The 57,671-nt window shown below is 37.6% G+C and carries 45 protein-coding genes, 1 tRNA gene and 1 pseudogene; 16 read left to right on the top strand and 31 right to left on the bottom strand.

Going from position 1 to position 57,671, the window contains the following annotated elements:
• Positions 1-245: 245 nt before the first annotated feature.
• Both PL_RS00550 and PL_RS00545 read right to left on the bottom strand, forming a co-directional pair.
• A complete protein-coding gene (locus PL_RS00550; protein ID WP_082035760.1) occupies positions 246-1,451 on the bottom strand; it encodes a S41 family peptidase in 1,206 nt (401 codons plus the stop codon).
• A 32-nt stretch (positions 1,452-1,483) separates the two neighbouring features.
• Positions 1,484-2,203, bottom strand: a complete 720-nt coding sequence (locus PL_RS00545) for a porin family protein (protein ID WP_160292046.1) — start codon at positions 2,201-2,203, stop codon at positions 1,484-1,486.
• 502 nt (positions 2,204-2,705) lie between these two features.
• On the opposite strand from PL_RS00545, the gene PL_RS00540 reads away from it, so the two are divergent.
• Positions 2,706-3,359, top strand: a complete 654-nt coding sequence (locus tag PL_RS00540; protein WP_052495952.1) for a response regulator — start codon at positions 2,706-2,708, stop codon at positions 3,357-3,359.
• A gap of 32 nt (positions 3,360-3,391) precedes the next feature.
• Here the strand turns inward: PL_RS00540 and PL_RS00535 are convergent, their stop codons facing one another.
• From PL_RS00535 to PL_RS25980, 6 genes are all read right to left on the bottom strand, one after another.
• On the bottom strand, positions 3,392-4,717 hold the full coding sequence (locus PL_RS00535) for a RagB/SusD family nutrient uptake outer membrane protein (protein ID WP_041877317.1): 1,326 nt from the start codon (positions 4,715-4,717) through the stop codon (positions 3,392-3,394).
• Positions 4,718-4,727: 10 nt separating this feature from the next.
• Entirely contained in the window at positions 4,728-8,255 is a 3,528-nt protein-coding gene (locus PL_RS00530) for a SusC/RagA family TonB-linked outer membrane protein (protein WP_041877320.1), read from the bottom strand.
• 4 nt (positions 8,256-8,259) lie between these two features.
• Entirely contained in the window at positions 8,260-9,408 is a 1,149-nt protein-coding gene (locus tag PL_RS00525; protein ID WP_041877323.1) for a FecR family protein, read from the bottom strand.
• A gap of 24 nt (positions 9,409-9,432) precedes the next feature.
• Positions 9,433-10,002 carry a sigma-70 family RNA polymerase sigma factor gene (locus PL_RS00520; protein WP_041877326.1) on the bottom strand — a complete coding sequence of 190 codons (570 nt, stop codon included), beginning with the start codon at positions 10,000-10,002 and terminating at the stop codon, positions 9,433-9,435.
• 566 nt (positions 10,003-10,568) lie between these two features.
• The gene (locus tag PL_RS00515; protein ID WP_200890670.1) at positions 10,569-10,763 is read right to left on the bottom strand and encodes a hypothetical protein; all 195 of its coding nucleotides are present in this window, start codon (positions 10,761-10,763) and stop codon (positions 10,569-10,571) included.
• 22 nt (positions 10,764-10,785) lie between these two features.
• Positions 10,786-10,917 carry an ATP-binding cassette domain-containing protein gene (locus PL_RS25980; protein ID WP_431357147.1) on the bottom strand — a complete coding sequence of 44 codons (132 nt, stop codon included), beginning with the start codon at positions 10,915-10,917 and terminating at the stop codon, positions 10,786-10,788.
• Positions 10,918-11,187: 270 nt separating this feature from the next.
• Between PL_RS25980 and PL_RS00510 the strand changes: the two genes are divergently transcribed.
• Together PL_RS00510 and PL_RS00505 are read left to right on the top strand one after the other, a co-directional pair.
• Complete coding sequence (locus tag PL_RS00510; protein WP_348620726.1) at positions 11,188-12,225, top strand: sensor histidine kinase; 1,038 nt, start codon at positions 11,188-11,190, stop codon at positions 12,223-12,225.
• A complete protein-coding gene (locus tag PL_RS00505) occupies positions 12,226-12,930 on the top strand; it encodes a LytR/AlgR family response regulator transcription factor (RefSeq protein WP_041877332.1) in 705 nt (234 codons plus the stop codon).
• A 423-nt stretch (positions 12,931-13,353) separates the two neighbouring features.
• Here the strand turns inward: PL_RS00505 and PL_RS00500 are convergent, their stop codons facing one another.
• The 3 genes and pseudogenes from PL_RS00500 to PL_RS25975 form a co-directional block, all read right to left on the bottom strand.
• Positions 13,354-13,569 (bottom strand): hypothetical protein, encoded by a 216-nt coding sequence (locus tag PL_RS00500; protein ID WP_041877334.1) that lies wholly within the window; start codon positions 13,567-13,569, stop codon positions 13,354-13,356.
• A gap of 123 nt (positions 13,570-13,692) precedes the next feature.
• Positions 13,693-14,487 (bottom strand): IS3 family transposase, encoded by a 795-nt coding sequence (locus PL_RS00495; RefSeq protein WP_348621875.1) that lies wholly within the window; start codon positions 14,485-14,487, stop codon positions 13,693-13,695.
• Positions 14,488-14,543: 56 nt separating this feature from the next.
• Positions 14,544-14,809 (bottom strand): annotated as a pseudogene (locus tag PL_RS25975) (transposase).
• Positions 14,810-14,904: 95 nt separating this feature from the next.
• Here PL_RS25975 and PL_RS00485 point away from each other — a divergent pair.
• Together PL_RS00485 and PL_RS00480 are read left to right on the top strand one after the other, a co-directional pair.
• Positions 14,905-15,078, top strand: a complete 174-nt coding sequence (locus tag PL_RS00485) for a hypothetical protein (RefSeq protein ID WP_235324616.1) — start codon at positions 14,905-14,907, stop codon at positions 15,076-15,078.
• Between the two features lie 150 nt (positions 15,079-15,228).
• Positions 15,229-17,232, top strand: coding sequence for a DUF7594 domain-containing protein (locus tag PL_RS00480; protein ID WP_041884747.1), 2,004 nt, complete (start codon positions 15,229-15,231; stop codon positions 17,230-17,232).
• Between the two features lie 141 nt (positions 17,233-17,373).
• Here PL_RS00480 and PL_RS00475 read toward each other — a convergent pair whose 3' ends face one another.
• Positions 17,374-17,991 carry a DUF2306 domain-containing protein gene (locus tag PL_RS00475; RefSeq protein ID WP_041884745.1) on the bottom strand — a complete coding sequence of 206 codons (618 nt, stop codon included), beginning with the start codon at positions 17,989-17,991 and terminating at the stop codon, positions 17,374-17,376.
• A gap of 435 nt (positions 17,992-18,426) precedes the next feature.
• Here PL_RS00475 and PL_RS00470 point away from each other — a divergent pair, with 435 nt between their 5' ends.
• On the top strand, positions 18,427-18,804 hold the full coding sequence (locus PL_RS00470) for a hypothetical protein (protein ID WP_348620722.1): 378 nt from the start codon (positions 18,427-18,429) through the stop codon (positions 18,802-18,804).
• A gap of 51 nt (positions 18,805-18,855) precedes the next feature.
• Complete coding sequence (mug, locus tag PL_RS00465) at positions 18,856-19,350, top strand: G/U mismatch-specific DNA glycosylase (protein ID WP_041884743.1); 495 nt, start codon at positions 18,856-18,858, stop codon at positions 19,348-19,350.
• 14 nt (positions 19,351-19,364) lie between these two features.
• On the opposite strand, the gene PL_RS00460 is transcribed toward mug, so the two are convergent.
• The 18 genes from PL_RS00460 to PL_RS00375 form a co-directional block, all read right to left on the bottom strand.
• Positions 19,365-19,967, bottom strand: coding sequence for a hypothetical protein (locus PL_RS00460; protein ID WP_041884742.1), 603 nt, complete (start codon positions 19,965-19,967; stop codon positions 19,365-19,367).
• Positions 19,968-20,351: 384 nt separating this feature from the next.
• Positions 20,352-21,473 (bottom strand): DUF3472 domain-containing protein, encoded by a 1,122-nt coding sequence (locus tag PL_RS00455; protein WP_041884741.1) that lies wholly within the window; start codon positions 21,471-21,473, stop codon positions 20,352-20,354.
• A 4-nt stretch (positions 21,474-21,477) separates the two neighbouring features.
• A complete protein-coding gene (locus PL_RS00450; RefSeq protein ID WP_082036009.1) occupies positions 21,478-22,533 on the bottom strand; it encodes a DUF5007 domain-containing protein in 1,056 nt (351 codons plus the stop codon).
• A 29-nt stretch (positions 22,534-22,562) separates the two neighbouring features.
• Complete coding sequence (locus tag PL_RS00445) at positions 22,563-23,261, bottom strand: fasciclin domain-containing protein (protein WP_041884764.1); 699 nt, start codon at positions 23,259-23,261, stop codon at positions 22,563-22,565.
• A 30-nt stretch (positions 23,262-23,291) separates the two neighbouring features.
• The gene (locus PL_RS00440; protein WP_041884740.1) at positions 23,292-24,773 is read right to left on the bottom strand and encodes a RagB/SusD family nutrient uptake outer membrane protein; all 1,482 of its coding nucleotides are present in this window, start codon (positions 24,771-24,773) and stop codon (positions 23,292-23,294) included.
• A gap of 18 nt (positions 24,774-24,791) precedes the next feature.
• Positions 24,792-28,019, bottom strand: a complete 3,228-nt coding sequence (locus tag PL_RS00435; RefSeq protein WP_052496495.1) for a SusC/RagA family TonB-linked outer membrane protein — start codon at positions 28,017-28,019, stop codon at positions 24,792-24,794.
• 315 nt (positions 28,020-28,334) lie between these two features.
• Positions 28,335-30,737 (bottom strand): outer membrane beta-barrel family protein, encoded by a 2,403-nt coding sequence (locus PL_RS00430; protein ID WP_052496494.1) that lies wholly within the window; start codon positions 30,735-30,737, stop codon positions 28,335-28,337.
• 83 nt (positions 30,738-30,820) lie between these two features.
• Positions 30,821-31,897, bottom strand: a complete 1,077-nt coding sequence (locus tag PL_RS00425; protein WP_348620719.1) for a helix-turn-helix domain-containing protein — start codon at positions 31,895-31,897, stop codon at positions 30,821-30,823.
• Positions 31,898-32,044: 147 nt separating this feature from the next.
• A complete protein-coding gene (locus tag PL_RS00420; protein WP_041884733.1) occupies positions 32,045-34,228 on the bottom strand; it encodes a peptidase domain-containing ABC transporter in 2,184 nt (727 codons plus the stop codon).
• Complete coding sequence (locus tag PL_RS00415) at positions 34,222-35,100, bottom strand: hypothetical protein (RefSeq protein ID WP_041884731.1); 879 nt, start codon at positions 35,098-35,100, stop codon at positions 34,222-34,224. The genes PL_RS00420 and PL_RS00415 overlap by 7 nt, the downstream gene beginning before the upstream one ends.
• A gap of 37 nt (positions 35,101-35,137) precedes the next feature.
• Complete coding sequence (locus tag PL_RS00410; protein WP_041884730.1) at positions 35,138-36,016, bottom strand: hypothetical protein; 879 nt, start codon at positions 36,014-36,016, stop codon at positions 35,138-35,140.
• Positions 36,017-36,027: 11 nt separating this feature from the next.
• Complete coding sequence (locus PL_RS00405; protein ID WP_041884727.1) at positions 36,028-36,864, bottom strand: hypothetical protein; 837 nt, start codon at positions 36,862-36,864, stop codon at positions 36,028-36,030.
• Positions 36,855-38,120, bottom strand: a complete 1,266-nt coding sequence (locus PL_RS00400) for a radical SAM protein (protein ID WP_041884725.1) — start codon at positions 38,118-38,120, stop codon at positions 36,855-36,857. The genes PL_RS00405 and PL_RS00400 overlap by 10 nt, the downstream gene beginning before the upstream one ends.
• A gap of 100 nt (positions 38,121-38,220) precedes the next feature.
• Positions 38,221-38,430 carry a hypothetical protein gene (locus tag PL_RS00395; RefSeq protein ID WP_041884723.1) on the bottom strand — a complete coding sequence of 70 codons (210 nt, stop codon included), beginning with the start codon at positions 38,428-38,430 and terminating at the stop codon, positions 38,221-38,223.
• Positions 38,431-38,552: 122 nt separating this feature from the next.
• Entirely contained in the window at positions 38,553-40,961 is a 2,409-nt protein-coding gene (locus PL_RS00390) for an outer membrane beta-barrel family protein (RefSeq protein ID WP_041884721.1), read from the bottom strand.
• Between the two features lie 178 nt (positions 40,962-41,139).
• Positions 41,140-41,877: a LytR/AlgR family response regulator transcription factor gene (locus tag PL_RS00385; RefSeq protein ID WP_041884719.1), complete on the bottom strand. Its 738-nt coding sequence runs from the start codon at positions 41,875-41,877 to the stop codon at positions 41,140-41,142.
• Positions 41,878-42,053: 176 nt separating this feature from the next.
• The gene (locus PL_RS00380; RefSeq protein WP_082036008.1) at positions 42,054-44,537 is read right to left on the bottom strand and encodes an ABC transporter permease; all 2,484 of its coding nucleotides are present in this window, start codon (positions 44,535-44,537) and stop codon (positions 42,054-42,056) included.
• Between the two features lie 32 nt (positions 44,538-44,569).
• Positions 44,570-45,256 (bottom strand): TMEM175 family protein, encoded by a 687-nt coding sequence (locus PL_RS00375; RefSeq protein WP_052496492.1) that lies wholly within the window; start codon positions 45,254-45,256, stop codon positions 44,570-44,572.
• A gap of 61 nt (positions 45,257-45,317) precedes the next feature.
• Here PL_RS00375 and PL_RS00370 point away from each other — a divergent pair, with 61 nt between their 5' ends.
• From PL_RS00370 to PL_RS00355, 5 genes are all read left to right on the top strand, one after another.
• On the top strand, positions 45,318-47,231 hold the full coding sequence (locus tag PL_RS00370; RefSeq protein ID WP_041884717.1) for an ATP-dependent DNA helicase: 1,914 nt from the start codon (positions 45,318-45,320) through the stop codon (positions 47,229-47,231).
• A gap of 99 nt (positions 47,232-47,330) precedes the next feature.
• Positions 47,331-47,403 (top strand) — tRNA-Lys (locus tag PL_RS00365).
• 243 nt (positions 47,404-47,646) lie between these two features.
• The gene (locus PL_RS25970; RefSeq protein ID WP_410429570.1) at positions 47,647-47,844 is read left to right on the top strand and encodes a hypothetical protein; all 198 of its coding nucleotides are present in this window, start codon (positions 47,647-47,649) and stop codon (positions 47,842-47,844) included.
• Between the two features lie 399 nt (positions 47,845-48,243).
• Positions 48,244-49,056: a helix-turn-helix domain-containing protein gene (locus PL_RS00360; RefSeq protein WP_041884716.1), complete on the top strand. Its 813-nt coding sequence runs from the start codon at positions 48,244-48,246 to the stop codon at positions 49,054-49,056.
• 74 nt (positions 49,057-49,130) lie between these two features.
• On the top strand, positions 49,131-49,814 hold the full coding sequence (locus tag PL_RS00355; protein WP_041884714.1) for a DUF6624 domain-containing protein: 684 nt from the start codon (positions 49,131-49,133) through the stop codon (positions 49,812-49,814).
• 538 nt (positions 49,815-50,352) lie between these two features.
• On the opposite strand, the gene ligD is transcribed toward PL_RS00355, so the two are convergent.
• Positions 50,353-52,986: a DNA ligase D gene (ligD, locus tag PL_RS00350; RefSeq protein WP_041881213.1), complete on the bottom strand. Its 2,634-nt coding sequence runs from the start codon at positions 52,984-52,986 to the stop codon at positions 50,353-50,355.
• A 158-nt stretch (positions 52,987-53,144) separates the two neighbouring features.
• Here ligD and PL_RS00345 point away from each other — a divergent pair, with 158 nt between their 5' ends.
• The 4 genes from PL_RS00345 to PL_RS00330 all read left to right on the top strand — a co-directional run bounded on the left by PL_RS00345 (position 53,145) and on the right by PL_RS00330 (position 57,606).
• On the top strand, positions 53,145-53,915 hold the full coding sequence (locus tag PL_RS00345) for a Ku protein (protein ID WP_041881214.1): 771 nt from the start codon (positions 53,145-53,147) through the stop codon (positions 53,913-53,915).
• A gap of 70 nt (positions 53,916-53,985) precedes the next feature.
• The gene (locus PL_RS00340) at positions 53,986-56,229 is read left to right on the top strand and encodes a hypothetical protein (protein ID WP_235324513.1); all 2,244 of its coding nucleotides are present in this window, start codon (positions 53,986-53,988) and stop codon (positions 56,227-56,229) included.
• 100 nt (positions 56,230-56,329) lie between these two features.
• Positions 56,330-56,893, top strand: a complete 564-nt coding sequence (locus PL_RS00335) for a ferritin-like domain-containing protein (protein ID WP_041881216.1) — start codon at positions 56,330-56,332, stop codon at positions 56,891-56,893.
• A gap of 212 nt (positions 56,894-57,105) precedes the next feature.
• Positions 57,106-57,606 carry a CinA family protein gene (locus PL_RS00330; protein ID WP_041881218.1) on the top strand — a complete coding sequence of 167 codons (501 nt, stop codon included), beginning with the start codon at positions 57,106-57,108 and terminating at the stop codon, positions 57,604-57,606.
• The last annotated feature ends 65 nt before the right edge of the window (positions 57,607-57,671 follow it).

Here is a 57,671-nt window from a genome sequence, read left to right as displayed (position 1 = left end):
TGATCTGCTTCAGGTATTTTGGTGTTTCCCTATGGATAAATTGTAATTACTATCATTTAATTCTTCGTAGCCAGGTTTTCGGGTAGTAAATCTATGGGCTCAGAAAAAGGAATGGTCTTTGGAAAAACCGGACAGATAAGTCTTAATGATGGAACTCAAAATCATTATCTGAAGATGGCTGATATGGCATTATAATTATTTAAGACCTGCACTTAATTAAAATGCAGGTCTTAAATTAAAAAGCATTATGGGATCAAATTGATCGCCCTTTCTAATTGAGGGTCATTACCTAACGCTATTGCAGCCGCATCGTACTTAACCTCAATATCCGGAGACAAACCAATATTTTCATAGATTTTCCCATCTTTATCTCGCATCATTAATGAAGAAGTATATACGCTCCTGAAAAAGCCCGTAGAAAATTGGCCACTGTTAAAAAATTCATTCCTTGATAATGGACCAGTTCCGCCCCATGTTTGTTCTCCGACAAATTTCCCATTGCCTGAAGGAAGTGCTTTAATCGCCATAGTAGTCATTTCTGACATGCTTATAGAATTCACATCGGCCAGTATGATAACGGGTGCAGTAAAAGCATTGGCACCAGTAGCGTTAACCTTTGCATCAATCCAGGGGCCATAATCTAAGCGCCCGGTGCCGCTTTTTCCGCGTGTTGCCCCTATTACATAAGACTTATCGGTCAATGGTCCAATTAAGAAATCAAGATCAGCCAATTGTCCCCCACCGTTACTACGTACATCTATAATGATACCTCTCAGACCAGCAGGATTTCTCACCTGATCCAGGTAATACTGTAATGTTCTTCTTATGGCTAAACTGAAATTTCCGGTATAGCCATAAACCTCCTTTAAATAAAATGTGTTAAAATGCAGATAAAGAATATTGTTAGCTTTAATTTTTCCTGCAACAGCATAAACATAATTCCTATCATAAGTGGTAACGTCACCAAACATTGCCCCTGTATCAAGGTACTTTTTCATGAGTGTATATTTAAAGAAATTTTTACCAAAACCCCCATGATAACCTGGCTGTTTTTCATGTCTGGACCTGGCAGGCTGAATCCAAGCTGAATCTTGTAAATAATCATTATTAAATTTTAAAGTATAATGGGAGTCAACCAGATTTGATGTCATTTCTTTAAAATAGGTATAAGCTTTTCTTATATCAGTTGAGTCATTCGCATTTAGTTTTGCGAAAATCGGCTTATACTTCTTATAAACATCATCCCAGTTAGTATGGTCAATATCCCAGAAAATATAACTATTATTCATCCCTGTCCAATAGGACTGAAAAATATCTGCAAAATTAGTCTGAGTATAACGTTCAGGCTGGTTAATTTGAGGAACTTCCTTTCGGCAAGAAAATGTAGAAATGATCAGAATTATTCCCAATATTAGTTTTACTGTATTTCTATGTAAATGTGTTAGATTCATTATTGTTAGATTTTAAATATCAAAATGTTAATTTATTTACCAAAACGGTACATACAACCTACCTGACCTGTAAAAGTCTGGTTGTAACGCGGTACCTGTTCAATCATGTAGTTTTTTTGTAAATCAGTTAGCCCATGATAATACCTGGTCTCAGCAAAAATCTGGTACCGGGAATTTAACTCATACTCAATACCAATCCCAATAAGTGCTCCAAGTTCTATGCGGCGATCCCGTCGACTGTCAAAATCATATTTTTGATCAAATTTAACTCCTGGTTTTAATTGCAATAAGTTTGTATACTGATCAAGGTCATCATTTGATTTCCCGAAAATATCTGGCTGAGTTCCTTTAATATGTGATGATGCCCAGTATCCTGCGTAAGCGCCCAAATTTAAAAAGCCCTTAAGCTTTTTATCCCCAATAGAGAGATGTGCCATTACTGGCAATTGCACATAGCTATTCCGATAATTTGTATAGACACCATCGTAAAAATCAGTACGGGCAAGTTTATAGTTTTTCTGAATATATTGTGGATCAGCTTGTATCGCAATATAACTATTGAAATCGTATCTGACAGGCACACCAATATTAAATCCGTTTGAAGACTTATATTGAGTAAAAGCATCAAACCCCGTATTGGTATAAAGGGTGTTTTTGTTGATTCCTGTTTCGAGCCCCACAGAAAACTGAGCCCTTGAAGTAAATGCAGTGCCAATGAGCACCAGGCATAATAGTAAATGTTTTTGTTTCATAATTTTAATTGTCCATGATAAGATAATTTGTATTCTGAATGCAGATAAATTCATCGGTTAAATTAATATTATAATAAAATAGGCTTCGGAAACCACTCCGAAGCCTAATAAGCCTATAACTAAACTAACTTATGAGTATTTAACTCATTCGTGAAAGAACTACTACTTAAGACCAAATACATCTACCAATATATATGGTTAAATAGTCTTACAAAACTATGTGCATCTTCTGACTTAACAATTTTACAACCCATCACATATTAATGTTACAAACTAATAAAAACCACAAATTTTATTAGGAATCCATCCTAAAACACACTTCCCTCCTGGATAAGAAATTTATATGATAGGCTGAACCTCAAACCGGGCTTGAAAATTAATATTGCTTTTCTTAAAATAGTTTGAAGGATATGCTCCTCTCAGGGTACTTATAAGTAAGTGAAAGACAAAATGAAGATAAAAACTTCAAATTAATAGCTAAACCGTTTAACTAAACCAGAGAATGAGAATAGGAAAAACCATAAAAATCGGAATAATAGATGATAACCCGTTAATTATTAAATCCCTTGATTTTGCCCTTTCAAGTTTTGATAAGCCTGATTTTTCTGTTCTTTTTACATTAAATTCATTGACAGAATTAGGTCGGTTAAAAAATGCCATATATGAACCTGACGTAATTATATGTGATATCAACATGCCAAAAACAACTGGAATAAAGGGATTACAATTATTAAAAAAGCGCTTTCCGAACTGCATGATTATTATACATTCGGATGCGGATGACAAGTTTACTATCATCGAAGCAATACATGCCGGAGCCCATGGCTACATGAGAAAAGGACTAAATAATCAAGAGCTCTTTTATGCCATTTTGAACGTCGTTGAGGGTTGCTTATATATAAGCCCCATTTTAACAAAAAAAATATTTGAGATCATTGAATTTCAGACTTATCACTATGGAGCGCTTACACCAAGGGAATCACAAATCGTAGATGGCATTACTAAAGGATTGAGTTACAAAATGATTGGATTTAAACTGAATATCTCTATCAATACAGTTAGAGAGCATATCAAAAGAATCTATAAGAAATTAAACATTAATAGTAAAGGTGAACTATTATCTATGGATAAAAGTATAAATTACGCAATTGCCTAATGATCAAAAGAGAGTGAATTGTACGCTCTCTTTTAATTTTGTGACATATCCGGATTAAAACTTAAAACATTTGCTGGTATTTTAAGCGTATATTTTGAACTGTGAACTGCTAAAACACCAGCTTCCATGTTATGATCATCGAGACGTGTGATAGCCTTCATTCTACCCTCCAGATCAAAACGCCGCATATCAAACCATCTGAGCCCTTTAAAAGCAAGCTCACGCCTCCGTTCCTGAAGTATACTTTGCAGGACTTCTTCCTGCCCTGCTAGCTGAACAGGCTGATAGGCCGCCCTGGATATACGGAATTTTCGAAGTTCATTTAATTGTTGCAATGCAAGAGATATATGGTTTGCTCTCGCCGCAGCTTCAGCAATAATTAACTTCATTTCGGCAACAGATGTACCATAGTTATTTCTTTCTGGAACCAGGTTGGGAACCCCTTGCCTGGCATTATTGAGCGTATCCAGATAATAATATAAGTTAAGCCGAAAATCATTCTGGTCATAAGACTCAAGTAGTCCCGGGTCTGCCCCAACGCCAGATACATTATCAAAGCGTACATATATTTCCTGTTTACTAATTAAAGATAAAGGAATTCCGGTTACATTATAATCTAAAAGTTCTGTTGTACCTCCATTTATTGCCAGTTCCGCATATTTTGCGGCTTCCTCATAGTTACCCATATATAAATAAGTCCGCGCCAGAATGCTATTAGCTGCACTTATACTCCCTCTAAACTTATTTATACTGTTATCTGCTGGTAAATCTGGTATCGCAGCCTTAATATCATGAATAATTTGCTCATAAATAAAATCAACGCTTGCCCTGGGTGGGGTCTTAACCGTAATATCATTGGAAACAATAAATGGAACTGCTGGATTTGTTGCTGCACTTGCCTTATCGTATGGCTTCCCATAGATATTGACAAGGGAAAGTAACTCAAAAGCTCTCCCAAGCAACGCTTCTGCTTTTAAACTTCTTTTTTTTGTAGTTGTACCTGTTTCTGCTTGATCTACTTTGTTAATTATAATATTAAAAATATAAATATGAGCATAATGATCACTCCATATTACTGGCGGATTATCCGCTCTCTCATCAAGCTGATCTGCCCAGATATAGGCTAGTGCAGAACTTGGTGTCCCCGAAGACCGAAATAAAGGATTATAGGCATCATCAGTCATTACATCCAGCAAACCATTTCCACTATTTATTAATTGTTCGCTATTTAACAAAAGATCATAATCTGCTGCTGACTTTGGAATAAGCTGGCCCTCATTTGTAGTGGTCAGAAATTTTTTACAAGAAGAAAATTGTATTGCCAGTACTAAAAAAAAAAGCATTTTATTGATTTTCATACAGGTAAGATTAAAAATTAGCCGATAAACCTAGTGAAAATGTAGGAACCAAATTCCTTCTTGAGAAATCTCCGGTAGCCGCACTATAATTATACTTGTTAAATCCATGTGTCAATAAATTAGTTCCCTGAACCTTAATCTCTAATTTTTTCAGGCGGGAGTTTTTTAACACCCTGCTGTTAAGCCTGCAAGCTAAAGTAACATCCCTTAATAAAATATAACTGCCATTTACTGCATAAGTATCAGAAAACTGATAAACCATTTGATCAAAGTAGCTAAATAACCGCTCAGTATAAACACCTAAAACATCTGTATTTTTCTCGTCCCCAGCCTTTTTGAAATAATTATCAGTGCCTTCCAAAGGACGTGTACCGCCCGGACCTATTCTTGGGACCCGTATTTTAAATCCGGTATAAAAATCTATCATAGTATACAGATAAAAAGAACCAATATCAATACGATTACTTAGTCCAATGGTATAGGGAGGAATCCCATTTCCCGAATAAACTAATTCTTTAAGTCCCTGATCATATGGTGATTTTTCAGCCCCATCTTTAACACGTACCTCCGGTAGCCCACCGTTAGACAAACCTCCAAATGGATAACTAAGAATTGAACCAGCCGGATATCCAGGAATATAGCTATTTGCGGAATTACTATTATTGAGATAGTTATAGCTCATTGTCCGATTATCAATATATATGCCCAAAACCTTATTGCTGTTATAGGAAAAAACAACTCCCGTATTCCATTTTAATTTGTTTCCTGTTAGCAAGTCTGCATTTAAATTCAATTCTATTCCCTTATTTTCAATACTTGCATCATTAGTTGCAGCCAAGGGGCCTCCCTTTGTAGGGTCTATGGCAGAATTGCTAAGGAGTTGAGTACTCTGTTTGCTATAATAATCTATACTTCCTGATATCTTATCGAAAAATGAAAAATCTAATCCTAAATTGGAGCTTTTTGTAACCTCCCAATGCAAATTACTATTTTCAAATTTGATCAAATCCAGGGCTTGTGATACAGGTATGGTATATCGGTTGTAGCCAGGTAAAGTAAGAATACCGGGTGTACTTATGGTAGCGATATTACCCCGGGTCCCTTTGGACATACGTAGCTTCAAAGCATTGATCCATGAAAAACCTTTCATAAAATTTTCCTTTTCAATATTCCACGCAGCGCCAACAGACCAAAGAAGATTATACCTGAATTTTGAGGCTGTAAGATTCAGGTTAGTCTGATTCATATTCAAACTCCCTGAAAGTAAATATTTTGATTGATATGAGTAAATAGCATTAAGATAGTTCGATATATACCTCTGATCTTTATGTGGCTGTGAAAAAAAAGTACTGGGATTCAGTGGAAGATTAGCAGGAAATAAAGGGTTTAAAATATGCTGGCCATTATTGAAAAGATCAATCAAATTTTCCCGGCTTTGTAATATTCCCTTATCAGTATCCCCAAGGTAAGATGAAATCTTATTATTAACTGTGAATTTGTTTACCTCAATTCCCGAAATCAAATTAATTAAATGATCATGTCCAAACTCTTTTTCATAATTCAATTGCCCGCGAACGGTCAGATTACTGGTAGTAAACGAGTTTTGAGTTGAAATTCCATCTTTAAGCACATATTCAAGCCCCCCGTCTGGCAGCAAAACCGAATAAAGATTCATTAATTGCTTAATTTCAGACGAATTAGCTGTAGCATAGCGATTTATGCTTTGCGAACTATATTCATATACGCCACCTAATTTAAATGATAACCCACGGATTATTTTATAATCCAAAGTGGTATTAATTCTGTTTGTATTAATTTTGTCTGAACTACCAACTTCATTCATCTCCTTTATCGGATAATTTAGATTATCCTGAAATCCGCATGCCATCTTCTGAGCATTATATATAGGATTTATCCTGGAATTAAAACTTATTGGTGCAGGATTGCCATTACTATCAGTGAAATGTTCAAATGAGTAGACATCCATTAAATTGGGTACTGGGACGCTGCTTTCCTTACCCTGGATAAAATCAGCAGACATAGATATGGATACTTTACTGCCCGGATTGTAAGTTGCCCTGCCAGAAAGCAAGAAGCGCTGATTTTTAGATCTGGCTTGTGAAAGCTGATTTCTGGTCAGGTTTGAAGACAAGAAATATAATAGTTTATCACTTCCTCCAGAGATATTTACATCATATTGCTGTGTTATCCTGTTCTGTTCAAACAGCCGTCCATAATCTTTGGCGTTATCATAAGCATACTGATCTGTCATCTTTTTTTCCATTTCAGACCTTGTAATCTTTTTTGATTGCAAATCGAAGAATGGTTCTATTCCAGGCCGGTATAATGTTCCATTAGTTTTATAAAATTCAGTCCCATTATGCGGATTATAAATATCCTGAACATTAAAATCATAAAAGTCTATACTATACTTCATTCCAGTATTGGATGGAGCAAACCTGTAAGTTGTATAATCTTCTTTAGGAGTGAAACTAAAAGTACTCAGAAATTGAATCTGAGGTTTCCCTCTTCGCCCCTTTTTTCGGTTTACGATAATCACCCCGTTAGCCGACCGCATCCCATAGATGGAAGACGAGGATGCATCTTTTAATACACTTACAGATTCTATTTCATTCGGGTTGATGGTGTAAATATCAAGTTCAGTTGGATAACCATCCACCACAATAAGCGGAGCTGAAGCAGACACTACTGTTGAAATTCCCCGGATCTGAAATAATTCCTTTCCATTAAAACTCAAATTATCATTAATTACCAGGCCCGGCAGCTTGTTTACTAATCCATCAGTAAAATTGTTTGTAATAATCGGTGTTTGATAACTATTACTACTGATAGAACTTGCAGCACCGGTAAATTGTTCAGCTTTGATATCCTGGTAACCGGTATAAACTACTTTTATTTCATTAAGTATGGTTGAATCCACCTTTAATCTGACAACAGGTTGATTAATAAGATCAGCTGCTGGAACTGTTTGTGTTACATATCCAACATAATGCACTTCCAAAACTGCAAGCTCATCAAGCTCATTAAAATAAAAAAAACCTTGTTTATCTGCAACGGCTACCTTGGATGAGTTTTTAACTATTATCGATGCCCCCGCCATGGGCATCCCATTTTCATCAGTCACTTTTCCATTAATTGATATAAAACCAGGTAAAGTCACTTTAGTGATAGAATTAGATGGTGTATTTCTACTTTTAATAATTATGGTTTTCTCATCAAATGTAAAATCAAGCGACTGGTTTTTAAGACAATAGCTCAGAACCACATCAAGTGTAGTATTTTTAAAATTGACGTCTAATTTTTCGCTGTCATTTAAATCTTTATTAGAATAGATTATATCATATCCCGTCTGTTTTTCAATCTCGTTGAATAGCTGTTCAATTGATATATTTTTCTTTGTTAATGTAAATTTCTGTCCAAAAACTGGTGAACACAGGGGCAAAAAAGCAATCGAAATTAAGAAAACGACAATCTTTTTATTTTTTTTTTTGCCGAATAGATAATTGGTCAATATCATATGATCATAGTACAATTACTTTTCTCCCCTCAATTTTAAATTTAGCTTCACCTGTTTTCTGAAGTTTTCTAAGCAATGTATTTATATCATCAGATCTGGACATCTTACCGCTAAATACTTTTTTAGCAGCTTGAGGATCTTGAAAAACCACTTCTATATCATACCAACGGGAAATTTTGCGCATAACATTACCCAATTCTTCATCATTAAAAGTAAATTTTCCATTTTTCCAGCCAATTTCATTTACTGCATTTACTGTTTCTACTTTTATATATCCTGCCTGAAGTTTAGCTTGCTGGCCGGGCAACAGGATTTTTGAGTTTTGAGACGAAAAAACTTTAACACGGCCCTCGACTAAGGTAGTTTTTACAATAGCTTCATCTTTATAACTGTTGATATTAAACTTAGTTCCCAGGACTTCTACTTCCTGATTATCCGTTTTTACTTGAAAAGGATGCTCTTTATCCTTTGCAACTTCAAAATAACCTTCTCCACTGAGTTCTACTGTTCTGGTTTTAGCAGCTGCAAAGCTTACCGGATATTTCAATTTTGAAGCAGCATTAAGCCATGCTTTACTACCATCAGGTAATAGAACCTGGTATTCTCCACCCCTGGGGGTTTCAATAATATTATACAATACTGGCCCGGCTGTTTTACGATCATCATTAACGTAATGATAAGCCAGTTGTCCTTCATCCGTTTTGGAAATCTGAACATTGGCCTCAGTAGCCAATACTCCACTAGCTATATCCTTTAAAATAATGCGTTTGCCATTTGCAAGAGTCAAAAAAGCTTTGTCCCCCCCTGGCTTAATAACAGCAGTAAAGCTGGCCGTATCTTTAGATTGATCTCCTGAATGTAATGTCAGGTACAAGGCGGTACTGCAAATTACAAACAATGAAGCTGCAGCAATCCATACTCTCCTGTTAAGACGCTTTACAACAGGTTTTTTCTCTTGTGCAATCTTTTGGTGAATAATATTCCACATCTTATTCTCGTGTGCTTCTTCGGATACTGCGTAGGACTCAGTAATTTCAATAGGTTCTTCAGCTAGTTCACTAAACCAATTATTGAACTTCTCCTTTTCTTCAGGCGTAATTGTTCCCTTAAGCCATTTATTTGCAAGATCCTGAAGCGTATTTTGATCAGTCATTGGTATAATTTATTGTATTTATTACTACAGTAAGAAACTAAAAAGGAATATTCCCAATTTTTCGCGAAGATTCTTCTTTACGCGAAAAAGATGCGCATCTACAGCCTTCTCGGTCATATTAAGCTCAATTCCAATTTCTTTATAGCTTTTTCCTTCATCTTTATTAAGCTTATAAATAAGCCTGGGAATTTCCGGCAACTGTTTGACGAGATATGCTAATCTTCTGGTCAATTCAGCACACTCCAGGTATTCTTGTGTAGAATCATCTAAAATATCTACAAATGTACTCTGTTTCTCTTGAAAAAGTCTTTCTCTTCGCTGTCTATCTAATACCTTAATTACACGATATTTAACTGATGCCATCAGGTAATTATTAAAACTAATGCTGACTTCTAAACTTTCTCTTCTTTGCCACAACGAATAAAAAATATCCTGTACTATACTTTCAGCTTCTTCAATTGAACTAATCTTATAAACGGCTACAGCAAGAACCTTTTTCCAATAACGCTTATAAAGGACAGAAAATGCAGACTCATTACTTTTTGCCAGTAAAGCTAAAAGCTCTGAATCAGAAAGGTCACTATTAATTGTCATACCAGGGTTTGACAAAAATAAAGCCGAAAATGCAAATATCCTTAATAAAAATCAATTAACATCTGTAAGACAGTCATATAAAGATGTCCCCAACTCCTGATATATAAATTATATGACCTTTCCATTTTGCATCATCTCAGAAATCATGGAAGCCCTGTTATTTCGATCTCAAGATCTATGCTGATTAATTTAACCTGATATAATACTTATTTACGAAAAATTCACCTCTCCATAGTTTATAATATATTCCACTAAAACATTTTACTAATATTTTTAGCAATTCAAGATATTAATTATTAGCTTTGCCTCTATGGGTATAAGTCATTATGGTCAACAAAAAGTTGATTGGGTCAGATTAAGGCCATTGATAAAGGATGCGCTACTTGCCAATGTGGGTTGTATCACAAACCTACTGGTAAATGGTGGACACCTGAAGAATTTGAGGCGTATTACAATTCGAATGCTTTATGCAATCATGACATTGATCAACTTCTTGAGAACACAATTATCAGACCTGCATCTTCGGGTATTGCAGCCGGAGAAAAGCAGATTATGAATGAGGCTATTCAATATTCACAAAAGGTAAATGCTTTTCGGTCATTGAACAGGTTAACCTGTTCCAGTAATGCGCTTACTAATTCTTTTCGGTGAATGGTATTTCCTACACCTTTCAACTGGGCGATATGGTCCAACAGCCGCTCAGCCGATACTTTTGGATACACACCGAATTCTTGCGGCAAATAGCCTAATAATTGCCGCACCGCTGTCTTGTTTTTTAATACATCAAGACCATCTAAAAAAAATACTGCCGCTATCGGCTTCCTGTAAAGTGGCTATAGTGCGCATTAATGAGGATTTGCCAGCACCATTTGGTCCAAGCAGCCCAAACAGTCCGTTATTGATACTGAGTGTCATATTGTTCAGGGCCCGTATCCCGTTTGAATACGTTTTGCATAAGTTACTGATCTGGAGCTCCATAGTTCTTGGTTTGAAGTAATAGGATCAAAAATGTAACTCAGCAATCCAATAAAGAAAATAGCAGGTCAGAAAGCCAGAATCTGCTGACCTAAATAGCTTTTAGCAGGACAAAACCGTTTGTCAGGCATTTAATGCATTATGACATGCGGAACTGCATTTTGGTAAGGGATATGCTATATTTACGAGATGAATTGACACATTTAACTCATGAAACTACGACCAACTGCCTATTTCGAGACCTTTTTTGAAAAAGAAAAGCGGGTTCACCTTTTTTTTTGCTCCGCTTTATTGGTCCTGATGGTATTTATACTTTCTGTAAGTCGTAAATGGAGCTATGCCCCAGGTGCGGTAGCAGTTTACATCTGTATTTTAGGTTGTTTATATACCGGCAGGTGGTTCTGCCGCAAATGGTTACTTAATGGTAAGTGGGCTGGCTTATTGTTATTGCTTGTCATTTCACTCATTGGTTATGATATTGTTGGCCTGACCATTTTTGTTTACCTTTTCGGGCAGGATGTCCCTTTAAATCACCTCATCGAATCTTCCATAACGATCATGAGCTGTAGCTTTATAGTGATGTTCTGCGGCTTTTTTATCGCTGTGATCAGAAGCGCCATTAGAGAAAAAATGAATGGTTTGATGCTTGCTGAACAAAAAAAAGAGAGTGAGCTGAATTTGTTGCGCTCGCAGGTAAGTCCTCATTTTCTGTTTAACACGTTGAACAATATGTATAGTTTGTCCATTAACAGACCTGATCAAATGCCTCCTCTTTTGCTCAGGTTATCTGAATTGTTACGCTATTCGGTCTACGATGCGGATCAGGAGCTGGTACCATTAGCGGATGAATTGGAATATATCCGAAATTACATTGAGCTGGAAAACATTAGAAGTTCAGACCGGCTTTTGTTAAGGGTTAATCTGCAAGAGGCTCCAAAACAGCTAAAAGTCGCCCCGATGCTGCTTATTGTATTTGTTGAAAATGCATTTAAACATGCTCGAAACACCTTTGAACAGGAAATAGGGATCAACATGAATTGTAAAACAGAAAATGGAAATATCTATTTTGAAATAGAAAATAGTTACAGCGATCAAAGTGCTGAAAATCTTAGTAAAAACCCCAGTTCGGGCTTTGGTATAGCGAACGTGACCAAAAGGCTGCAGTTACTTTATCCCGGTGAATACGAGTTGAAACAAAGCTGTACCTCAAATAAATTTAAAGTTGAACTTTGGTTAAAAACAAAATAAATGGATCAGATCAGTTGTATTATTGTTGATGATGAACCGCTGGCCAGAGAACTATTGGTTACCTATTGTAATTATTTGCCACAATTACGAATAGAAGCCATTTGCGGTAATGCACTCGAGGCAAAAGCTATCTTAGAGACCAAACAGATTGATCTGATTTTTTTAGATATCCATCTCCCAGTGCTTACCGGTGTCGGTTTTTTGCAAACGCTTAAGGTGATGCCCAAAGTAATTATGACTACAGCTTATAAGCAATATGCGGTCGATGCTTTCGATTTATCTGTTTGCGATTACCTGGTGAAACCTTTTTCATTGGAAAGGTTTATCATAGCTGTAGATAAAGCCATAAACAGGATCATTACGCCCATCTCTTATTCCGGAAAAGAGATGGAAAACCAGGATTCTATTTTTATTAAAACAGAAGGTAAGATCTTTCGTATAGCCTATGACAAGTTATTGTTTGCAGAAGCGAATCGCAATTATAGCAAAATAGTTACCGTCGATAGCATACTATACCAAACCATTCCTTTCTCCGGTCTGGAAAAGCAATTGCCCCCCAATCTCTTTATTAAAGTGCATCGATCATTTATTGTGAATCAATCAAAAATTGATCGTATTGAAGGGAACCGTATCTTTATAAACAAGCATGAAATACCGATAGGTAAAAATTACAAGGAAGCCCTTTTCTATAAACTAAAACTTTAGGAAATACGTTAGAATATCTTATAGACAGATCGATGAAAATTGTCTTAACTTGAATACAAATAATCTATTTTGAATAGGTGTTACTAAAGATAGTTCCAATTGCAAGGGTTTATAAGGAGTATTACAAGGGAGTTGAATAGTCCTTAAAGTCTGCTGTTCAAATCCCGCGGAACTAGACTTAAATCTCCAAAAAATTTCATTTATAAAATTGTTATTTATGTGAAAAATTGCCTATTTTCATCCAAGCAATTGCAGTTAAAACGTACAAAATAAATGGTGAGTAATTCGGTGAGTAGAATTTAAAAACCATACTAAATACTATTTAAACGTTGATTTTTACACTAGGTGTGAATCCCAGCGGGATCACGAAAGCCTCAATGCAAATTGAGGCTTTTTGTATTAAAAGACATTTGTAGAACCTTCCTACATATGCTTTAAAATCTGCATTTCAGTAACTCCAATAGCGCTTGACTTCTTCATACTCAGCAAAGTTGAACCACACCAGTTCAGGTTTCTTAAATGTTGTACTTGGTCATTAATTTCCGTCATCAACTTTTTGATGGCGGCCCGCTCAGGTTTACCTTCAAAGACCTCATGCAGCATTTCATATGTCCGATCAGCACTTTTACCAGTATTCATAATAGCAGATTGGTCAGCCGTTTCTTTCTGCTAAAGAATTACTTTACAAATCACTGTAACTCTCCCTTTTTTCGAACCGGCTTAGGAGGCGAGAATTCAAATTTATATATTATTTTTCATCCCTCAGCATGGAGTCAGCTCCGCAGGGGCTGACTCCATGCTGAGGCTCCATTGTGCTCTATATTCTAACGGCGTTTTACCATCTAATGCTTCATGTGGTCTCTTAGAATTGTAATCCTTTACCCATTCTTCAGCTAATATTTGTACTTGCATTATATCTTCAAATAAATATGCATTAAGAATGCTTTCCCTGAAGCTTCTGTTAAAACGTTCTATATATCCATTCTGCATCGGCCTACCAGGCTGAGTATATTGGATTTTAATATTATTCCCTTTGCACCAGGTATTAAATTCCTTGCTTATAAATTCCGGACCATTGTCAGTCCTGATGCTTTTTGGCTTTCCTTGCTCTTGAATTATTCGTTCTAATAGTTCTGTTACCCGCATGGCAGGCATCGAATGGGCAACTTCAATGGCAATAGCCTCCCGGTTATAATCATCTATTACATTTAGCGTTCTGAATTTCCGCCCATTGGTAAGCACGTCACTCATAAAGTCGATAGACCACATCTCCAGCGGGGCTAACGGACGCGCCAGCGGATTTTTCACACGCTTCGGTAAACGTTTGCGCGCTTTTCTTCTCTGATTTAGCCCCAGAAGTAGATACACCCGTCTCACACGCTTATAATTCCATTTATATCCCTCCGTTCTAATTCGCCCATAATATAAATCTTGACCTTCGGTTGGATAAGATCCAGCCAATTCCTGAAGCTTTGTAATCGTTTCTGAGTCATCCTTTCTAGATTTATAGTAATACATGGATTTCGGTAGAGAAGCTACACGACAAGCCCTGCTGATGCTAATCTGATGCTATTCCACCACATAGGCAACCATGTTTTTACGCTGGCAGGGCTTTAAAACTTTTTTGAAAGAACGTCTTTCAGAATCTTATTATCCAAGGCCAATTCAGCATACATATGCTTAAGTCTGCGGTTTTCTTCCTCTAATTCCTTCAAACGGCGTAGCTCCTGATTATACATTCCAGAATACTTTTTCTTCCAGTTATAAAATGTGGTTGGTGTATCCCCAAATCACGGCAGATATCTGCTACCTTTTTACCCGACTCTTGTTCCTTGATTGCTGCCACGATCTGGCTTTCACTAATTACTGACTTTTTCATCTTCCTGTTTTTAAAGTTACGAATTTTCGCCTTTTATACAGTCCGATTTTTAGGAGGGGTTACAGAATAAAGATCACTGGCGTTCTGGTCTTGAAATGGCGAAAATCTGGACAGCAACCATCAACAAACATGGAGGTGACACAACTGTAATAAATCTGCCGGAAATTGGCCTTAAAGGTAACACACACTTTCCATTTTCTGATCTGAACAATATCCAGGTGGCCGACCAGCTCTCGAAATGGTTAAAGGAAAAAGGTCTGGATAAATAATATTGGCAGCAATCCCCCTTAGCATTCCCATTTAAAATAGTTTAACCAGCGAGCGAAATTCACCCCTATTTAAGTAGAATATTCACCCTACGCTAACCATCAAATTACTGAAATTCAATTTCATAAACCATTAACCAAATGTAAACAAATATGAAAAACCTGAATCACCCAGTAATCCTTCTGGTACTATTAATGATGGTCAGTTGCAAAAAATCAGCGATAAAGCTGGAAGCACAAACCAAGACTACTACAAGCGTCACAGGAACAGTCTATTATGTAGATCCAAACGGAGACGACAACAACGATGGAAAAAGCACGGCACAAGCCTGGAAAACAATTGACAAGGTAAACACTATCATTTTTAATCCGGGAGATCAGATCCTTTTCAAATCCGGTGGTATCTGGAACGGCCAGCTAAAACCAAAAGGTTCCGGAATTCAAAACTCCAATATCATCATGAACAAGTATGATACGGGTAACAAGCCACAGATTAATGGTCCTGGATCAAACGGTAGCTCTGCTATTTCTTTAAATAATCAATCCTACTGGGAGATAAATAACTTTGATATTACCAACACCGGTACCGAAACCAATGCCAGTGTCAGGGGAATCTATGTAAGCCAGGCTGACTCAGTCAGAGGATCCGATATCAAAATACTCAACTGTGATATTCATGATGTAAAAAGTGCTCCCGGAACCAGTGCAGCTTCTAATAAATCATCTGGCGGAATCATTTTAGCAGGTAATACAGACAATGTACTGGTGCAGAAAAATACAGTTAAAAACTCTACTCTGGAAGGCATACGGACTTTAGGTGCACCAGGAAAAAGTACTAATGTGGTATTTGATCAGAATTACCTGGAAAACATTCTTGGTGACGGAATTGTATTATCAAACGTAATCAATTCTGCAGTTACACGAAATACTTTTAAAAATTGTGCTTATTCCACTACGTCTTTAAACTATGCTGTTTGCTGGACCATTAACAGTGTTGGAACAAGAGTCGCATTTAATGAAGTTTTCAATACTAAAGGTGGAGGATCAAACGATGGACAGTCATTTGATGCGGATCTGACAACTGACGGCGATATTTTTGAATACAATTATTCTCATGATAACAAAAGAGCTTTCATGCTGTTCATGAACAGTTCAAAAAATATCATCGTCAGATATAACTTAAGTATCAATGATGCACAAACTCCTGGTTACGGCCTGTTTCTCTATATTTCAACGAGTACTACCAATAAAATTTATAATAACACTTTTTATATAAAGGGTAACCTGGATTATATATTTAAAAGTGGTGCCTTCAACAGCATATTCAATAACAACATTATATATGCCGAAGGTACTGTAAGTAAGTTTGGTGATAAACCACTCAGCACTTCCAGCGTCATTCAAAACAATTGTTTTTATCCGGCATCTATAATTGCAGTTAATGGTCCACAGGGAACAGTTTCAGGGAATATATATGTTAACCCTGATTTCGTTAACGTCTCTGCACCCGCTCTGGTTGAAAGTTTCAAATTGCAAAAATCTTCTGCCCTGATTTCTGCAGGCTTTAATATGACGAACAATGGTGGACTGGATTATTTCCAGACTCCTTTACCAGTCAGTAATCCTGATATTGGTGCAGCTCAATCAATCTATAGTTTTACTGGTTTTGTAAGCAACGCGGATACGTATGTAAAAAACGGATCTTATGCGACTACGAATTATGGTACAGAAACCGGGATATTTGTGAAATCAGACGTTCCTTCCTATGCCAGAAAATCTTATGTGAAATTTGATTTTTCATCTATAAACTCGTCAGCTATTTCAAACGCGAGGTTAGTCCTGAATGCCTCAGGAGTAAATACAGATCCTTCCAGGGTAATTAAAGTCTATACTACTTCCGCCAACTCCTGGCTGGAAACCTCGTTAACCTGGAACAACGCACCAGCCAACGGAACTCTTGTGAATAGCTTTACCGTTTATAAAGCTGAGAAATATGCAATAGATGTCACCAGTATTATCAACCTGCAACTCGCTGCAGGCAATAAAATCATCACATTTGCACTTCTCAACGAGGGGCCGGAAAGCGCAAAAAATGATGTTCAGTTCAGCAGTAGAGAAGCTCTTACAGACAAACCTCAATTGAATATTATCTTATAATCAAAACACCAGTATCAGCTAATGATGTATTAACTGATACTGGTGTTATTTCCCAATTTTCCGGATGAAAACCTCCTGCTCAGTTCCAGTCTCTTCTGTCTGTAAAGCGCAGCGTATAATTTCCAAATCATGAACCTCATCTTATTTTTTAAGCTGAAAATTACGCCGATAGGTGATTAACCAGGCTACGAACAGATTTGGTATCCATGACAACCAGGCTACCGTAATATATGCCGTGTTGAAATTACCAGTGATCAAAATCAGTACGGGTAACCAGATTCTTAAGGTTACCGCAGCAAAACAGGCTGCATAACTATAAATCATCAGAATCTGATGCCTTACAATCTGTTTATTTCTAATGGCCAGGTATCCCATTAAATTGGTACAAAACCAAATTACACCTAAGCACCCAAATCCAAGTGAAGCCCAGAAACCTCCACCTGCAAAGAAAGCGATATAGAACCCTGAAGAAGAACTTAATAAGGCTGAAACAACATATACTTTTCCAATTTGCCTGTGCAGCTTCAGATTCCCATTTCTGAGTTTTGAGCTAAACTGGACCCAGCCAATGAGCAATGAAAGTCCTCCTAAAATAATATGGATATAAAATGCAGCACTCCAGATCATATTGGATAAAAGCCATTCTGGTTTAGAGTTTAATATTCCAACCCTTCCGTTCATTAAGAAATACTTAAGCGGATATAGCCCAATGGCGATAGATAAAAAGGCAAATAAAAACCAAAAAATCTTTTTTTTCATTTCGATGAGTTAAGTTCAATAAAAATATGTGGTACCAGGTTAAAATAGTACCACTTTGTAAAGTGGTACGCCTTGGTCACTGGATTTCTGCCTGGAGTTGTATCTGCTCTTGTTTCAAATAAGCTGTTGGCATCAAACCAGTTATCTTTTGAATTTTCTTATTCAAGACGGTTTTAAAATTGAAATCTACTTCATAAACCAGGGATAACAGTGTGAAATTTTAATTCACAGGCAAAACAACAATCAGCTTAAATTCTTCCATCCGAACTTCGTTAATATAATCACAAAATATTTTTTTTCAACTGTATTTATAATCTCCGATAATACACCCGGATGAATTATCCGGATAGATACCAAGTTCAATCTTCGGACACTAATATTCTAAACTATTATGCTTAATTTGACGCATAGTATAATATTTAATGTTAAGCTAAAATGATGAAGTCTTTTATTTATACTTTCTGTACTATTTGTTTGATCTCCCCTGCCTGTACAAGACACCAAACCAATGCCGGAGAAAAGAGAGTTAAAAATGGTCCGACAATTGAAATTGGGGCCGGAGCTCCAGAAATCATGTCTGTAAAAAACGACACAGCAAGTATCGCACTATTTCCACGCGCTCAGTATTTCTTCATTGATCTGCATTTAAAAAGAAGTGAACAAAACATCAGATTGATAAAACAGGCTAACCGCCTGGGGATTCCTGTGCGGACGAAAGTATTTAAAGATAACGTTCACGAAATAGCCGAAATCTATCCTGCTAATGATGAGGAAATCAAAAATTATCAAAAATCTAAAATCAGAACGGAATAAAAGATAACTTTATACCTATTCAAATACTTACCTATAAATCAAGCCCCATCAATGTTAACTGACATTATCAGCAAAGACCTGAAAGTCATTTTTTGCGGAATCAATCCCGGCTTAAAATCTGCGTCAGACGGACATCACTTCTCAGGACGAAGCAACCGCTTCTGGAAAGTTTTACATCAGGCAGGCTTTACACCCTACGAAATTGAGCCTGACAATGACGCAACGATCCTGGATTTAGGGTATGGAATAACTACAGCTGTGGATAGAGCAACAACCCGGGCAGACGAGCTTTCAAAAGACGAATTTGATAATTCCATCGAAGCATTTAAAGCCAAAATGGCTCATTTTCAGCCTAAATATATTGCTTTCCTGGGCAAACCTGCTTACATGGCTTTTTCTGGAAAAAAGCAGGTTTCATGGGGATATCAGGCAGAAGATTTTTGTGGGGCAATAGTTTGGATATTACCAAACCCGAGTGGTTTAAACCGTGGATTTAGTCTTAATGACCTCATTCACTACTATAGTGAATTGCATCAGGCTATTTAATTCTTTCTTTTGGGTTACAGCCCGCTAAAATTAAAGGCATAAGCAACCCTCACTCCCGCAATCGGCGTAATACCGTTACCACCATTTCTCACATTAATAAGATCAGTATTGAAAACAAACTCCAGCTTGTTACGTTTGTCCAGCATCAACTGATAACCTAATGCTGCCGTTCCCCCGATTCCCATTCCAGACAAATCATCATTGCCACCAGCAAAATATAAAACAGGGCCAAGTTTGGCGAAAAAATTTGGAATAATGTAATATCTCATAGCCAAATCTAAATGTACCAGATCTAAAGATTTTGCTTCAGTCAGAGATATATTTTCCTGTTCAACAGGAGAATAAAAGACTGATTGATCGCCGTTAATCCGGTCGTAATTTATTGATCCCTCAAATCCCCATTTTCTGTTAATAGCCAGATTGGCTTGTACACCTCCTCCAACACCAAACTTGTAAGAATCTGCATAAGGCTTATTTACACCAAAACGAAATCCTATAGCACTGCGCGATTGTGCAATACTTACCTGCACATTCGTAATCAGAAGTAAAATAAGTAGCAGATTAAAAACAAGGATTATGTTCAATGTAAAATAGCTGGATTTATATGTGTTTTTCATCAGTATAAATTTGTTTTATTAGTAATAAAGCTATCATGATATTTTCATAACTGCTTAAGTTTTGTTTCTCTGCAAGTCCATAACAGCAATTAAGCTACTATATTTTTCTTATTAATAATCAAACAATTACACAGAGAATAACAATGCGCATTATTAATAAAAAAGAAACAAATATTAACTCTTAATCATATCACAATAATAATAAAGTTATTCCTTTCTATTGTCTGAAAAATGCCAGATAAAACAGCTGATTAAAACACGAAGCTTGCGCCGCTATTTTTTCTTAATCATACTGAGGGATTTTGGTGCTATACCACCGTGAAAAAGCCCTGCACACATAAGGTCCGCAGGGCTTTGTTTTTCAAGGTATTGAAATTCGTAAGATCAAGGTCTTAACTCCCGTAACACTGTTTTCTTTACAGGCGCAAGCTGACCAAAAATATCAGTCAGCTGTAATGTGATGTAGTAATCCTGCTTTTTAAGGACGATATCCTTCACTGCCAAACCAACACTGGTCATTTCAGGGTCATTAGCCATAAGTTCAGCAAGTGGTTTACCGATACAATTCACATTATCAAATATCTGAACAGAATAACCAAGCTGTGGAGTTGCGGTTGGCAATACGCTCCAGTTGACAAATATCTTTTTTTGCGAATGATCGTAATACGAAGCCAGATCATAGACAGATGCAGGGCTTAAAATCTCAGGTTGAGCCCCCTGCTGTACTGGAAACTTATATTTCTTAGGGCCGATTTCTGTTCCGCAGGAAGTTACTCTTACACCATCTTTACCATAAGCCACTGCTTTCCAGGAACCTTCTCCGGCTTCAGCAACCAGCGTATCCGGTTTTAACCATTGCTGCTGCCCATCCTGCATCCAGTAAGATTTATAAACTGCAGTCCGGGGTCTCTTCTGCTCATCAGCAAAATTCTCCAGAAAACTTCCCATATCACTGTGCAACATTGCATCTTTTTCAGGCACAGTAAGTGTCACATAATGACGGAAGGTTTTTGCCTGATGATCATATATCCAGTAACCAACCTGTGTTGTGGAATCATTTGAAGTCCAGCGTCTGATAATATTAGTATACCACTGATCAGCTTTCCATCCAAAATCTGCATGTGAATGTAACCCTGTACCTTCTCCGCCAAACCCGCCAACAAATGTCAATGGATCTTTATAAGCCGCTATAATCTGCTTTTTATTAGGAAAATCCCAGAGGGAGAAGATATTATTTGGAAAACGTTTATCTCCGGTTCCGGCTTTCTGGATACCACAATATCCTCCACTTTTACCAATACCAAACTGTACCGTACAGGCATAGGTATAAGGAGCAATTCCATCTGATGGAATCATCACATCTGCCATCATCAGTTCAGCATTAACTTTCCCCATTTTGGTCGTTTTAACATATGGGCCCCATTTCGGGCAGCTTTGCTGCCCGATGGCCTGTACCGAAAAAACAAATAGTAATATGGCGGTCCATATCAATCTGGTTTTATACATATTACTATTTTTTGGTAAGTTTTAATTTCAATTCATAGATATACTTGCCCGGAGCATTCAGCTTGGTATTGAAACGGATATTGATATTGACCGGATATTTGTTCCATGTACCATAAACCAGTTGTTTAGGCGGTATCCAGTTTTTGGCATCGGCTGTATCAATAGAAGCAATATACTGGCTGTAAATACGGTAATAACAGTTAAGACCGTTAGATTGAGAATCCCAGTAAACATCAGGAAAACGGGTCTGAGCATAATCATACAATACTGCTGTATCGGTAACTGTAGTTTTATAGGCAAAAGTACTCAGGGTTTTCAAAAAGCTGTTACCACTTGGTCTTTGCTGTAAAGCCTGTCCGGGTAAAACGGCTCCATTTTTATCTATTACCTTTAGAACTATCTGATTAGGTGAACTTGCTACTTTTCTGATTGTCAATGTAGTATTTGTACTCTGTCCTAAATCTGGATTAATCCACTGATCATCAAAAGGAAACCTCGTAGCCGTTTCAGTTCCGGCTTTCAGTGCCAGAAAATATGGAGCATTGACATATTCATACTCAACAGGTTTGGTTACGCGAATGGTGTTGATACCCATATAGGTTTTTGTACCATGCGGATTCTCAACTTTCAGATCTATCAGATAATCACCAACGGGTACATTCTCTGTTGACTGGGTAATAAGATACTGACCACTTTGAGGTAATACCGTAAAGGGCACCTTTTTCTGAATATCCCGTTTAGCATTTATCAAAGCCAGCGTAGTGTCGGTTTTTGGATCATAAGCCGTTTTCCATACAGGAACATCGTACTCTTTGAAAAAAGATTCTTCACGAAGCCCGGTTTGCTTGTTACGGATATTGACCAGCGTAATGGTATAAGGTGGTGTGGAGTTATCCGGAATGATCCCGTTTGATAACAGGAACTGTCCCTGAACAACAGTCAGCGGATCTGCAGAATAGCGCAGGTTATCACTTAAATAGCCCACCTGTGTTTTTTTACAGCCTGTCATCCATATCACTGCTGACAGGATAAAAAGACTTGATATGATATATTTCTTCATCTTATTTTTTCTTTAATAGGAGAACTTATTTATTGTACTTGTTTAAATGTCCAGAGATGTGTGTTACTTAACACATGGACAACACCTGTATTGGTGATAATTCCACTCGTCTGACAAAGTGCCTTAATATCGAGGAGCTTTGGATTCCGGGAAGGATCTACCTTCGTTAATCCATCCAGAATATCCTTTGCACCAAGAATTTTATTCAGATAAACATATTTAGGTTTATTGGTAATAATCCCCGGAACTGTATAATCATTAGATTCTTCCAGGGAAACATCCAGCGTTACCCCTGGTGTACTGGTCTGATAAGATTTACCCTCACTGTTTAATCCATCTCTGACAATCCTTTCAGGAAAGAAATAAATAGCCATTGAATCTCTGAGCATTTTAGGCGAAAAATATTTAAATAATGAATCCAGATTATAATTAAGTCTTTCATCTTTTTTACGCGCTTCGTCCCGCTTGGCATTCAGAAAATTGGTAATGGCATAATCATTTGGGATAAAGAAAGTTCCCTGACTATTAATCAGGTCTTTCATTCCTGCCTTATCAATGATTAATAAAGTAGTATCAAACATCTGATGGGGATTTGATTTCACAAAATCATAGGTTGTCATATCTATTTTTTCCTTACTTAACCCGCCATCAGTAATCGCGCTTTTTTTACAGGCACTGCCGAACAAAACAAGCAGAAGAGCCGTGATATATAAGTGTCTTAATTTCATTTTCATAGTTTTTATATTATCGGATGAAGATTAATAGCGGCCTTTCCACCATTCATTCTGACTGATGAGACTATTAGCATTAATGATACTATTGTTGATAGGCCATAACCAGCCTTTTTTACTAAAGCGGTCTTTATTCATCCATGAAGGATAAAAGCCACTTCCATCAATTCCGTATGATCTGCTGTTGCGAACTATGTCAAAATAGCTCTGCCCTTCCCCGATCAGTTCACGTTCACGTTCCAGTAAAATATCCCGTTTCAGTAAAAGTGATGAACTGGAAACCGATGCAACTCCCGACCTGGTACGGATCTGATTAATTGCTGTCAGTGCCTCTCCGTCTCTCCCTAAAGCATTTAAAGCTTCTGCTTTTAATAAAATAATATCAGCCAGTCTGAATATAATCAGATTGCTTTCTGCACGAAGATCATATTTCCCATCTGATCCGACATTCTGTATATCTGCATATTTAACCAGATTAGGTTTAAGATCACTGACACTGCGGTAAGCCACAAATTCCTTTTTTCTGGCATCATCAGTACTGTATAAATTATCAAGAGCGATAGGTGACAACCAGTAAGTTGGATTTGAATTCGGCATTCCTTTAACAATATCACTACTCACTGTTAAAAAGGCAATTGTGCTATTACTGCTGGACTCATTATTAGCATATTTTGACGGAATAACAAAAATATTCTCAGAACTGCTGGTATTACTGAATACTTTACGAATTGCACCTTTAGGCTCCAGGTTAAATAAATCGGCTCTGCTGATCAGTGAATCAGTATAAAGAACTGTTTTTGCATAATCATTTTTCCAGGCAGAAGCGTGGGCAAGCAATGCAAGTGCTGAAGCTTTACTTGCTCTTATCCGTTGATTTTCACCCAGCCCATCCCAGGTCAGCAAGGCAGATGCTTTAGTTGCATCAGCAATAACCTGATTCATAATCAGCTTTTCATCAGTAGTGCCAATTAATTTCACCTGATCTGCTGTCGTAATCGCAGTTAACTGTAAAGGAACATCTCCCCATACCCTGGTCATATAGAAATAAGATAAAGCACGTAAAAAATAAGCTTCACCCAATAAATAATTCTTACGGCCCGCAGCAAATTTAGCATCTGGCAGTGCACCGGCTTTTTCTAAGACCAGATTGGATAAACTTACAATCTGAAACCAGTTTGTCCAGTTATGTGCCCCTTCCTGGCGGTAAGCCACAGTAAATGATCCGGAGGTATACATACCAGAAACATTGGTATCATCCGAATTGAAAATTCCGACAGGTCCATCTCCCCACAGAAAAAAGCAATTGTCCCTAAACAGACTTTTTCGTAAAAGTGCATAAGCACCTAAAACAGCTCCATCTACATCCTTTTCATTTTGCCAGAATGAATTTTCATAAGTCGCATTTTCCAGATTATTTTCGAGTGCCTTTTTACAGGAGAATGTAAAACAACTCAAAAGCATTAACAGTCCAACTGCCAGTACCCTGTATTTTATATTGAATATCTTCATCTTGTTCTTGTTTAATAATTAAAATCCTACCTGTACGCCTAATGTATATTTCGTAGGTATTGGATATCCATCGCCGTAATCATACCCCATACCATCTACACGTTCTGCATCAACTCCGGAAAAACTCTGAAAAATATGCAGGTTATCAATGGTGCTGTACAAACGCAGGTTGTCTATCTTCGCTGCTTTCAGCCAGCTTATTTTTTTGGCATCGAAAGCATAGCTAAGACTGACATTTTTAATCCTTACATACCAGCCTGGTTCAACAAACAGACTCTGCGAAGCACGCCATGCATATAGGCCCATATAGGGATTTATAGCCGGGAAAGTTGTCTGATCGCCAGGTTGACGCCAGTAATTATACTTGCTGATATCAGAAATAGAAGCTTTGGCAAAATCTTCAGGATTTCCGTAAAACAAACCATTAGAAAGTCTTTTTGCCAGTGTGTTGTTCACAATGGTACGACCAAATGTAAAAGTGGTTAAGATCTGTACTGAAAAGCCTTTATACCTGAAGAAATTGGTAAAACCACCGGTTACTTTAGGATTGGGATCTCCGTAGAATGTCAAATCGTTCTGTCCGGCATTGTCAGACAGAAAATAATCTCCGTTGGTATCACGCCATTTTGGATAACCTAATCTTAGTGTTCCCCATTTGGTTGCGCCTACCGCACCAGTATATGGATTAACTAAAAGATCATTCGTAGAAGTAATTACACCATCATTGATATACATATAGTACATATTGATAGGCTTGCCAACAATATAAACTGAAGTTCTGCCACTACCATCTGTATAATACAAATCACGGTTCCCATTTGGCAGTGCAGTGACCATATTTTTATTAAATGATAAATTAAGTGAAGGTCTCCATTCAAAATTCTTTGCTTTAACAGCTACTCCGCTCAGGTTAATCTCAACTCCTGAGTTTCTAACCCCTGCAGCATTGGTAAATGTGTTCAGGTAACCTGAATACTCCGGGATAGTAATACTTAACATCTGTCCGGTAGTGTTTCTGGTATAAGCATCAACAGTTAAATTCAATCTGTTTTTGAACAAGATCATGTCAAGTCCTAAATTCAGCTCATCAGACCGCTGCCAGGTAATATTATCATTTGTAATCCCCCTGTAATCAGGAATTACAACAGTTTTTCCGCCATAACTTGTAGATGTGGCACCCTGATAACCTGCATCATAGGTATAGGCATTATAACGTGAGTTATCTCCGATACTGCTCTCATCACCCGCACGGCCCCAGCTTGCTCTCAGTTTTAATTCGTCAACCCAACTGAATTTCTTGATGAATTCTTCATTAGAAATCATCCATCCTACTGATACGGCAGGGAAATAACCCCATTTATTGTTCTTACCAAAACGGGAAGAAGCATCAGCACGATAAGAAGCATCAATCAGATATTTTCCGTCATAATCATAATGCATCGCCCCCAGATATGAAAGTTTTGCATAAGTAGATAAGTCAGTAGAACCAAACAGTTTTCCATTAGGGATACCGTTTACAATTTTGATATTATCATTTGGCACTCCACTTCCATATAAATCAGTTGACTCATTTCTTCTGCTCTCAAACTCCTGAACTGCAGTTGCAGTTATGTTATGTTTTTTAGCCAGTGTTTTTATCCATACCAGGTTATTGGTCAGAATATACTTCTGTCTCAGATTAGAAATGGATTCTGAATAGGCCAAACCGTCATCCTGTAAAAAAGAAGGAGAAGAATAATCCTGTTTTGAAGTAGAATAACTTATGGCAGCACGTGTGCTTACTCTAAAGTCTTTCAAAAAGGTTAATCTCAGTTCTCCACTTCCAGTCAGATCATTATTGACGTTATCATTTCTTTTATAAGAATATGGATTAAGTGCTGCATCCCGGTCTACTCCTGAAAGCTGTAACAAAGAAGATGGCATAGAAACAGGATTGATCTTGAACAGGTTTCTGTAATTATTATAAGATGGTTGCTCTGATCCTACCAGACGTTTACCACTGGATGCACGAAGACTGGTAATTAATTCCAGATTCTTACTGATGTTCACCCCTACGTTACTGTTAAAAGAATAACGTTTGTACCCTGTATTAATCACTACACCTTTCTCATTATATAAACCGGCACCAATACGATAATTGACAGCCTCAGACCCTCCTGAAACAGAAATATCATAATTCTGTACCGCACCAGACTGATAAAACAGATTCTGATAATCATTATTATTGTTAAATGCGGGATTCAAACTATCAGTCAGTAATTGCGGAACCTGATTACGTAATTGCAGATCTGTTCCGTAATTATAAATCAGATCCATCTTCTGTCTGCGCTCTGCAGCTCCGATTAACGTTGCCACTTCCTTAGGTTTTTGCGTATACCCATGGTAAGTATTAAAACTTATTCTGGGTACCCCCAGTTTACCTCTTTTGGTTTTAATCAGGATAACACCGTTTGCTGCTCTGGATCCATATAAAGCCGCTGCTGATGCATCTTTCAATACATCAATAGACTCTACATCATTGGGATTCAGACTGGCCAGAAAGTTGGTTCCGGTAGCATCAAAAGCTCTGATCTCATCATCACCAATAGGTATTCCATCTATTACATATAATGGATTACTATATAAATCATCTGTATTAAAATTAGCCGAAGACATCGGGATTTTTGTATTTCCCCTTACAACCAGTGAAGTTTTCACCCCCGGTTGCCCGCTAAAATTCTGTACGTTTACGCCTGGCAGTTTTCCTTGTAAAAGTACATCAACACTTGCCGCAGGTAGGTTTTCTATATCCTTACTTGTAATACTGGCTATTGCAGCTGTAGTCTTTTTACGGTTAATACTGCCGTATCCGGTAACAATTACTTCATTCAGGTCATTCTTATCTTCTTTTAAGATAACTGAAATGTTTGTTTTCCCATTTACCGGAACTTCCTTGTCAACAAAACCAATCATTCTGAAAATAATGATATCATTTTCATTTACACTGATTTTAAAAGAGCCGCTGCTATCTGTGCTTGTCATCGCATTTTTTCTTCCTTTGACGTAGATAGTCACGCCGGGAATAGGAATTCCCTGAGCATCTTTGACAACACCCTGAATAACTATAGCTAAGGTTTTTGGAGGCTGGTTGATCCGCTTAAAATTACCAGATACCAGCGAGAGAGGTTTGCCATCTGCATTGCTATAAATACCCTGAAGTATTAATAATGCGCAGCAAACCTTAATGAAAGGTAGAGTACACTTCATAAAGTTTAGATTTAGTTAGGTTGTTTAGTTAATAAGGCAAAGGTGGTTCGCGCTTTGCTGATGATTAAGTTATTGACAACCAACTCAAATCCTGCGTTTTTAGCAACGCAAACGCTTGCATAGATTTAAAGTGAAAAAGGATTGGCTAATACTTTCCTATGTAATATTTTAGTTGAAATACAATATATATGTGGTTTTATTTAAAGAAGGACAATAAATTTTCCATTTGTCATGGATATGACATTTAATTGTTACACAAACGTTTGTTTTTAATACAACAGACATTATTTAGATAAAATCATTTGATAATTGTGTCTATCTAACCCTGCTATTTTCGTCCTGTCCGGTAGATTTATTCGAGTAGGTGACTTTTTTCAACCTGCCAAAATTATAGCTCAGTGTCATTCGATAATACTTGTTGTTATTCATCCTGGCAAACTCGATATAAGTCTCACCAATTTCATAGCTACCAGATGGTCTGTCTCTGCGAAAAATGTCATTGGCTGTAAAATTGAGTCTTAAAGCTTTATTCAAAAAATCCTTCTCCAGCCCCAGAGCTACTAAAATCTGATTTTTTCTGTAAAAAATCCCATCATATAAATCTCCGGTATACCGGCCCAGTGCCTGAATTCTGAACAGATTTCCAATCTTAAAACTATTTACGGAATATAAATGCAACTGCGGCCGGCTCCTTTTCAAACCATAAAGAAATTCACTGGTCATGTACTTATTATAAGTCATATCCACTGTATTCATTGAAGTCCACCAATCGCGGTTAAATGGAACAGACAGAGAAATAAACCAGGAATCCAGTCTGTCAAAATTCAGTGGTTTTAATACATAAGTATTTTCTGCCTTACCTTGTATTGCGGCACCAGAAATCGCGTCTGTTGTATGATTATAGCCCACTTTAAAACTGTATACTTTATACGATAGCCCGGCTTCAAAAGCATGTGTTTTTTCAGGCTTCAAATAAGGATTTCCTTCTATACTGGTATAGGCATCCTGATAAATACCCGAAGGATTTAAAGACTGATACCTTGGCCTGGTTATCCTGGAAGTATAAGAGAATCTGAACAGTGTCTGATCGGCTGGCTTAATGGATATAAAAGCATTCGGAAACAGATTAAAATAGCTGTCCTTTATATTTTCCAATCCCTGAACATTCGTTTCCAGTTTGTAACTGGTCCATTCGTTCCTTATGCCGAGACCGTAATTTATCTTTTCGTTCATCTGACCATTAAAGTTCAGGTAAACTGCAGGAATATTTTCCTGATATTTAAAATCTGCTGACTGTGTACCATCAGGAAAAAAAACATTATCATTTTTAGTTATAAAAAAATCTGAATATGATTTATTGGCGGCATAACTGTATTTCATGCCAAAGTCCAGCTTGTGATTTAAATCAAAAGCTTTTGTATAATCCAGCTGTGCATTGGCCAGTCTGATTTTATAACCAGCCTTATTATTCAGAATTCTGAATGCGACCTGTTCGTCAACCAGGTTATCTTCACTTATATGATCATCTGTATCAGACACATAACCTGCATACTGCGCACCAATAAAGAACGCAGACCCCAGACTATCCGGATTCCTGTTGTAGTTCAGCGTAACCGAGTTATTTCTGGTTACATTATCATTGGCTGTATTACTCTTGAAAAGTCCGCTCATGACAGTAGAAGTTATAGCATTTTCACTTTGGGTACTCCCTCCCAGATGATTATAAGAGCCGCTGTATTCAGCAGAAAAATAGCTCTTTTCATTAAGATCATATTGCCCGCCAAAATTATAATTAGAGAAATTAGTATACTTTCTGTTCCAATCGGTCATCAGTACAGAACGAAACTGATCTGTCGACTTCAGTCTTGATCTCGTTGTATTGAGTATTTCTCTTGTATTACCCAGTAATAAACCATAATTCCCTGTTAAGGATAGCTTACCCCTTCTAAAATTTGCATCTAGATTGGTATTCGCACCTGGCGGGCTAAAATCTGATCTGGTATATGCCTGTCTGAAACTTCCCTTATAACCTTCTTCCGCATTTGTAGTTGTGATGACATTAATCACTGACTTACCTTCTGCATCATACTTTGATGAAGGATTTGTAATGATCTCTATTTTTCTGATCTGCGAGGCAGAAATTGAAGACAACTGTTCAGTGGTTATTCTTCGCCCGTTTAAATAAATAATAGCTTCTCCTTTTCCAAGCACAAAAACCCCTGTTTCAGTAACATTAATATTGGGCGATTTAGATAAAATTTCTATCGCAGTGGTATTGGTAGCCAGAATTGTATTAGCCACATTGACTTCTACTGTTCCATTTGCCCGATTTCTAAACAAAGGAACCTGTGCAACGACTTCTACTCCTTTTAAAGTTCTTTGATTGACCTGCATAAGTATCAGACCAAGATCCAGTTCCTGCCGGGCAGAACTGATCTGCAGCGGCCCATGATATTTCCAGTGATATTCCAGTGAGGAAGTTAAAAGCAGATAAGTACCATTTTGTACACTGGTCAGCTGAAATCGTCCGGAAGCATCAGTAAAAACGCTCTTAACAGGTAACGAATCTTTAACAGAAAGTAAAGTTACAGTAGCAAACTCAATTCCTTTACGGGTATTCGTGTCAATGACAATTCCTTTAATGTTTACAGATTGTGCACAGACATTGATTCCGGCTAAAAGTATAAATGAAAACAGAGTGATAAAAATTCGGGACATAACAGCTGATTTGGTTCTTTCTTTCAAAAGTCCAGATCAATTTTTAGCTGAAAGTGCTGTAATCGGGAATCAGGAGTACGGTTTTATAAATCCGTACTATGGATAACGTTCTTTTTCTGCTGATATGCAGCCGGAGTTGTTCCGGTAAGCTTTTTAAAAGTAGCGAAAAAAGTAGATTTAGAATTAAACCCGACCTCATAACCTATAGATTCTAATGTCAGCCGGTTATCTGAAGTCATTATTCTGCAGGCTTCATTGATTCTGAATTCATTCACATAGGTGGTGAAATTTTTACCCAGGTTATCATTAAGCAACTGTGATAACTGATGACTGGAAATAGTAATATCTTTTGACAGATCATTTAATTTAAGATCCGGATTTTTGTATAATTCTTTTTCTATCATGATCTTCTCCAATCGGGGAAGTAAGATATTAGCCTCATCATCCTTAACTTTCTTATTAGGATATTTATCCTGTCCTGAAGCAAATAAGTCTTTATTTCTTTTTCTGTACAAAAGTGTAAATATGGCCAGGTATAAACTAAAAGAGAAAGCTATCGCTCCATTGAGGTATAACGAAAATGAAGCATTCCACAAAGCCAGCTGAAAAAACATAAAGATCAGAACAGAACCACCAAAGACGGTAAGAATCCATATTTCTGCTGTTTTCAGCTTATACTCTTTATGAAAGCAGTTCTTCAGTAAACCCTTTATTACAAAACCTGATGCGACCAGATAAACGAACCACTCGGCATAAATAATCTGTACAAAATAATTGTTCCAGAGCTTTGGATAAGTTTGATAAGGAAATAAAATTCCGGGAATTAAAACTACAGCAAACAACATCGCTATACTCCACCTGGAAGACTTCGGTAAGGAAGTTGCCTGATTATTGGTTGTCTTTAAAAAATAATAGAGAAAAGGACCTATAAAAAAGCAGGCAGTAAGACCTATCTGCAGGTAAATTTTAGGCAATGAATGATTAAAGGATACCATTATGGATTTACCAATTCGCAGACTCATCGCTAAAAGCAATGCGCCAAAAAACAGATTTGACAATTGTTTTTTCCCGGTGAAAAATAAAAAATAGCCACTTAAAATGAGCCCGTTAAACACACCCAAAGCACTAAAAAAAAACAAAAATATTCTACCGGTATCCATACAATTATCAGAAGCGTTTATTCCTGTAAAGTAGCAAGAAAATTTCAATAATTAAGGGTATCAGGATAATGCGTTCAATGGCTCAGGTTAACAAAGTCCGGGTCCTTTCCTGTGTGGCAGAAAATAAGAAAAACCGAAGATATCTTCTTATTGCCCAAGCTCCAGCTGATTCTTTACCAGTTCATAATATTTTCCTCTGTTCCGCGTAAGTTCGGCATGAGAACCAACTTCCACGATCTCTCCCTTTTCCAATACCACAATCTGAGCTGCATTTTTAACTGTGCTCAGTCTGTGCGCAATAACCAGAACAGTTTTACCGATAAAAAACCGTTCCAGATTATCCATTATTGCCCGCTCATTATTTGAATCCAGAGAATTTGTCGCCTCATCAAAAAAGATAATCTGAGGGTTTTTATAAACTGCTCTTGCAATAAACAAACGCTGTTTCTGTCCACCACTCAAATCAACTCCGGTACTGCCCAGTGCAGTATTATGCTTTTGCGGAAGTGAATCAACAAAATCATCAAGACAAGCAATTCTAAGTGCCTGATAAACCCTGTCAAGATCAACATTCTTATCGTCCATGGCTATATTCTGAGCAATCGAGGAACTATAGACATATCCATCCTGCATAACCACCCCGCACTGACTCCTTAGTTCATCAGTATTAATCGCTTTCAAATTGACGTCATCAATTAAGATACTTCCATCCTGAGGCTGATAAAATGACAACAATAATTTCATTAAAGTCGTTTTGCCACTGCCACTTGTTCCCACTATTGCAGTAATGCCACCCTTTGGAATAAAGAGATTGATTCCGCGAAGTACATAGGGATTATGAATCCCCGAGTATTTAAAAGAAAGATTATGTATGTCAAAGCCTCTGTTTAATTTACCCGGAAAGCTGATTTTCCCCTGGTCATTCTCATTGGTCTTTAACTGTATCTCATTTAACCGCTCGAAAGAAGTTTTTGCATCCTGATAATCGTGAAAAAAATTCATAATCTCCTGCAGCGGTATAGTTAGCTGACCAACGATATAGCCTATACTAAGCATAACACCAAAGGTGATAGTTCCGTTAATTACCCAATAGGAACAAAGAAAAGTTATAAAAATACTTTTAAGCTGGTTAACGGTATTTATACCATTTTGCTGAAGCTGAGAAAGCTTCAGATTACTTAATTTAAAATCATACAGTTTATGCTGCAGTTCCTGCCAGCTCCCTACCCTGCCTGCCTGAGCATTATTCAGTTTAATCTCAGTCATTCCTGAAATCAAATCGTTCAGATAATGTCTTTCTTCGATAGCCAGTCCGAATCTGCGGTAATCCAGTCTTTTTCTTCTGTCCATAAACAGAAAAAACCACACAAATGATAAAACGGTAAATAATAAAAAGCTTAATACAATGTATTTATCAAACCAGAAGATCTGTAAGATGTACACGATCAGAAGTGATACGGAAAAGATAAAAGATACCAGTTTGGTGGATAAGAATGTTTCAATTCTGGAGTGATCATCTATTCGCTGATAAATATCTGCATGATTCTTTGAATCAAAAAATGAGATTGGCAGCATCAGTAGTTTTACCAGAAAATCAGATATAATACCTATACTTAATTTGGTACTCAGCTTTGCCTGAATTAAACTCCTGATATAATTGGTGAAAGTTAAACTTCCGAACAATACAAACTGGAATAACAGTACTTTCCATATAATACCTATATCTTTTTTCTCTACTCCCTTATCTGTCATGTATTCAATAGTTCTGGGGATAAGCAGAGAAATAAAACTGGCAATCACAATAACCAGCAAAAGAACACCGATTTGCTTTGCATGTGGTCTCAGAAAATCTGCAAATTGCTGCAATACACTTTTGCCATTTACAGCTTCGGTCGTATAAGTACTTTCCAGGTCAGGCTCAACAAATAATGCAATCCCTTTTTCGCCATTATCTGACCATCCATCAATAAATTCTTTCTCAGATAAAGTAGCAAAACCATAGGCCGGATCCCCTATCGTATATTTGCCATCCTTAATCTTATACAAAACAACATAGTGATTTTTTCTCCAGTGAATAATACATGGAAACGGATGATTATTTTTGAGATAGTCTATAGTGGTTTTGAACACCAGAGCCTTAAACCCTATTTGTTCAGCACCGTACATAATATCCCCTATGTTACTGCCCAGACGGGATGTATTACACAGTTCTCTTAATTCTGATATACTGGTATTTATTTTATAATATTCAGAAATCATTTTTAAACAAGCCGGACCACAGTCCATCAGGTCTAATTGTTTCTGAAAGGGATACTTGTAAAATTTCAGCATCGGAAAGCCCCAAAATAAACCATTGTAATATCCAGCTGTTTATTGCCTAAAGTAGAACCATCATGGAAACAATTATCCGTTGGCGCAATATAATACTGATAAGGTTTTTGCTGCACCCGGATTACCGGATAATCAGGAAAATGCTCAAAAAAGAACTTCGGGATATTAGCAATATTAACCTTGTTCTTTTCGACACCGATTTTCTTTGCTATCATATTTAAAGCCTGTATCATGGACAGATTTACAAATAAAAATGACCGCGTATCATTCCCCAGGTTAATGGAAATACGGTTTCCGAATTGATGAGCGGTGTGGATAGTCATTTCCTGTGTTCCATCATTATGCATCCCCATATACCTGATATCCTGCGGCTTAAAACCGGAAGGCAGTTTAGTCGTATTACAGGCAAGCATTTCTATATTTGGCAATGTTGTACCTATACAGTGGAAATTAAACGGCTTATCATCGGCAAGTGGCTTTAAAAACGAATTTAAGTTTGTGCTCAACTCTTTTGTCAGCTCTGCATCACCCGAAAATTTTGTAAATACTTCCTCCCTGTTTTTAGACCCGGCCAGGTTTATTTTTTTAAAATTCTCTTTTAATGCTTCAGGAATATCACCCAGATATACAGTATTATAATCATTCCGTCTCTCTTTCGCCCGCAAACATCCCATCTCTGCAGGATCTAAGCTCCTCCAGTCTCTTTTAGCAACATAGGCATGATCCTCATACTGCGGCGTGTACACCACCCCATTAAAATTAACAGGTTCAGTAATCTGCCCGGTATGAAGTACTGTTCCGGAATTTATACTTACAGCATCATAACCCTGCTGCATTTGATTATGTATTAAAATACCCTTTTTTAGTCTCATGCTATCAAATAATATAGTTTTTCTTAATCCTTTCTGTTTAAAATCTGAATGCCCCGAAATAAACGATAATAATATCCAGCTCTTTCATCCCTAACGTGGAACCATCGTGAAAACAGTTATCTGTTGGAGCGATATAATATTGATATGGTTTCTGATCTATTTTAATGACGGGATAATCCGGAAAATACTTAAAGAAATATTTAGAGATATTAATAATATCAATCTGATATTTGGTTACATCTACCTTTTGTTTAAGCATATTCAAAGCCTGCGTCATGGTCAGATTTACAAATAAAAAAGACCGTGTTTCTTTTCCAAGATTGATTGTAAGCCGGTTTCCCAGCTTATACAAAGCATGCGGAGACACAAATTTTGTCCCGTCATTATGGATACCCATATACTTTTTATCCTGTTCAGCGTGATCCGCAGGTAATACAGTGGTATCACTGGCTACGACCTCCAGATTTGGAAGATTAGTTCCCAGATAGTGAAAACGAAAAGGTTTCTCATCCGATTTAGATTTCAAAAACTCTTCCGTAATCTTGTTAATCTCTAAAGTTAAGTCCGGATTTTTCTTAAATCTGTCAAAGACATCATTCCGGTTTTTACAGTGCCCTAAATCCAGTTTTTGGAACAAAGTCTTCAGGTTTTCAGGAATATCCCCGATATAGATTGTATTGGAATCACTGCGTTTATCAGTTGATTTCAAGGTCTTAATTTCCTGATTACTTAATGTTCTCCAGCTTCTTTCCGGAATAAAAGCATCCTCTTCATAAGACGGTAAAAATGAAAGATCCTGGTAATTGATCTTCTTTATATCCTGCTTTGTATAGTGAATTACTCCCGAATTAATAGAAATACAATCATTTCCTTCTAATGATTGATTATGCAGCATAATACCCTTCTTTATCTTCATATCTACAATATTTATAGCATAGCCATATCAAAGATCCCTGTATATACTATGGTAATATCTATTTCCTTATTACCAAGGGTAGTCGCATCATGAAAAAAGTTATCCGTAGGTGCAACGTAATATTGATAGGGCTTCAAATCAACTCTGATAGCCGGATAATCAGGATAATGCTTAAAAAACAAGTAGGCTATATTATCCGGATTAACGTCAGTATCAGTAAGGTTTATTTTTTCCTTAACCATATTAAACACCTGTATCAGGGAAAGATTGGTAAAAGCAAGATACCGGGTTTCTTTACTCAGATTAATAGAGATCCGGTTTCCGGATTGATGTGCAGTATGGGGAGTGAAACGTTTGCTCTGATCAATATGCAGGCCTATATAAATAAATTCTTCGTCGATATAATGACAGGTTATGGTTTCCCGGTTAGGCATTGCCCTTGTAATCCGGTGAAATTTGTAGTTTTTAGCCGTGGAAAAAGGGCGCAGAAAAATATCCAGATCCTTATTGATTGTTTTCACAGCTTCCTCATCCTCTTTCATTTTAGGGTATACCTGATCCAGCTGCGTACAATCATGTAAGCCCATTGCACGGAAAGCGTCTTTTAAATGCTGAGGTATATCACCTACATATATGCTTTTGCGAAAATCTGTGTTTTTCTTATCTGTAATTAACAACTTCTTCTCAGCATGTTCCAGTTTACGCCATTCCCGTTTGGGGATGTACGAACCGGTATGATAGTTTAATCCCGTTTCGATGGTGGCTGGCATCGTTCCGTTATTAATAGATAATTGTTCATCAATACCAGGCAGATCACTATAAATATGAATTCCTCTTTTTAAGTGCATACGATGTCAGGCTGTTTAAAAGAAATTAGTTTTTGCTTAACCTCATTATCTATTTGAATCAGAGCAGGTTTCTCTATTTCCTGAAGAAGTTCTTCGTAGGAAAGTTTTTCGACCCCCATCCTGTTGGTAACTTCGGCGGGAAGACTATCAAGAATATCATTTTGTATGAAACTCAAAATTCTGATAATATCCTTGCAGTAAATGGTTGGATTATCAAAACCGTTATGGTTAGCATATCTGCTGCCCAGGAATCCACCTCCGCAAAAATCGTAAACCGGACAGTTCAGACATTTTTCACAAACCATATCATGCGCATTATAATAAACCTCGAAAATATTATCCTGAAAAAGATCCTCTATCTGATTCTTGTGGATATTGAGCTCATTCCTGGTAATACCTTCATAACAGGCTCTTAAAGAATCTACCACTTCAATTCCACCATCTGTCTCTATAACCACCACCCCATTTTTCTTTTTCCCGAAAGCCTGATTGCCTATATTTTCTTCTCCTGCAATCATTTCAATCAGGGTTTCAAAAAATCTTATAGTAGGTCTTTGCTTATCACTTTTCCAGATCTGAAAAAGTTCAATCAGCCAGTCCGCATAAGGTGTATAATCGTCATCACCAAATCTGGCTGTATCAAATCCATCCGGAAGTTTATCATAATGACCATCTGGCAACAATAAATTTAAATTACCAATTTTAAGGTCTTTCAACTCCTGATAAAACTCGGAAGTCGGGATCCCCGTATTCATCACCATGAGTATACCTAATAAACCGTTGTCCCCGCCTAATTTTACTGCTTTTGCGACCTGATTATAGGAGCCCTTTCCATTATGGAATACACGAAATTCGTCATGATATTTTTTAGGGCCGTCAATACTGATTCCTATCCCAACATTATTAGCTTTAAATAAATCATACCACTCTTTATCAATTGTTACACCGTTGGTTTGAATCGTAAAACCAAATTCAATTTCGGGTGAAGTCTCTCTGAAGAGATTAATACAGGTCTTAAAATATTCTTTGCTCAATAAGAGTGGTTCACCTCCATGAAAAACAATCTGCACATAATCAATACCGGCATTTTTACAGTATGATTTTAAACGCTCAGCTAATACTGTTACCGTTTCCAGTGACATGAATTTAGGTTGCTTCAGGTAGGTTTGATCTCCTAAATTGTACATATAACAATACGAACAATTCAGATTGCAGCGGCTGGCAATCTTAAGCACATAAGAGGTTACTTTTTCCATCGTTAAACAGAGCTCAGGTTATTTCAATAATGTTTTGTTGTTGTTATCCATAAAATACAGATAGCCAGTTATCTGATAACCGGCTATCTGCAGGCATCAATTAGCTGATTGCTTGTAAGAATGTATCATGCTTATCATAAGCAGATGCTTTCGAACGCAAATTACTAACTGCAACAACTGAGCAGCCAGCACTTACTCCACCAAAAATGGCTTTGTAAAGATCTAATTGTTCATTTTCTGAAGAGTTTACAGCATCATTCAGGATACTTTTTTGCTCAGAATTTGATGCGATGTTTGCATTTTTTTTCATGGAAATTTGGTTTTAGGTTGAGAAAAAGCCATCAGTAAGGACATGGCAACTGCCCTTTCATCTATATTTAGTTAATAATGAAACAAGTGAATACAACTATTCAGCATAACATTGAATTCAAACTACATGGTTCTTTGTTTGAGATCCTCATATCCCACATCTCTGTCTCTTTTATCTTTTACAGTAGATTTCCCAAAACTAAAGCTCACTGAAAGGGCCACACTACGGGTATCATAATAGTTCTGATCCATAATCCTGAGCTCATTTAACATTACTTTATATCTATCCTTGTTACTCTTAAAAAAATCCTGGCCTGATAGTGTAATATTCCAGGCACCGATTGATTTTCTTAACCGGACTTCTGTTTCAAGCCGGTTTCCGATTTCAGTATTCACGATGGTAACGGGGAAAGTATTATTGGCTATAACAGTACAGCTAAGACCGCTCTTTTTAGAAATATTAAATGTCTGATTAGTTGTAACACTAAAAAGAAAAGACCTGTTGTCGATGACAACGTCACTGGCATAGGAGCCTTTTGAGACAACATAACCTAAAAGAGTTGATCCTGATAGTCTCCACCACGGAAGCAGCTGATTATAATAAGTTATTGAATTTGAAAAAGCATATTTATTACCATAATTCACTTTTTTATTCACAATAATATTTGCTGCAGGATTATAGGGAAGCGCATAAAACTCATCCAACAATTGACTGGCAGCCAACTGAATAGAATAAGTACCTGTCTTATTTTTAAAAGTATGACTCAACTCCTGTCTGTAATATTTTGAAGGCAATAAAAAGGGATTTCCTTCAAAATAAGTCTGATCAGTTGTGTAGGTTCTGAATGGATTAACATCCCAGAAGCTTGGCCGCGTTATTCTGCTGGAGACAGCCAGAACAAATGTTTTTTCTTTAGCCGTTGTATATTTCAGGAAAGCGGTTGGAAAGAAATTAGTATAATTCCTGTCTACTGCCTTTACTCCTTCAAGCCAGCCTTTTGCAATTGTATTCTCCATACGCAAACCGAGCTGATAGGCCCATCTGGTATTTATTTTATGATTCAGAATACCATATAGGGAATTTATATTCTCATCATATTTGAAAAGGTTACTTGTTTTAGGATCTTTTATCCAGCTATCTTCAGCTACCCGATCCTCAAAAAGCAGATCATTATTGATTTTTGAAAAAGAAGCCTTTGCGCCAAAATCAAGAGATGTTTTTGGATTAACCGGCCATTCAAAATCAACTTTAAGTGACTGGTTGCTAATACGCTGCGGAGATGAGCTTCTAAACCAGTCTTCAACAAACAAAGATTGATTGTTGGTCAGATCCAGTGCGTCAGTCCTGCTCACTGAATTATTCTTCGATCTGTATTCCAAAGCATCAAAATCAATACTGATTTGTTTACCCGAAGAATCAAGTTTACCCTGATAATTTAAGTTCAGCGAATAGGTTTGTGAACTCAGCTTATCCTTATTATTAGTCAGGCTGAGAGAGTCAGCATGATTGAAATAATCGCGTCTGAAAGCATTGCGTGTTTCTTTATGCCAGTTACCGGAATAATCAAATAAGAGTCCAACCACATGATCAGCATTAATCTGATGATCAATCCCCAGGTTTCCTCCAGGAGATAAATCCTGATAATCATTAAACGAATTAACACTTCTGTGCAGCAGGCCTTCAGGAGATCCGGGCGGATAGTATATATCTTTTTTTAATTCAGGCTTTCTGCTTTTGTTACTCATATACAGATCAGAGAAGACATTCCATTTTCCCTTTCGGTTATTGAGGTAAACGCTTCCCGCTTCTGAATTAACAGCTGTTTGTCTGGTACTCAATACTGCATTCCCAACAAGACCTTCTTCCTTGTTCTTTTTTGTAATAATGTTAATGATGCCGGCTCCTCCCTCTGCATCATACTTACTGGAGGGAGTAGTGATCACTTCGATGGCCTGCAGATTATCTGACGGAATACTGCTTAAATAGTTTTTTAAGGCATTACCAGAAAGTACTTTTCTCTTATTATTCATGTACACAATAGCTCCTGAAGTGCCACTGATTTGAATTGTACCATCAGATGAAACATTTACCAGGGGCGTTTTTTCCATGACGTCCCATATATTATTCCCAAAGACAAGATCAGTCTCTGCCACATTAAAACGAAGGCGATCTATTTCTCTTTCAAAAATTGGTTTCCTGGCACGTACAACAATTCCCTTTAAACTCTGAATATTCTTAAACTGTACATTGATCAGTGTGTCTGTATTAATATTCGCAGCAATTGCTGAATCCTTATAGGCTACGTACTTAAACAGGAATTTATAATTCCCCCTGGTCATGTTTTTAAACTGATAATTGCCCAGACTGTCCGTAATGGCATTGCCTATTACCGATGTACCCTGCTGAAGACTGACAACAACTAATTCAACCGGCATCTTTTTTTCATCTGTCACTTTGCCTCTGACAGATATCTGGGCAGAAGCACTATAAAAAACGAAAAGAAAGCATACAGTTTGAACAAATTTCAACATATCAGATAACGTGGGATTAATGAAATTAAGCTACATTCTTTTAACCTCATTAATTTCATTTGGTTAGTTTTTATTAAACTATAACGATAAAACAGAAAACTAAAATATTTTGGACGAACAGATTTTAATACTATATATAAAGGCCATTTTTCAGGATAAGAAATATCAGTGTAAGCTATTACAGCTTACGTCTTGCCTTTAAAAGGTTACGGTTTACAAACACACTAAAGTCCTTTTTGTAATGATCACCTACCGTAATCTGTCTCCCGTTATTCATTGTAATTGTATTCCCATCTATATGATCAATATGTTTATTATTCATAATAAAGCTCCGGTGAAACTGTTCAAATCCTCTTTCCCTGGTCAGCTTAAAAGAAATTTCAGTTAGCGAGATATAGGTCAGAATACTTTTATCGACCGCATATACCATTACATAATTCAGTTTACTTTCTGCCAGGATAATATCATCATATAAGATCTTAATCAGTTTCAGATTGTCATCCTTACTTTTAATAAAAAAGAAGTCCTGTTGATCTGTTTTCCCTGTTTGATCCGGAGCAGGAGCAGGAAACAGCTTGTGTATCGTTGTTAAAAATTTGGCAAATGAATAAGGTTTTAACAGATAACCATCAGCCTGCTTTTCAAAAGCTTCATATCCATATTGTACATGAGCAGTTGTAAATACTAACTTCCTGATTTTAGACTGGACAATTCCGGCCAGTTCAATTCCTGAAATTTCGGGCATATCAATATCAAGCAAAAGCAGATCAATTTCTTCACCTTTATTGATTTCATTTATGGCCAGTAAAGGATCAGTGTAACACGCTGTCAATTCCAGTTCCGGGATCTTAGCCAGATAATTTTTCAACCCCTCGATTGCATGAGGTTCGTCATCAATGATTACACACTTCAACATAAATACTAATCTTAAATCTCTAAGATAGTATAAAAAGCATTTTAAGCAAGTGTTTACACCTATAATTAACTGTAATATACAGTCAAATAAAGAACATATCAGACAAGATAAAAAATCCTGTAAAATTTATTATTTCCGTCACAAATTGCGTGAAAGCTTAAATTACAGCCGATGATTTACTCGTATTTTAACGCATCAACTGCATTCGCCTTTGCTATTTTAAAACTTTGCATACTAATCGTCAGCAAAGCGATACATAAAGACATTACTGCAGCAAGAATAAAAGGTCCGGCAGCGATAGCGATCTTATAATCGTAACTTTTGAGCCAGTTGCCCGCAAAAATAAAAGCTACCGGGAAAGCGATTACGTTAGCGATCAGAACCAGCTTAATAAAGTCTTTATTCAGCAGGATCAGAATACTTTTCAGATCTGCCCCCAGAACTTTTCTGATGCTGATTTCTTTTTTACGCTGTTCTGCCATATACAAGGCCAGCCCAAGCAAACCTAAACACGAAATCAGGATAGCAAAGCCACCAAAGAAATTAGAGAGCACACTTAAAAGCTGTTCATTTTTCATATGCCCTTTCATATCATCACTAACAAAGGTTATCTCTGCCGGATAAGAAGGATTAAGTTGCTGACTGATTCGTTTTATGGTGTTTACAGCTGCAGACAGATTTTCCTCCGGATTTATTCTCATGAGCAAAACGTTGCTTCTATTCACGTTGTAATAGAAAAAGGTAGGCAGAGCTTTTGTCCCGACTCTTTCATTTGAAAAGTTTTTAATCAACCCTACAATAGTTAAAGGTGAATCTCCCCAACGTACCATCTTTCCTACAGGATTACTAATCCCCATAGTTTCTGCTAAAGCCTCGTTTACGATTATAGAGGCTGTATCTGCAACAAACTTAGGCGAAAAATCTCTGCCCTTTAATATTTCAGCGTCAATTGTAGCACTAAAATTATACCCTATGCTTCTGAAATCAATTACTGATTTGTCATTTTTTGCTTTTCCCGGCCAGCTAAAATCACCGGTAATTTCTCCGTTTTGAGCAAAGGATTGCGCAAATTCCGTTAAAGAACTAACAACGCCTGTTTTTTTGAGTTCAGCTTTAAAAAGCTCCAGTTTTTCAGGCTTTCTCCACTCTCCTTCCAGATTCATCTGCACCAGGTTATTCTGAGAAAAACCAAGTGGTTTATTGCGCATATACTGAATTTGCGAGTAAATAATTATGGCACAGATAATCATACAAATGGAGAGGCTAAATTGCAGGACTACTAAAATCTTGCGCACGGGCAATGAAGATTTGCCAATCCCTGTAAAACCCTTTAAGACCTTTATCGGAGTAAATGATGATAAATAGAATGCCGGATAACTTCCTGCCAGGAAACCAGTAAGTAAAACAAGTGTGATTAAAGTCAGCCAGAAAGGATAAGCGTTATAACTGATCTCCATAGCGATATTCAGCAGGTTATTAAAATAAGGTAAACTCAGCTCAAGCAGCCCGAATGCAATGATCACAGCTATTAAAGAAAGTAAAACGGACTCTATGATAAACTGTCCTATTAAAGATCCTCTGGTAGATCCTAATGCTTTCCGCACACCTACTTCCCTTGCCCTTTTTTCTGATCGGGCTGTAGATAAATTCATATAGTTAATACTGGCTATGAGTAATACACAAAATGCCAGAAAAGAAAACAGTTTTACCTGATCTATTCTTCCGCCAGAGGGCTTACCATTGGTAAATTCATTATACAAATGAAATTTGGCAAAAGGAAATAAAAAGGCTTCAAGCTGCGTGTGTTCATCATGTGCTTTGATCATTCTTCTCAGCCCTGCATCAACTGCTGCAAACTGACTTTTATCTTTTAGCTTAAAAAATGTCATACAAGTAATTGACCCCCAGCCATTTTCTCTGCTTTCCGGATGTTCCTGAGTATAAAAGTCCCAGTTTAATAAGGCGTCATACTGAAGACTTTGGTTTTTGGGCAGATCTTCAATTACCGCAGTTACTTTTAAAAATTTCCTGTTATCATACTTTATACTTTGACCTAAAGGGTTTTGATTACCGAATAACTTCTTTGCAGTTGCAGCAGTAATCAGCACAGAGTTTGGCTTATTTAATGCCGTGGCAGCATTGCCATACAGAAATTTATGATCAAAGATCTGAAGAAACGAAGGGTCTACAAATGATCCACTCAATTTATAACTTTCCCGTCCATAACTAAACAATTTGTTATTGTCACTGCTCAGCGAGAATCTGCTCACCTGCTCTATGCCTGGTAAACTTTGTAATGCTGTACCGGCTAGCTTATCCGGTGTGGCTATAGTAGTTGCCAGCTTTCCATTAATGTTTATATTTAACCTGGAAATGAAGATGCGGTCAATAGCTTTAAACTGCTTGTCATAGCCCCATTCATAACTTACATATAACAGCAGCATTAAACAGCTGGCCATACCAATAGCAAGCCCACCAATATTGATTAATGAAAAGCCTTTATTCTTTTTAAGATTACGTAAGGCAATTTTAAGATTGAGAAAAACCATAATAATAACGAATTTATGGATTAAAGTCCAATTACATGCCAGTTCGCAAACAAGCAGGTAAACAGCCTCCTTAAGCATTCTATGGCCGTACGAGGCAATTAAACTGTTCATTACCGGACATTTTCTGTTCACAACTGAACGCTTCAGCCTGCCTCTTCTTCTTCCTGATTATCTTCTATAATCTTTTCCAGGTCTTTACACTTTTGATCATACTGACGTTTCAATAAACCCATCATAAACGGGATCAGCAGTAAAAACACACGGCTGATACTATGAAAGGGCAATAATAATCCCAACAGGAAAACGCCAATAAAAATCGCAGGAACTGTCAGTGCTCTTTTTTGCTGATACCTTACAAAGTGAACATTTTCCAGTCCTTCACTCAGCTGATGTTTCGCATTACCGATATATCCCCATAAAACGGCAATCATACCTCCTGCAAATAAGATATTGAGTGTATATATCAAAAAAGGACTAATCAAATTCTGTCCTGTATATTCACTGTCAAGTGCAGTACTAAAAGGAAATAACACAATCGAAAGTAAAAAGAGCAGATTAAGCCAGACTAACTTCTGATTGTAACTGATCAGATAGTTCATCAGCTGATGGTGTACTGTCCAATACAGTCCTATAAAGAAAAAGCTAACAAAGAAACCAAGGAATTTTGGTGTTAGTTCCAAATACGCGTGCAGGACTTCCGAACTGGTGTATTCAGGCAACAGATGTGGTACTTTGATTTCAATAATCAGCAGCGTAATGGCAATGGCAAATACGGCATCGCTGAAAAGGATAATCCGTTCGATTTGAAAGATTGTTTTGGATTGAGACATCGTTAATTAATTATATAAAAGCTATGATGAATATAAAAAAAGAATCGGTTAAATTTGCCGAATGACTAATGGCGTGCCTTCTAATTCAATTTTTGACAAAATCTTATCCTTTATCGAGTATACTAATCAGAACATTTTTCTTACCGGAAAAGCCGGTACCGGAAAAACTACGCTGCTCAAAAGAATAAAAGAAGAGAGTACAAAAAAGATGGTGGTTGTTGCACCTACAGGTGTTGCGGCTATGAATGCAAAAGGGACTACCATCAATTCCTTTTTCCAGTTGCCTTCAGGCTCTTTTTACCCTGGTGAGATTAGCCTGGAAGATTTGCAGTCGGGCATTATTTCTATAGGATCAATGGTTAGCGATCTAAGTTATAACAGAGAAAAAACGGCGTTATTCAATGAACTGGAATTATTGATCATCGACGAGATATCTATGGTGCGCTGTGACTTAATGGATATGATGGATGCTATACTCCGCTCAGTAAGAAAAAACAATGCCCCTTTTGGCGGGGTGCAATTACTTTTTATAGGCGATTTATATCAGCTTCCTCCGGTAACCAAAAGAGAGGAATGGACATTTTTAAACAGAGCATATGCTTCTCCGTATTTTTTTGAAGCACATGTGATCCGCAGAAATCCTGTTCTGCAAATAGAACTGACCACAGTATTTCGTCAAACTGAACCTGAATTTGTTCATATTCTAAACAGTATCAGAAATAATCAGATTACTGAGGGTGACCTGGCTTTATTAAATAAAAGATATGATCCGCAGTTTTCTGCAACAGATGAGCTGAGCCCTATTATCATCACTTCGCATAATGCGGAAGCAAATACTATCAATAAAGCAAAACTGGATGATCTTTCGGGCGAAGAATATGTTTTTGATGGTGAAACCAGCGGAGAATTCAGAGATGCAGGGCTCCAGGCAGAACAAACGCTGAAATTAAAGGCAGGTGCACAGGTTATGTTCATTAAGAACGACAGCGGGGATAACAGAAAATTCTACAATGGGAAAATCGGAAAAATAAAGTCGATTAAAGAGGGTGAAATTTATGTTTCCTTTCCACATGAAGAGGATTTACTGCTGGAAAAATCTTCCTGGCAATCGTTTGAATACAAAACTGATCCGGAACAGGTTATTGTGCAGCAACAGGTAGGTGAATTTTCTCAGTATCCTATCAAACTGGCCTGGGCAGTAACTATTCATAAAAGTCAGGGCTTAACATTTGATCATGCAATTATTGATGCCGGAAAATCATTTATAGCAGGACAGGTATATGTTGCCTTAAGCCGTGTAAGGACACTTAACGGGTTAATTCTCAGATCTAAGATCAATACTGAAAGTCTGAGATCAAATACCGAGGTGATCAGTTATATGAAACCAGTTCAAGAAGAAGAATTAGGAGGTCTTCTGATCAGCGGTCAGCAAAGATTTATTCTTCAGCTGGTACTTAACCATTTTTCTTTTAACCGCCTGCTGACCGAACTGGAAACAGTTACTTCCAGACCGGAAATTGTTAAGGCAAATAACCCTGAGTATGCTGCTATATTTACTCAGCTTAGAAAAGCTATTAAAAACCTGATTGTATTATCAGACCGTTTTCAGACTCAGGTGATTAATTTGCATGCGCAGACTGGATTTGATGATTTGCCGGCACTACAAGCAAGAATAGATTCGGCAGTAACCTATTTCATCAAAGAGATTAATATGCAGATTCTGAATCCGGTGAACAAAAACATCAGGATTAAGCCTAAAAATAAAATTCAACAGGAATTACAGCATCTTTTTCAAAAATACAGACAGGTAATTGAATCCAGAATCGCTCTTTTACAAGTGGCTGGAGGATTATTAAAGGCCCCTATTCCTGTTAATCATTATGTATCCTGGATTAGTGAACATCATTTACGGGCAACTGTAAAGACAAAATCATCTTCAGGAAATCAGCAATCGACAACTCTTCAATTGTTTTAAAAGAGGGTTTAAAATTATTATTTCAAATTTTGTTAAAAAATTATGCGAGGTTCGATTTTTTTTCTATCTTCGCACCTCCTTAAACAAAGGGAATTAATTGATTCCGTAGCTCAGCTGGTAGAGCATTACACTTTTAATGTAGTGGTCCTGGGTTCGAATCCCAGCGGGATCACGAAAGGCGCAAGAAATTGCGCCTTTTCTGTTTAAAATGTATTTCAAAAGGCGTTTTTCAAAAAATAATAAGTCATTTCATACCAACTGAAACCAATCTGAATGGTGCCATAACTGGTGCCCGATTCTAATTGGTAAGTTTGGGCACCAGTCAAAAAGATTCATTTGACTCCAAATTATTAAAGAGCAAGCTGTTACCGGGTTATCCGGCCTAAACAAGTTTTTAACTTTAACAGATTGAGAAATGAAAAGTAACCAAAACCTATCCATTCTTTTTTGGCACCGTAAATCAAAAGCTGACATCAACGGCTATGCCCCTATTATCTGTAGAATTTCCATTGATGGAAAACAGACAGAATTCTCTATAGCCCGAAGGATGTGGATTGAGATCAAAAGTTTCGTGCGGTTTAAAATATTTGTTAGGCAAGGCTTTGGGTGTTAATTCTTCTCACATGGGCAATAAAAATTGCTTTACCCAAGTTTAACGATTATTAAGCTACACCTTAAAACATAGGGAAACAATTTTAGTCTATGTATGAGTGGTAATCACCGATATAGTTGTTATGCTCATTCCTAACCAAGCTAAATTATAAATCATTGATACGGCAGGTAAAAATATGAGTTGCTTTTTATGACTAATCTCTTAACCTTGGCTTCATCTGATATTATTCGAAAGCGTGTTTCTTACACTGCTAAACCTTGTTGAGTAAGTTTTTCTCCGAATTCTTTTTGTGACAAAAAAACAGAATGTGCACAGTTTGTGTACAAATAAACTACAATCTTATTAACTTTAGGATGCATCTTCATTTTGACGAAGTTTATTTTAGATAACCTGAAAAATATGTTTACCAATATTATACCCGTTTCTGATAAACTGAAAAGATACATTACCAGTTTTACAGTATCCCAGAAAGGAAGGGCCTTTCCGTTAAGGTATACCGCGTTTCCAAATCTGGGCACCTGCCTAGCGTTTTTTAACCATACTTTGATCCGGATACAACCACAAGAAGTTACCTTCACAAAAGATGATACTCAGGGGCCGGAAATTATCTTATTGGGTAGGCTAACACGCCCAACACTAATCACATTTAATGATCCCGTAGATGAGATAAGTATTAATTTCACCCCATGCGGCATCAATTTTTTTTTCGGAATTCCATTTTTAGAAATGGCAGGCAAGTCGCATCAGCTGCTGAAGGAATCTACATGGACTGAATTTGCCTCACTGCTCTTTTCACCCCCCCCAGAAAAAAGAATCGAAAAACTGGAAGCATTTCTTTTGTCAAGTCTGAACGAGCACAAAGGAGATACATTGGAGCGAATTTTTAACAGCACGGCTGGAATGGACAAATTGACGGTTCCAGCTCTGTCAGCTATCGCCTGTATGTCTGAAAGAACTTTCTTAAGATATTTTAAAAAGTATTTTGGTTGCAGTCCTTCAACGTATAAAAAAATACTTCGGTTTAGAAATGTACTTGATGCCCGATATTCAAAAAATACTAACTCGTACCATAGATTCTTACTTGCAGAAGATTATTACGATTCATCGCATTTCAGAAAAGAGTTTATACAATTTACCGACTGCGCACTGAGGCAGTTTAAAAGAGCTTCCTTCCTGCCGGGGAATGGAAGTTCAGTCTTTAAACTAATGTAAAGATTGTCCGATTTATACCTGTTTGCCTTTTTGCTAAAACGTACTTTTGATAAGTAGAATAACCCATTACCATTATGAAGACAATATTCGTATCGTTACTAACAGTCATTAGTATAAGCTGCTTTGCTCAAAAACCAGTTAATGTTGAATTAAAGAAGCAATTGGATACCATTTTAAGGACTGATCAGGGTATAAGGGAATTCCTTGATTCAGAAGTAAAGGAAGAAAGAAAAGATGCTATTGCTCAATTACTGAATTACCCGAGAACTGTACTGGATAAAAGTGCGTCGAGAATTATGCGAAAAATTGATTCGATAAACATCGAAAAGGTAGAGCGTATAATTACAAAGTATGGCTACCCAGGAAAAACACTGGTGGGCGAACCTGAAAACACGGCTGTGTTTTATGCAATACAACATTCAAATAAAATTCCAAAATATTATCAACTAATAGAAAAGGCGGGCAAGGCCAAGGAATTACCGTATAAGTACACGGCCATGATGCTTGACAGGAAACTTACTGGTGAAGGTAAAGAACAAGTTTACGGCACACAAGTATATATGGAAATGATCAATAATCCTAAAACGGGCAAGAAAGAGCCTTTTGAATATGTAATGCCTATTAAAGATGCTAAAAATGTGAATAAAAGACGGAAAGAAGCAGGTTTTGACTCTACAGTTGAAGAGAATGCACTAAGGTTAGGCGTGGTTTATAAAGAGTATACAAAAGAGCAAATAAGAGAAATTACTAAACAATAGAGCAACTCTATATAAATCAGATTTGAGTGTAAAAGTTTTAGTTTTTGATTATTGGGTTGTAGTTTCTTCCTTAAGTAGAGGTAACTTATGCATCATATACCAGTATGCAAATCTATACTCTAAATCTATATGTATGAAGATAATAACTCAGTTATTTAAAACGAATATGTCGAGATTTTTATTGGCATTTCTTCTAACAGTAGGGCTATTCCAAATAGAACAATCAAATGAAATATTCAATGTTTTTTGATGTATTTTAAAGGAATTTATGATATATTTATATCATAGCATTTGCAGCTAAAATGTATTAAATAAAAGGTGCGTTATTCGGGGAGTCGAATTACAAAACCATCTAGATATTGTTTAAACGCTGATATTTGAACTGGGTTCGAATCCCAGCGGGATCACAGAGTATATAACCTAAGCGAAAAAAGCTTGCAAATCATATGATTTGCAAGCTTTTTTCGCTTAGGTTATATACTCAAAATTCAAACATGTTTAATTAATAACAATTCTCGTTTAACAAAATAAAGAAAGCTTAACCAAAAACACTTTTGGCCTTATTGATAGCTTTCTCCAGATCAACCCCTTTGCCAAGTACTCCTTTGAACAAATCCCCCTCAGATTTCAACCTGGCTACGGCATTAGAAATATTAAAGTCTTTCATGGCCAGTCCAGGTTTCACTTCATCCCAGTTCAAAGGCATAGAAACCGTCGCACCAGGTTTCGGTCGTAAAGAATAAGGACCAGCAATAGTAGCTCCAGGCCGGTTTTGAAGGAAGTCCAGGTACATTTTACCCTTTCGGTCCGAAACCATTCTTTCCAAAGTTGTATATTCTGGTATACGCTGATGAACCAGACTAACAATGATCTTAGCAAACATCTGCGACTGGTCATAATTATAGCGAGCAGCCATTGGGATGTATATATGCATCCCCGTTGAACCCGAAGTTTTACAAAAACAAGGTACATCCATTTCATCAAGAATATCCTTTACAACGAGTGCTGCTTCAACGACCTGATCAAATGTGTTTTTATCAGGATCAAGGTCAATCACACAGTAATCAGGATAATCTGGTGAACTAATCCTGCTGAACCAGGGGTTCATTTCTATGCAGCCAAGAGAAGCCATCCAGAGCAACGTTGCTTCATCAGTGCCCACCAGATATTCCTTCTTTTCCCCTTCACTAGTTGTATAAGGAAACGTTTTCGCCCATTCAGGCGCCTTACCCTTCACATCCTTCTGATAAAAACTTTTCCCATGGATTCCTCCAGGGAAACGGTTCAACGACATTGGCCTGTCCTTGAGATAAGGCAAAATATATTCTGCAACCTGGTAATAATAATTAAACATATCCCTTTTGCTTACTTTATCCTTCGGCCAATAGAGCTTGCTAAGATGCGTAAACTTCAAATCATGCCCATTGATCTTACGTACTTGGGTCTCATCTTTTGGGTTTAATAACGTTTTGCGTGCACTTGCCTTTGGCGGCGTTATCGCTTTGGCATGCAAGTCTGCTTTCGCTATTTCTTTTTCCGGGATGTCGAGGTCCACAATAGCCTTAACCTCTACCGCCGTTTCACGGACTACATCTTTAGCTTTTTTGTCAATACGCATCCCCACAAAAGAAGGATGACGGAAAACACCTTCTGCAGTAACCTCCGTAAAATTCACCTCGCACACCAATTCCGGCTTTAACCAGGTAGCTACAGCATTTGGTGGGTTTGGGCGGAAACGAGATGGCTTGTTTACATCTGGAATTTCTGCAAAAGGGCTTTTGTTTACAATCAGAGGCTTAAACTCTGCCATCATCGTTTTCTGGGTTTGATCAGAAAAACCTGTTCCAACCTTGCCAACATAATGTAAGTACCCATTTTCATAAACACCCAACAAGAGTGAACTGAATTGCTTAGAAGTGTCTTTATTTCTAGTAAAACCAGCGATAACCACTTCCTGTCTCTTATGGATCTTTATTTTGAGCCAGTCGCCAGAACGATTATCCGCCAGGTACGTACTGCTTAATTTCTTAGCTATAATTCCTTCCAGTCCCATTTTTTGGGCTGCTTTAAAAAAATCAGTACCACTACTATGAAACACCTTACTTAAACGGATCCGATCATCTTCCTGAGGTAAAATACTCTCCAAAATATGCTGCCTATCTTTTAATGGAAGATTGGTCAAGTCCTTTCCATCATACCAGATTAGGTCAAAAATGTAATAAACAAGGTTACCATCCGCCTCACTGCGCCAGTTCTGTAAATCAGAGAAAGTAGAGATTCCCTTATCGTTCAACACTAAAATCTCTCCATCAACTACGACATCTATTTTCCATGTTTTCAGCAAATCATAAATAGGGTAAAACCTATCATTAAATTGCTTATTGTTTCTAGATAGCAACTGAACATCCCCATTTTTCAACGTAAACCCCAATGCCCTATAACCGTCCCATTTCACTTCATAAACCCAATCGGGATCATCAAAAGGCTCATTAACCAAGGTCGCCAACATAGGCTTCATGCCAATCGGTATCTTTCCTCTTGGCGCCTTTTTAAGCAGCAATTTGACATCCCCATCATTCCGCCATACTTTTTCGCTATTTTTCGCCATTGCGGCAATAGTCTTTCCAGAAAGCACAGACTTATCTTTTTCTGTAATGTCAACTGTAGAAGCAAACTCATCCTTATGCTTAATTAATAACCAGCTATTCTCGCCCATTCCATGGGTTTTTACCAATGCATATTCTCCTTGTAACTTTTCCCCATGCAGCCTGATTTTTAATGATCCGGCATGCAATAAATGACGCAGATACTTATCCTGGGCATCCTTCCCTTGAATCTCTTCGATGGGCTCATACGTTCCTTCATCCCAAACAATTACAGTACCTCCTCCATATTCACCCTTGGGAATAATCCCTTCAAAATCTTTGTAACTATAAGGATGGTCTTCCACCATCATAGCCAACCGCCTGACCTTAGGATCAGTTGAAGGGCCTTTAGGAACTGCCCAGCTTTTTAGCACACCTCCCATTTCCAACCTAAAATCATAATGAAGATTGGTTGCATTATGCTTCTGGATCACAAAATGCAGCTTACCTGTGTCCTTGGATTTCCCGGTCTTAGGCTCCTTCGTTTTAGAGAAATTCCGTTTCTTTTTATATTGATCAAGTCCCATACTAAAACAATCTAATAGGCAATTAACAAACACCAGCCTTGTTCTGTTCTGAAAAAGAATCAATGTATCCCGATCAACAAGTATTCTGCCAATTCCAACAAAGTCTGGATGAAACAAATTTCAAGGGCCCTTGTTAATAACTGAAGAAATGATTTGATATGAAGGCAGTTTGGAAAGGATCCATCGGATTTGGATTGGTTAATATTCCGGTTAGGCTTTTCTCAGCAGTTCAGAATAGCACTTTAGATTTGGATATGCTGGATGAAAAAGACCATTCGAGAATTAAATTTAAGCGGATAAACGAAAATACACGAAAAGAAGTACCATTCGATAAAATAGTAAAAGGCTATTTATTGAAGGAAAAGTATGTCATCTTAGACGAGCAGGATTTCCTGGATGCCAGCCCTGAGAAAAGTAAAATGATTGAGTTAGAGAATTTCGTAAACATCGACGAGATCAATCCTATTTACTATGAAACCTCGTACTATGCAGAACCCGAAAAGCAAGGAAATAGGGCCTATGCGTTACTACTGAAAGCATTAATCAAATCGAAAAAAGCAGGTGTCGCAAGATTCGTTCTTCGCAGCACAGAAAACCTGTGCATTATTCATCCCATGGACAATGTTATTGTTATTACAAAAATCAGGTTCCCGGAAGAGATCCGCCCCTATAAAGAACTTGATCTTCCATCACTTACGGCTATCAATAAAAAGGAGTTAGATGTTGGCCTCGCTTTGATAAAACAATACACTTCCGAATTTAATATTGAAGGCTTCCATGACGAATACAGCGCCGAACTTTTAAAAATTATTAAGGCAAAGGCTAAAGGAAAACGGGCGATTGTGAAAAAACTAAAACCAAGAGAAGAGCTTAGCGATGATTTATACGGACAGTTGATGAAAAGCTTAAATGGTAAAAGGGGGGCCTAATTTTTAAATGTAAAAACAAAGCAGCCGGATTAATGTTGATTTCCATCAAATTGAACATTAAATTTTGCTTATGATGAATGCACTTACACCGTGGGCCGTATCTGCAAGTGCAGAACTGGCTGCCGATACTGGAGCAATCTTTGAACGGGCATCAGATCATTTTCATTTTAAAGTAACCGCTACTTCGGATTCCATCTGGATACAAACCGAATTACCTGGTGGCGGACGTGTCGCTTTTCGTGCGGCCTATAGTCCAGGAACTAACCTTGAGATCACAAAAAATAAAAGTAATCAACATCAGGGGATAGATCTGGATGTGTCATCTGCAATAGGTAGACAAACGGTCAGTATCATCATTGATCAAGCTGAACAATGGCCGGTATTGCACTATACCACTACTCTCGTGCCCGCCAAAGATCTATCAATCCCCAGCTGGCCAAAAGACATTTTATTTAATGGAAAAAATGACAACCCTGAACAAACAAAAGGAAAAATTCATGCAAGCCAGTTTGGTGCCAGAACAGGATTTCTTTACGTGAGTGAAACTACGCCGAAGTCTTCAACGCTGCTTTATCTGCAAAATCTCACCGCTTTATCAGGTTACTGTGAACAAACTGAGACCTCCCTGGCTGATACTGTGGGTGGAGAATGGCCAGAACTTGGTTTTTCTTTGCCTTCTTCGAAAACACCAATAAAAGCAGGCAAAAAAGTTATCCTTTCCGATGCTTTTATCGCCTTTAGCAATGAAATACCGGAAAAAGAACCCGCAATAATGCGTTTGTTTCTGAATCTCTTAGCCAGAATATACCTATTGTTGCCCAGGCCAGAAACTCAGTACAAAGACTGGCCCCAAATTCTCGATAATGGACTAAGTGACCTGATTGAAAGTCCGGGCTGCTGGTCGCAGGTAGCAGGTCAAAAGTATTTTAATGCTTATGTCAGCGACTACGAAACCCCACCGGAAATCATGGTACAACTCGCTGTGCTGCTCCCCTTGCTTGATTACGTAGAATGGAGCAAAAAAGACCTGGAAGTAATGAAAACTATACGAGAAGGCCTGCCCTCCTTTTATGATAAAGAATTAGGTACTATCATGCGCTGGCTTCCCGCTGCTGAAGACAGGCTTAAAGGAGAAGAAGAGCAGAAAGCTCCCAAAGTCATGGATTCCTGGTACCTCCACCATCCTCTGCTTAATCTCTCCAGACTAGCCCTAAAAGGAGACAAAGTAGCTGAGGAGTTGTTCTTGGAATCACTGGACTTTGCAATCAAAGTAGCCCATCACTTTAAATACAAATGGCCGGTATTCTATAAAATGGACACCCTGGAAATCATCAAAGCCGAAACCGCCGAAGGCAAAGGCGGGGAAAAAGATGTAGCGGGTATTTATGCCCATATTATGCTCCAGGCCTGGGAACTAACTAAAGAAAAGCGATATTTAAATGAAGCCGGGAAAGCCGCAAAAACCTTGCAGGGTTATGGCTTTGAAATTTTTTACCAGGCCAACAATACGGCTTTTTCAGCCGGTGCCTTACTCCGGCTCTATAAAATTACTGACAATAAACTGTACCTCGAGCTGAGTTACATGTGTCTGGCAGGGATATTCCGGAATGTACAGCTTTGGGATTGTAATTACGGTTACGGAAAGAACTTTCCAAAATTCTTCTCTCTTTATCCCTTAAATGATGCGCCTTATACTGCGGTATATGAAGAACAGGAAGTTTTCTGCGCCTTCCATGATTATTTAAAACACGCAGAAGATATAGACCTGCTTCCCTCGGCAAAATTGCTTATCGCAGAGTACATTCGATATCTGGTAGACCGCGCAGTTTACTATTATCCGACTATGCTCCCGAAAGATATGCTGGAAGAAAAACCCAAGATTGGAGAAGTAGCCCCAAAACTTTGGATTGCTCTTGAAGATCTGCAGGATGGATGGCTTAAATCAGGAACAGTTGGCCAGGAGGTTTATGGAGCGGGTAACGCATTCGGTATCCTACCGCGACATTACCTGCAAATTCCCGATGCACCATTCATGGTTTATGTAGACTATCCAACTTCGGGATTTAAGGCCGTTAAAGGAAAAAACATCCGTTTTTCCATCTTGGGGGATCAGCGGCTTCAGTGCAGAATGATGATCGTAAAAACCACCTCATCAAAGTTGCCGGCATTTACCGTGACAGCAAAAGGAATAAAGTCCCCTTTAAAGGGAATACCATCAAAGGACGGGCATCTGGAATATCTGTTAACCGGTAACCAGCAGATCACCATTAGCTGGCGTTCCAAAAAACAAACTGTTAATAGTTTTGTCAAATAAATTAAACAACATGCAGAGACAAGCGTTTTATATTTCAAACGCCTCTTTATAGAAAAAGATCAAAAACAAATAACATGTCGTCTAACTAAAAATAATTATTATGGAAACAACAGTAAAAAAGAATGCAAAAACAAGAAGTAAAAAACCAAGTGGTAAAACTGGAAAAATGGAAAATTCAGAATTTCATGAATTCTTTGTAGATGAGCTTAAGGACATCTACTGGGCTGAAAAACATCTGGTAAAGGCCTTACCTAAAATGAAAAAAGCGGCAACCAGTCCGGAACTTGCCTCAGCTTTTGAAAAACATACTGAAGAAACCAATAACCACATTGCCACCCTGGAGCAGGTATTCCAGTTGCTGGATGAAAAAGCCCAGGCAAAAAAATGTGATGCGATGGAAGGATTGCTGAAAGAGGCCGATGGTGTCATTGAAGATACCGATGCCGGCACTTTGATCCGTGATGCCGGACTAATCCTTGCCGCTCAGAAGGTGGAACATTATGAAATTGCCACTTATGGTACATTAATCGTGTTCGCACAAAACATGGGGCACAATGACGTAGCTGAACTCTTGCAATTTACCCTTGACAATGAAAAAGCTACCGATGTTGTGTTGACTGAAATAGCAGAAAGTTATGTTAACGAACAGGCAACGGCCGAATAAGACCAGACGGAAAGCCTCAGACCTCATTGCACTGGGGCTTTCAACTACAACTTTGCTCTATTGGATGGAAACAGCGCAACTGCGATTTAAAGGAAGGGCTTTATTGTCTTTATGACCATTTACCTGCGATCACCTGAGTCGAAACCTGTTGACGCTCCTCATATGGAAACAGGAAATAAATCATTCGAATAATATCAATTAGAGCCATACACATGAGAAAGGATATAGATCTCACCCATTTACTTGCGTGCGGGGAAATGCTCATCAAGCATAACCTGACCCTCGCGTTTGCAGAAAGCGCTACTGCGGGACGCCTCTCCGCTGAATTTGCACTGATACCAGATGCAGGGAAATTCCTTAAAGGTGGTATCGTTTGTTATGATGCAGATTTAAAATGTACCCTGCTGGATGTGCCCCAAGAGCAACTTAAAGCCTTTACCCCTGAATCTGAAATCGTTACTTGCTCTATCACGGCTGGTCTGCAAAAACTTATTCCCGCTGATATCCATATCGGCTGCACCGGACTCACCGCACCTGGCGGCAGCGAGACCACAGATAAGCCTGTGGGTACCATGTTTTTGTATGGGGTTAAATCACGTGAATTGCTTTTTAGCGAAAGGTCAACCTTCCAGGGAGCACCTGAAGAAATTGTCCGTCAGACTGTCGAATTCCTGGCCCAACGCCTGCACAATTACTTGAAATTCCTGAAATAAGCTACCCGGACGTTTCACATTTATCAAAAAAAACCGTCTTTTTTCAAAGACGGTCTAACACCTTT

The sequence above is a fragment of the Pedobacter lusitanus genome, assembly GCF_040026395.1.
GTDB classification, from domain to species: domain Bacteria; phylum Bacteroidota; class Bacteroidia; order Sphingobacteriales; family Sphingobacteriaceae; genus Pedobacter; species Pedobacter lusitanus.
Note: the sequence above shows the minus strand (reverse complement) of the source record. Positions and strands in the feature narration are given on the sequence as shown.

Coding starts and splice junctions, on each gene's coding strand:
- PL_RS00550 (WP_082035760.1), bottom strand. CDS start 1,451: ATGAATCTAACACATTTACATAGAAATACAGTAAAACTAATATTGGGA.
- PL_RS00545 (WP_160292046.1), bottom strand. CDS start 2,203: ATGAAACAAAAACATTTACTATTATGCCTGGTGCTCATTGGCACTGCA.
- PL_RS00540 (WP_052495952.1), top strand. CDS start 2,706: ATGAGAATAGGAAAAACCATAAAAATCGGAATAATAGATGATAACCCG.
- PL_RS00535 (WP_041877317.1), bottom strand. CDS start 4,717: ATGAAAATCAATAAAATGCTTTTTTTTTTAGTACTGGCAATACAATTT.
- PL_RS00530 (WP_041877320.1), bottom strand. CDS start 8,255: ATGATATTGACCAATTATCTATTCGGCAAAAAAAAAAATAAAAAGATT.
- PL_RS00525 (WP_041877323.1), bottom strand. CDS start 9,408: ATGACTGATCAAAATACGCTTCAGGATCTTGCAAATAAATGGCTTAAG.
- PL_RS00520 (WP_041877326.1), bottom strand. CDS start 10,002: ATGACAATTAATAGTGACCTTTCTGATTCAGAGCTTTTAGCTTTACTG.
- PL_RS25980 (WP_431357147.1), bottom strand. CDS start 10,917: ATGACACTCAGTATCAATAACGGACTGTTTGGGCTGCTTGGACCAAAT.
- PL_RS00510 (WP_348620726.1), top strand. CDS start 11,188: ATGAAACTACGACCAACTGCCTATTTCGAGACCTTTTTTGAAAAAGAA.
- PL_RS00505 (WP_041877332.1), top strand. CDS start 12,226: ATGGATCAGATCAGTTGTATTATTGTTGATGATGAACCGCTGGCCAGA.
- PL_RS00500 (WP_041877334.1), bottom strand. CDS start 13,569: ATGAATACTGGTAAAAGTGCTGATCGGACATATGAAATGCTGCATGAG.
- PL_RS00485 (WP_235324616.1), top strand. CDS start 14,905: ATGGCGAAAATCTGGACAGCAACCATCAACAAACATGGAGGTGACACA.
- PL_RS00480 (WP_041884747.1), top strand. CDS start 15,229: ATGAAAAACCTGAATCACCCAGTAATCCTTCTGGTACTATTAATGATG.
- PL_RS00475 (WP_041884745.1), bottom strand. CDS start 17,991: ATGAAAAAAAAGATTTTTTGGTTTTTATTTGCCTTTTTATCTATCGCC.
- PL_RS00470 (WP_348620722.1), top strand. CDS start 18,427: ATGATGAAGTCTTTTATTTATACTTTCTGTACTATTTGTTTGATCTCC.
- mug (WP_041884743.1), top strand. CDS start 18,856: ATGTTAACTGACATTATCAGCAAAGACCTGAAAGTCATTTTTTGCGGA.
- PL_RS00460 (WP_041884742.1), bottom strand. CDS start 19,967: ATGAAAAACACATATAAATCCAGCTATTTTACATTGAACATAATCCTT.
- PL_RS00455 (WP_041884741.1), bottom strand. CDS start 21,473: ATGTATAAAACCAGATTGATATGGACCGCCATATTACTATTTGTTTTT.
- PL_RS00450 (WP_082036009.1), bottom strand. CDS start 22,533: ATGAAGAAATATATCATATCAAGTCTTTTTATCCTGTCAGCAGTGATA.
- PL_RS00445 (WP_041884764.1), bottom strand. CDS start 23,261: ATGAAATTAAGACACTTATATATCACGGCTCTTCTGCTTGTTTTGTTC.
- PL_RS00440 (WP_041884740.1), bottom strand. CDS start 24,773: ATGAAGATATTCAATATAAAATACAGGGTACTGGCAGTTGGACTGTTA.
- PL_RS00435 (WP_052496495.1), bottom strand. CDS start 28,019: ATGAAGTGTACTCTACCTTTCATTAAGGTTTGCTGCGCATTATTAATA.
- PL_RS00430 (WP_052496494.1), bottom strand. CDS start 30,737: ATGTCCCGAATTTTTATCACTCTGTTTTCATTTATACTTTTAGCCGGA.
- PL_RS00425 (WP_348620719.1), bottom strand. CDS start 31,897: ATGGATACCGGTAGAATATTTTTGTTTTTTTTTAGTGCTTTGGGTGTG.
- PL_RS00420 (WP_041884733.1), bottom strand. CDS start 34,228: ATGCTGAAATTTTACAAGTATCCCTTTCAGAAACAATTAGACCTGATG.
- PL_RS00415 (WP_041884731.1), bottom strand. CDS start 35,100: ATGAGACTAAAAAAGGGTATTTTAATACATAATCAAATGCAGCAGGGT.
- PL_RS00410 (WP_041884730.1), bottom strand. CDS start 36,016: ATGAAGATAAAGAAGGGTATTATGCTGCATAATCAATCATTAGAAGGA.
- PL_RS00405 (WP_041884727.1), bottom strand. CDS start 36,864: ATGCACTTAAAAAGAGGAATTCATATTTATAGTGATCTGCCTGGTATT.
- PL_RS00400 (WP_041884725.1), bottom strand. CDS start 38,120: ATGGAAAAAGTAACCTCTTATGTGCTTAAGATTGCCAGCCGCTGCAAT.
- PL_RS00395 (WP_041884723.1), bottom strand. CDS start 38,430: ATGAAAAAAAATGCAAACATCGCATCAAATTCTGAGCAAAAAAGTATC.
- PL_RS00390 (WP_041884721.1), bottom strand. CDS start 40,961: ATGTTGAAATTTGTTCAAACTGTATGCTTTCTTTTCGTTTTTTATAGT.
- PL_RS00385 (WP_041884719.1), bottom strand. CDS start 41,877: ATGTTGAAGTGTGTAATCATTGATGACGAACCTCATGCAATCGAGGGG.
- PL_RS00380 (WP_082036008.1), bottom strand. CDS start 44,537: ATGAACAGTTTAATTGCCTCGTACGGCCATAGAATGCTTAAGGAGGCT.
- PL_RS00375 (WP_052496492.1), bottom strand. CDS start 45,256: ATGTCTCAATCCAAAACAATCTTTCAAATCGAACGGATTATCCTTTTC.
- PL_RS00370 (WP_041884717.1), top strand. CDS start 45,318: ATGACTAATGGCGTGCCTTCTAATTCAATTTTTGACAAAATCTTATCC.
- PL_RS25970 (WP_410429570.1), top strand. CDS start 47,647: ATGAAAAGTAACCAAAACCTATCCATTCTTTTTTGGCACCGTAAATCA.
- PL_RS00360 (WP_041884716.1), top strand. CDS start 48,244: ATGTTTACCAATATTATACCCGTTTCTGATAAACTGAAAAGATACATT.
- PL_RS00355 (WP_041884714.1), top strand. CDS start 49,131: ATGAAGACAATATTCGTATCGTTACTAACAGTCATTAGTATAAGCTGC.
- ligD (WP_041881213.1), bottom strand. CDS start 52,986: ATGGGACTTGATCAATATAAAAAGAAACGGAATTTCTCTAAAACGAAG.
- PL_RS00345 (WP_041881214.1), top strand. CDS start 53,145: ATGAAGGCAGTTTGGAAAGGATCCATCGGATTTGGATTGGTTAATATT.
- PL_RS00340 (WP_235324513.1), top strand. CDS start 53,986: ATGATGAATGCACTTACACCGTGGGCCGTATCTGCAAGTGCAGAACTG.
- PL_RS00335 (WP_041881216.1), top strand. CDS start 56,330: ATGGAAACAACAGTAAAAAAGAATGCAAAAACAAGAAGTAAAAAACCA.
- PL_RS00330 (WP_041881218.1), top strand. CDS start 57,106: ATGAGAAAGGATATAGATCTCACCCATTTACTTGCGTGCGGGGAAATG.